Origin of the sequence: Rhodoblastus sphagnicola, from assembly GCF_002937075.1 — a bacterium.
GTDB lineage: Bacteria > Pseudomonadota > Alphaproteobacteria > Rhizobiales > Beijerinckiaceae > Rhodoblastus > Rhodoblastus sphagnicola.
Map to the genome: position 1 here is coordinate 56,549 of NZ_NHSJ01000138.1, position 52,520 is coordinate 109,068.

Consider the following 52,520-nt stretch of genomic DNA (forward strand, 5'->3'; position numbering starts at 1 on the left):
TCCCGGGATGAGCGACGTGGCGCGGTTGCGCGCCTTGCATCAATTGATGCGCGCTGCCGAAGACTGCGACGCTGACGCCCTTTTGGATGTCGATTACAGCGAAGAATTCCTTCCGCGCACCGAAAATCCCGCGTCCTTGCCCTTGAAGCGCGTTCGCGCGGCCGCCGTGGCCGTAAAGCTGAAATCGGCTTGACTTGCTTCGCCCGTTTTTTCGGCTTTGCCTGACAGCCCGAAGGGGCGCGCTTAGGCGGCGCTCGATCGTCGGCGCCGCGCCCGGGGGCATCGTGGCCCAGCGCTCGAAACCCGACCGAGGAAGCGCTGTTTGCGCTTCCTCGGCGCGAGGAGGCTCTCGTGAGAGGCCGAGTTATTTCCAGGCGTCGTTCTGGACCACGCTGTCCTCCTTCCAGGCCTCTTGCGCAGCCCTGTCGGCCTGCCATTCCGGCAGGAAGGTGAAGGCCTCGTCGAGAATATGCGGCGTGTGCTGGCCATGGGAATATTTCATGGCGCGCTCCAGATATTCGCTGAGCGCGGGCTTGAAGATCGGATGGGCGCAATTGTCGATGATCACCCGGGCGCGCTTCTTCGGAGACAGACCGCGCAGATCGGCGAGACCCTGTTCGGTGACGATCACCTGGACGTCGTGTTCGGTGTGATCCACATGGGTCGCCATCGGAACGATGCAGGAAACGGCGCCATTCTTGGCCGAGGACGGCGTCATGAAAATCGACAACCAGGCGTTGCGGGCGAAATCGCCGGAGCCGCCGATGCCGTTCATGATGCTGGTGCCGCGAATATGCGTGGAGTTGACATTGCCGTAGATGTCGGCCTCGATCAGGCCGTTCATGGCGATCAGGCCGAGGCGGCGGATCACTTCGGGGTGGTTGGAGATTTCCTGCGGGCGAAACACCATCCTGTCATGATACAGGCGCACGTCCCGGTTGAATTCCTCGGCCGCGTTCGGACTCAAGGACAGCGCGGTCGCGGAGGCGAAGCTCATCTTGCCGGAACGGAGCAGATTGAACATGCCGTCCTGCAGCACTTCCGTATAGGCCATGAGATTGTCGTAGGGCGCGCTCTGCAACTGCTCCATCACGGCGTTGGCGACATTGCCGACGCCGGATTGAATCGGCAGCAACTCCTTCGGCAAGCGGCCCTTCTTCACCTCATGGCCAAAAAATTCGACAATGTTCTCGGCGATCCCGCGCGAAGTGTCATCGGGCGGCGAGAAGGGCGAGTTGCGGTCCGGCGCGTTCGTCTCGACGATGGCTATGACCTTGGCGGGGTCGCAGCGCAGGCTGGTCTCGCCGATGCGGTCGGAAACGGAGATGATGGGGATGGGCTTGCGCTTCGGCGGGAGTTGCGTGCCGTAGTAGACGTCGTGCATCCCCTCCAGCGCTTCGTTTTGCCAGTGATTGACTTCGATGATGATCTTGTCGGCGCAGTCGAGCCAGGTCTTGTTGTTGCCGACAGAAGAGGAGGGGATCAGCGAGCCGTCCTCGCGAATGCCGACCACTTCGATGATGGCGACGTCGAGCTTGCCGAGGAAACCGCCCCAGACGAACTGGCCGACATGCGACAAGTGGATGTCGAGATATTCCATCTCGCCGGCGTTGATGCGCTTGCGGCAGGTCGGATCGGACTGATAGGGCAGGCGCAGCTCCATGCCATCGACCTTGGCGAGCGCGCCGTCGAGTTCCGGCGCGGTGGAGGCGCCCGTCCAGACGGAAATCTTGAATTTGTGGCCCGCCGCCGACGCCGCGTTCATGCGGTCGGCGAGCGCCATCGGCACGGCCTTGGGATAGCCCGCGCCGGTGAACCCGGACATGCCGACATTGCAGCCCTTCGGGATCAAGGCGGCGGCTTGGTCCGCTGTCATGATCTTGCTGCGAAGTTGGGCGTTGCGAATGCGGTTCTGACCAGCCATGGCGCTGTTATCCCCCATATGACGGAAATTTGCCTATAAGCTCCGCATAGGAATATTAGCTATGCGACGATGGAATAATTTGTCGTTTATTTCAGCGGGATTTTGCTTTTCCCTGTCGTCCCGGATGACGGCAGAAATCGCGGCAATGCCTTGGCTATCAAGGGATACTCCAACTTGCTGCAACTGCGAAACTCAAGTAAAATCGCGCAGCTACTATGCGTTAATGGCATGTCTCCCGGGCCATCCTCTGGACTTGCGCGTGAGACGACTATAGCGATAATCCGGTTTACAAGCGGGGAGCCATCCCATGGGGCAACCTATCAGCGTCGACGTGCCGCACAAACTCGGGGCGGAAGAGGCCGAGCGCCGCGTCCGCAGGGGCTTTGGGCTGGTGCGGGAAAAGCTGGGCGACAAGCTCTCGGCGCTGGATGTGACGTGGGGCGAAGGCCGCGCGGATTTAAAAATCACCGCCATGGGACAGACATTGAGGGGCGGCCTCGAATTCCTGCCGCAGGCGGTGCGCGTGACGATCGATCTGCCCTGGTTCCTTGCGGCGCTGGGCCAAACGGTTGTCGGCAAGATCGCGCGCAGGACCGCGGAGGTTCTGCGCTTGCCGCCTCCAAAGGCGTGACGATGCGAGCCGGCGTTCGGGTGTGATGGACCGGTCAGAAGTCATGCGCGCGGTCAAGGGGCGGGACACGACGCCCGAGCGTCTCGTGCGCGGGCTCCTCAGGTCGATCGCTCCGGGCTATCGTCTGTGCCGCCGCGACCTGCCGGGCGCCCCCGACATCGCCTATATCGGCCGCAAGAAGGCGATCTTCGTCCACGGATGTTTTTGGCACGGGCACGATTGCCGGCGCGGCGCGCGCATGCCCAAGACCAACGTCGAATACTGGCGCCGGAAGATTGCCGGCAACGGCGCGCGCGACGAGAAAATTCTGGCGCAATATGCCGCCATGCGATGGGGCGTGCTGACGATCTGGGAATGCGAGACGCGCGACAAGCAAAAGCTCGCGGAGCGGCTTGAATCATTCTTGCGAGGCTGAATTGCAATCCAGCGAAGTTCCGCGTCGGATTCTTGCGGGATCGATCTTCGCTCCACGCTGTTGTATTTGAACAGTTTTCGTTTCCCTTGCCTTTACGGTCTTTCGGGAGTTGAGCGCTTAACTCTTGGAAGCTCCGGAAAAACTCCCTAAAAGCACGACCAGTCTTCCTTTCGGGGATACCCGCCATGTCCGCCTATGCACCGCTTTTTCCTCTCGGCAAGGATGAAACGCCTTATCGAAAACTGACCGACAAGGGCGTGCGCGTCGAAAAATTCGACGGCGAGGAGATTCTTGTGGTGGAGCCCGAATCCATCCGCCTGCTCGCCGAGACCGCGATGGGCGACATCAACCAGTTGCTGCGTCCGGGCCATCTCGCGCAGCTTAGAAAAATTCTCGACGACCCCGAAGCGACAGGGAACGACAAGTTCGTCGCCTTCGATCTGTTGAAGAACGCCAATATCGCCGCCGGCGGCGTGCTGCCCATGTGCCAGGACACCGGCACCGCCATCATTCTCGGCAAGAAGGGCCGTCGCGTTTTCACCAAGGGCGGCGACGAGGAGGCTTTGGCGCAGGGCGTCAAGGACGCCTACGAGAAGAAGAACCTGCGCTATTCGCAACTCGCGCCGCTCTCCATGTTCGTGGAGAAGAACACCGGCGACAATCTGCCCGCCCAGATCGACATCGTTCAAGAGGGCGAGGATTATTACAAGTTCCTGTTCATGGCCAAGGGCGGCGGCTCCGCCAACAAGACCTATCTGGTCCAGGGCGTGCCTTCCATGCTCAACCACGACCGGTTGCTGGAGGTCCTCAAGAAGCAGATTCTGGCGCTCGGCACCGCCGCCTGCCCGCCCTATCACCTCGCCATCGTCATTGGCGGCCTGTCGGCGGAGCTGAACCTCAAGACGGTCAAGCTCGCTTCCGCTCATTATCTCGACGCCCTGCCGACCGAAGGCGGCGAAGACGCCCACGCCTTCCGCGACCTGGCTCTCGAGGCCGAAATCCACAAACTGACGCAAGACCTCGGCGTCGGCGCGCAGTTTGGCGGAAAATACTTCTGCCACGATGTCCGGGTGATCCGCCTGCCGCGCCACGGCGCCTCGCTGCCGATCGGCATCGGCGTGTCCTGCTCGGCCGATCGCCAGTGCCTAGGCAAGATCACGCGGGACGGCGTGTACATCGAGGAACTGGAGCGCGATCCCGCGAAATATCTCCCGGCGGTGGAAGGCGAATTCGGCGGCGACGTCATCAGGATCGATCTGAACCAGCCGATGAAGGATGTGCTGGCGACGCTCAGCCAATATCCGGTGAAAACCCGGCTGTCGCTCACCGGCACGATCATCGTCGCCCGCGATCTCGCCCATGCGAAGATTCGCGAGCGGCTGGAGAAGGGCGAACCCATGCCCGACTATCTCAAGAACCATCCTGTCTATTACGCGGGACCGGCGAAGACCCCGCCGGGCTATGCCTCCGGTTCGTTCGGGCCGACCACGGCCGGGCGCATGGACGCCTATGTCGATCTGTTCCAGTCTCATGGCGGATCGATGGTGATGCTCGCCAAGGGCAACCGCTCCGCGCAGGTGACGCAAGCCTGCCAGAAGCACGGCGGCTTCTATCTCGGCTCGATCGGCGGGCCCGCCGCGCGTCTGGCGCAGGACTGCATCCGGAAGGTGGAGTTGCTCGAATATCCCGAACTCGGCATGGAAGCGATCTGGAAGATCGAAGTCGAGAATTTCCCGGCCTTCATCGTGGTGGACGACAAGGGCAATGACTTCTTCAGGGAGCTGAACCTCGTGTGAGGATCAGGAGCGCCGATGCAGAGCCTGCAAAACCTTGCGCGAATCGCCAGTGTGGATCGTGAACTCTTCGAAACGCGCATTCATTACATGCTGGATTTGTGCTCCCAGGGAAATCTGGACGGCATTGTCGACCATTTCTCCGAAGACATCTCCTACCAGATGATCGGCAACTGGAGCATGTTTCCCTATGCCGGGCCTGTCAGGGGCAAGGCGGCCGTCAAACATGCGTTCGCTGGCGTTTTCACCCATTTCCAGAGCCAGGGTTCGACCGTTCACGACATTGTCGTGGACGGCGACAAAGTCGCCGTGCGTCGCACGACCATCCTGCGCAATCTCGGCACGGGCCGCGCCGATGGCATCGCCATCGTGGATTTCCTCCGCTTTCGCGACGGCCTCGTCACTGAACTGACGGAAGTGCTGGACTCGCTCGCCATGGCGCGCCTCGAGGAGGGTTGATTGCGCGGCAAGGAAGCGCTCGACGCGCTGGCGCAGGTTGATCGAGACCTGATCGAAACCCGCCTTCGCCTTCTGGTCGACCTGCGCGCTGAGAACGATCTGCGCGCCATGATGGAATATGCCGCCGAGGACATTGTCTTCGATGTGCGCGGCAACTGGATGGCCCTGCCCTCCATGGGGCCGATCCGGGGCAAGGCCAATGTGGCGAGAGCTCTGATTTCCCTCACAACGCAATACGAAAACCTCGGCTCGACGCTGCATGATCTCCTGATCGACGGTGAGCGGGTCGCAATGCGGCGCACCGCCCGCGTGCGCCATCGCGGAACCAACCGCGTCGCCGATGTTCAGATCGTGGACTTCGTGCGTTTCCGGGATGGACTGGTCGTCTCGTTGTCGGAGGTGTCCGATTCCCTCGCTTTGGCGCGGCTCGACGAGTTCTGAGCTCGCGTTTCAGCGCACGATGATCTCGAAGCGAACGCGTCCTCGGGGCGCCGGCTTCCGAACCATCCCCGGCGGCAAGGAACGGCCGGTCATCTTTTCCGAGGCCGGACGCGGCACGCGCCGGGCGTTCTCGGGCGCGAACGCGCGCGAAGGCGCCTTCGAGGAGGGCCTGTGGCGGGCCACCGGGCCGGACCCCGCCAGACAGTAATTGTAGGCGTCGGCGTCAGTGTATTTGGCGCAGGGGTCCGCCGCCCTGGCGGCGTCCGCGCAGCATATCAGCAGCAACAGGGCGGCGAACAGACGCATCAGCGGTTGGACGCGGCAAAGGACGAGGCGGTCCAGCGGACCATCTCGCCACCAAAAACGCCATCCGGCGCGACATCCGACGTCAGCGGATCATCACGGCGGAATTTTTCAGCCATCCTCGCCTCCCGGTGGCGTTAACCGCGCAAGGCGCCCCCCGTTTTCTTGGCGACCTCCGCGACGATCTTGCCGCTGAGGGCCTCGATCTCGAGGTCCGTCAGGGTTTTTTCGCGGGGCTGAAGCGTCACGTTGAGCGCCACGGACTTTTTGCCCGAGGGAACGCCCGGGCCTTCATAAAGATCGAACACGCCGACATTGACGATCATGTGACGATCGGCGCCCTGCGCCGCCTTGATCAGATCGGCCGCCTTGACGTCGTGGTCGACGATGAAGGCGAAATCACGCTCCAGCGGCTGGAAGTCGGACAGGTCCAGCTTCGGCTTGGCGCGGGTCGGCTTGGCCTTCGGCGCCGGCAGCGCGTCGAGCAGGATTTCGAAGGCGACCAGAGGCCCGGTCGCATCGAGGGTTTCCAAAGCGCGGGGGTGCAGTTCGCCGAACCAGCCCAAAATATTTTTCGGGCCGAATTGCAGCGTGGCCGAGCGACCGGGATGGAGAAAGGCCGGGCCGCCGGGAACCAGTTGCACGGCCTGCGCCGAAACGCCAAGCGCCGAAAGCAAGGCGAACAGATCGGCCTTGACGTCGAACACATCGACGGGGCCGGCCTTGCCGTCCCAGTGACGGCCCGCGCCCGCCGGCTTGGCGGTTCCGCGCCGCAGGCCGCTCGCGGCGATGAACTGGCCGTTCTCGGCGTCGGTTTTGAAAATCTGGCCGACCTCGAACAGGGCGATGTCGCCGAGTCCTCGCGCGGCATTGGCTTTCGCCGCCGCGATCAGGCCGGGGATCAGGCTCGGGCGCATGTCCGACAGATCGGCGGCGATGGGGTTGGCCAGCGCCAGTTCCGGCGCGCCGCCGCCGAAAAGCTCGGCTTGCGGCTTGGAGATGAAGGACCAGGTGACGGCCTCCACCAGACCGCGCGCGGCCAGCGCCCGGCGCGACCCGCGCACCCGCCGCTGCAACAGGGTCAGGACCGGACCAGCCACCGCGCCGTCGCGTTCAAGCGGCGTCGGGGTGACGCGGTCGAGGCCGGCGAGGCGGATGATTTCCTCGACAAGATCGGCCTTGCCCTCGATGTCCGGGCGCCAGCTCGGGGCGCGCACCTGAATGTGGCCGGCGTTGCCGGGCTGCGCGGCCAAGGCGAAGCCGAGTTCCTCCAGCTTCGCCGCCATGTCGCTGGGATCGAGCGACACGCCGGTCAGGCGCCGCACCTCGGCGAAGGGGAAATCGATGGCCTCGGCGGGCGCGGGCAGGGCGCCGGCGACGGCGATCTCCGACGCTTCGCCGCCGCAGAGGTCGAGCGCCAGGCGCGTCGCCAGTTCGAGGCCGGGCACGGTGAATTCGGGATCGACGCCGCGCTCGAAGCGATAGCGCGCGTCGGAGACAATGCCGAGCTTGCGGCCGGTCTGGGCGATATTGGCCGGGTCCCACAGCGCCGATTCGATCAGAACGTCGGTGGTCGTCTCATCGCAGCCCGTGCTCTCGCCGCCCATCACGCCGGCGAGCGATTGCACGCCTGTGTCATCGGCGATGACCACAATGTTTTCGTCGAGCGCATAGGTCTTGCCGTCGAGCGCGACCAGACTTTCTCCCGCCCTGGCGCGGCGTATGGCGAGCCCCCCCGCCACCTTGGCGGCGTCAAACACATGCAGTGGCCGGCCACGATCGAACGTCATGAAATTGGTGATGTCCACCAGCGCGTTGATCGGACGCAGGCCGATGCTTTTCAGCCGCGCCCGCAGCCAATCCGGGCTCGGGCCGTTTTTCACGCCGCGCACCAGCCGCAGGGCGAACAGGGGCGCGAGCTTGGCGTCTTCGGCGGCGAAATCGAGCTTCGGCGTCACCGGACAGGGAAAGGCGCCGGCCACGGGCGCCGGCGCCTCGCCCTTGAGCAGGCCAAGGCCCGCCGCCGCGAGGTCGCGCGCGATGCCGTAAACGCTGGCCGCATCCGAGCGGTTGGGGGTCAGATTGATATCGATCAGCGGATCGTCGAGGCCGGCATATGCAGCGTAGGACGCGCCGACCGGGGCGTCCTCGGGCAGTTCGAAAATACCGCTGCTGTCGCCATCAAGGCCGAGTTCCTCCGGCGAACACATCATGCCGCCGGATTCGACGCCGCGAATGACGCCCTTGGCGATGGTGAAATCCTTGGCGGGAATATACGTGCCGGGCGGGGCGAACACGGTCTTCAGGCCGGCGCGGGCGTTGGGCGCGCCGCAGACGACCTGAACGGTCTGGGCGGCGCCGACATCGACCTGACAGACGCGCAGGCGGTCGGCGTTGGGATGCGGTTCCGCCGTGACGATCCGCGCGATGCGAAAGCCGCCAAGGGTTTCCGCCGGGTCTTCGAGCCCTTCGACCTCAAGGCCGATCCGCGTGAGCGTGTCGGCGATTTCCGTGAGCGAGGCCTCGGTGTCGAGGTGGGTTTTCAGCCAGGAGAGGGTGAATTTCATTTTTTGTCTCTCAGAGCGGGGTTCAGCTTGAAAGGCCGCCCGCGAGCGTCGGCAGGTCGAGCGGCCTGAAGCCGTAATGCTGGAGCCAGCGCAGATCGGCTTCGAAGAAGGCGCGCAGATCGTTCATGCCATATTTGAGCATGGCGATGCGGTCTATGCCCATGCCCCAGGCGAACCCCTGGAACTCATCGGGATCGACGCCGCAATTGCGCAGCACATTGGGATGGACCATGCCGCAGCCCAAGATTTCCAGCCAGTCGTCGCCCTCGCCGAAGCGCATTTCGCCGTTTTTCCGCGAACACTGGATATCGACTTCGGCGGAAGGCTCCGTGAAGGGGAAGAAGCTTGGACGGAAACGCATCTTCACATTGGGCACTTCGAAGAAGGTCTTGCAGAACTCTTCGAGGACCCATTTGAGATGGCCCATATGCGCCTTGCGGTCGATGACGAGGCCCTCGACCTGATGGAACATGGGGGTGTGGGTCTGGTCGGAATCGCAGCGATAGGTCCGGCCAGGACAGATCACGCGGATCGGCGGCGGGTTTTTCAGCATGGTGCGCACCTGCACCGGGGAGGTGTGGGTGCGCAAAAGCTTGCGCTCGCCGTTCTCCTTGCGGTTGAAGAAAAACGTGTCGTGCATCTCGCGCGCCGGATGTCCCGGCGGGAAGTTCAGCTTGGTGAAATTATAGTCGTCGCTTTCGACATCCGGCCCTTCGGCGATGGAAAAGCCCATGTCGCTGAAAATCGCGGTCAACTCGTCCATGACCTGCGAAATCGGATGGATGCGGCCGGTTTCGAGGCCGCTGGCGCGGGCGGGAAGCGTCACGTCCAGCGTTTCCGCTCCGAGACGGGCTTCGAGCGCGGCTTCCTTGAGCGCGGTTTTCCGCGTCGAGAGCGCTTCGCTGACCTTGTCCTTCAGGGCGTTGATTTTGGCGCCTTCGGCCTTGCGCTCCTCCGGCGACATTTTTCCAAGCGTGGCGAGCAGGGCCGAGATCGCGCCCTTTTTGCCCAGCGCCGCGACGCGGACGTTTTCCAGCGCGGCCTCGGCGTCGGCGGCGTCAATGGCGGCGAGGGTTTCGGCTTCGAGTTTGGAGAGATCGGACATTTATTCAGCCTTGCGTTGCTGCGCGTAATGCCACGCGGAGGCAACGCTGAAAAGCAAAAAAGCCCGCCGGGTCGCGGCGGGCTTTCAACGCTTTATCGGCAAGCGACCATCACACCTGATCGAGAAACCAAAAGCCTGACTCACTTATGGCCCTTTTCGGCCCAACTGGCCAACAAAGTCTGACTCACTTGTCACCGTTCATCCGACTCTTTGGAAAAGAATGACACTCAAGACTGACTCAGTCGAAAAATAGGGGCTGCCAGCCTGCTTTCGGTCCCTTCCGGCGACGGACGGTAGTTTCCCTGCAACCAACGCGAGAGGTGTTCATTCGCGACTGTGGGTGCTGCCTATATATTAAAGTGAGTCGTCAAAGCGGCGCCGCTCTCCGCTCAACCGGAACTTATACGTCGAGATTGGCCACGTTGAGCGCATTGTCCTGAATGAATTCGCGACGCGGTTCGACCACGTCGCCCATCAGCTTCACGAACAGATCCTCGGCCTCGTCGCCTTCCTTCACCTTCACCTGCAACAGCGATCGCGCTTCGCGGTCAAGCGTGGTTTCCCAGAGCTGCTCCGGATTCATCTCGCCCAGACCCTTGTATCGCTGCTGGGTCACGCCTTTTCCGCCAGCGCCGAGGATCGCGCCCAGCAGCGCCACGGGGCCGCTGATCCGCGTTTCATCGCCCCGCCGCGACAAGACCGCCGGCTCCGAAAAGCTTTGGCGCAGGGTTTCGGCGCGCTCGTCGAGCCGGCGCGCCTCCGCCGACGCCAGCAATCCGGCGTCGAGGTGAAAAACCTGTTTCACGCCCCGCAACTCGCGCGTCAGCACAAACCCGCCGCTCTCGGCGCGTCCGGTCCACCCCCGCTCGACCTCATCGGCCAGGGCGTCGAGACGCCGCGCGATTTCCTGCGCCTTGCCGGCGGCCTCCTCTTCCGACAAAGCATTCAGGGGCTTCAGCGCGCCTGAAATCGCCGCCTGTTCCACGGCCGTGCGGTTGTAACGGTTGTGCAACTTGTTGAGCACCTGCCGGATGAAGCGCGCATCCTCGACCAGCGCGCGCAGATCGGCGCCGGCGCGCTCCTCACCCGAGGCGAGCCGCATCACCGAGCCTTCGACGCCATTGCTGATGAGGTAGTCGTCCATGGCCTTCTCGTCCTTGAGATATTGCTCGGACGACCCGCGCTTGACCTTGAACAGCGGCGGCTGGGCGATATAGAGAAAGCCATTCTCGATCAGAGGCCGCATCTGCCGGTAGAAGAACGTCAGCAGCAGCGTGCGAATGTGGGAGCCGTCCACGTCCGCGTCGGTCATGACGATGATCTTGTGGTAGCGCAGCTTGTCGATGTTGAACTCGTCGTGGCCAATGCCGGCGCCGAGCGCGGTGATCAAGGTGCCGATCTGCTCGCTGGACAGCATTTTGTCGAAGCGCGCGCGCTCGACATTGAGAATCTTGCCGCGCAGCGGCAAAACCGCCTGATATTCCCGGTTCCGGCCCTGTTTGGCCGAGCCGCCCGCGGAATCGCCCTCGACGATGAACAGTTCGGCCTTGGCGGGGTCGCGCTCCTGGCAATCCGCCAGTTTGCCCGGCAGATTGGCGACATCCAGCGCGCCCTTGCGGCGTGTGAGTTCGCGCGCCTTGCGCGCCGCCTCGCGCGCCGAGGCGGCTTCCACCACCTTGCCGACCACGGATTTGGCTTCGGACGGGCTTTCCTCAAGCCATTGGCCCAGGAGTTCGTTGATGACCCCCTCGACCACCGGGCGAACCTCGGACGAAACCAGCTTGTCCTTGGTCTGCGAGGAGAATTTCGGATCGGGAACCTTGACCGACACAACGCAGGTCAGACCTTCGCGGCAATCTTCGCCGGTGAGATCGACCTTTTCCCTCTTGGTCAAACCGGAATTCTCGGCATAGCCCGTGACCTGGCGCGTCAACGCCGCGCGAAAACCCGCGAGATGCGTTCCGCCGTCGCGCTGGGGAATGTTGTTGGTGAAGACCAGCACATTCTCGTGGTAGGAATCGTTCCACCACAGCGACGCCTCCACCGTGATGCCGTCGCGTTCGCCGCGGATCTGGATTGGTTTGGTGATGAGCGGAGACTTGGTGCGATCGAGATAACGCACAAAGGCTTCCAGGCCGCCTTCGTAATGCAGGGTCTCGGTCTTGATCTCGGCGTGGCGGGCGTCGGTCAGCACGATGCGCACGCCGGAATTGAGAAAGGCCAGTTCGCGCAGCCGATGTTCGATGGTGGCGTAATCGAACTCGGTTCCCGTGAATGTCTCCGTCGAGGGCAGGAAGGTCACGGATGTGCCGCGCTTGGCCTTGCCGTCCTCGATCGGCGCGTCGCCCACCACCCTCAGCGGCGCCACGGCGTCGCCATGCGCGAAACTGATCTCATGCTCCAGCCCGTCGCGCCAGACACGCAGGAGCAACGTCGATGACAGGGCGTTGACCACGGACACGCCGACGCCATGCAGGCCGCCGGAAACCTTGTAGCTGTTCTGGTCGAATTTTCCGCCGGCGTGAAGCTGGGTCATGATGACCTCGGCGGCTGACACGCCCTCCTCGGTATGCACGCCGGTCGGAATGCCGCGCCCGTTGTCCGTCACCGTGCAGGAGCCATCCGCGTTGAGCGTCACCGTGACCAGATCGGCGTGGCCCGCGAGCGCTTCGTCGATGGCGTTGTCGACGACTTCATATACCATATGGTGGAGGCCCGAACCGTCGTCGGTGTCGCCAATATACATGCCCGGGCGTTTGCGCACGGCGTCGAGGCCGCGCAACACCTTGATCGAGTCCGCGCCATAGTCATCATTGGAGGGCGTGGCTGCGGCTTCGTCTGTCACTTTGGGGTCCTTGAAAAAAACGGCGGCTTCGCCTTGATTCGGAATCGGCATCATAGAGGAAAATCAGGCGAAAGGGCGGTGGAACGCGGCGTTCCCGCCGCTTATCCCCGATCAGGCGCCGGTCAGGCTGCGCGGCGCCGGACTCACGACGGTCGTCGAGCCGTTGTTGACCTGAAGCACCGACAATCCCCGTTCGTTGCCGCCATCTGGCTTGAAGCGGAACACGCCATCGGCGCCGTTGAAGCCCGTGGCGCTGGTCAGAACCTCTTCGCTGAAGCCGCGGGCGCCCTGGGTCCGCGCCAGGGCCGCCGCCAAGGAAACGGAATCGTAGGCCAAGGTCGCGACTCGCGTGGGGTCGGCGCCGAATTTGGCGCGGTAGCGCTGGGCGAAGCCGACAAATCCGGCATTCTCGGGCGAGGCGAACCAGGCGCCTTGCAGCGCGGGGAGGCTCAGCACACGCGAATCGTTCCACAATCCCGTACCGAGAATTTGCAGCTTGTGCGAATCGAGGCCATTGGCGGCGAGCGCGCGGGCGACGTCCGGCATGGCCGCCGCCTGCTCCGGGATGAACAAGGCGTCGACCTGGCCGCCAAGCGCGGCGATCTTGCTTGCGGCCTCCTTCGCGGAGCCGGAATTGTAACGCTCGATCGCGGCGACGCGCATGTCGCGTCGGGCGGCGGCCTGTTGCAGGGCGCCGAGGGCGACGTTGGCGTAGTCGTTGTTTGGCGCCATCACCGCGATCGATTTCTTGCCGTGGCTGGCGGCGTAATCCACGATGCGGTCGACGTAATTCTCGACCAGGAACGACAGGAGATAGACGCCCTTTGTCGTAACCGACATGTCGGTGGAATAGGCGATCACCGGCTTTCCAGCGCCGTGCGCCGCTTCGGCCGCCGCGCGCACGTCGCCCGCGAACAGCGGCCCCAGGATCAATTCGGCGCCTTCGTTCAGCGCCACGTGCGTGGACTCCCTCGCGCCGTCGGGCGTCGAGCGATCGTCCTTGACCAGCAGGGTAATGTCCGACGCGCCCGCTTCGGAAAGCGCCAATTCCGCGGCGTTGCGCATGGATTGGCCAACGGCGCTCGGCCCGGAGCCTTGTGTCAGGGGCAGGATCAGCGCCACCTTGATCGGGCCTGAGCCAATGACGCCGCCATTGGCCGCCGCGCCTGGGAGGGCCGAAGATTGCACGGGAGCGACGGGGGCGTTCAGCGCCTCGTCCGTGCGGGTCAAGGACCCCAGACCAGTACTCGAACAGCCGACGAGCGCCGCAACGAGGCAGCAGCCGATGGCGCGAGGCCAAAAATCCATGGAAAGCCGCAAACTCTTCCTCCGCGTTGCGTCGAAGGCGGTCCTTCAGCTGTACGCGCTTGACAGATCCTGAAGCGCAGTCATACGGCATAGGCGAGCGGTCTGGCAACTGAAAGCGGCGAGTCGCCGAGGGCTGGCCCGCTTTTTGCGAAGTCGTGTTTCTCGAAAGGCGCGCGCCATGGTGCATGATCCGTCGAATGCGCAGCCGGTTTCATCCTTCGTCGCGTTCGGATTGCGCGCGGAAGCCGAGAGAATAGCGCCCGGATTGCACGTCGTCGCCACCCCGATCGGCAATTTGCGCGACATCACCTTGCGCGCCCTGGCGACGCTGGCGGCGGCCGACGCCGTTCTCGCCGAGGATACCCGCGTCAGCCGCAACCTGCTTGCGCATTACGGCATCGCCACGCCGCTGGTCGCCTATCACGAGCACAACGCCGCCGCCATGCGGCCGATCTTGCTGGCGCGGCTGCAAAAAGGCGAAAGCCTCGCCCTGATTTCCGACGCCGGCACGCCGCTGGTGTCCGATCCCGGGTTCAAGCTGGTGGTCGAAGCCGTGGCGCTTGGCTTGCCGGTGACTTCGGCGCCGGGCCCGTCGGCGGTGCTTGCCGCCCTGGTGGTCGCGGGCTTGCCGACCGACCGCTTTTTCTTCGAGGGGTTTCTTCCCGCCAAGAGCGGCGCGCGGCGCGCGCGCATCGCGGAATTGGCGGCCATTCCCGGCACGCTGGTGTTTTTCGAATCCGCGCGCCGGCTGGTGGAAACGCTTGGCGACCTCGCCGCCGTGCTGGGCCCGCGCGATGCGGCGGTCGCGCGCGAGCTGACCAAGCATTTCGAATCCGTGCGACGCGGCGCGCTCGATGTCTTGGCGGTGGATTATGAGCGGGACGGCCCGCCAAAAGGCGAAATCGTCCTTCTGGTGGCGCCGCCCGGCGAGGAAGCGCCCGCGCTTGCGGGCGCCGCCCTCGACGACCGCATTCGGGCCGCCTTGCGGAAATTTTCAGTCAAGGACGCCGCCAGCGTCGTCTCCGCCGAGACAGGTCACCCGCGACGGGTGATTTACGCGCGCGCTCTGGAGATTTCCGTCGAAGACAAGGCCGAATGACCCACGAAAGACAAAAGGCGCGCGCATTCGGACTGCGCGCCGAAAGCCTGGCGGCGCTCTGGCTGCGACTCAAACTTTATCGGATCGTCGCGCGCAATGTCGTGGCGCGGGGCGGCGAGATCGATATTGTGGCGCATCGGGGCGCGACCGTGGTCTTTGTCGAGGTGAAGGCGCGGCCCCAAGTGGATATGGCGCGGGAGGCGATCACGGCGGTCAAGGTCGCGCGCATCTCGCGCGCGGCGCGGTTTTGGCTTTCCCGCAATCATTGGGCCGCCAATCTCATTGTTCGAGGCGACGCGATTTTCATCTCGCCGGGCCGTCCGCCGCAGCATGTCGCCGACGCCTTCACGCTCGACCTGTTCCGCTGAACGCCGAGTTTTTTTGTCGCGCGCTCTAGCCTTTTCGCGACATTCTCTGTATGAGACGCGCTCTTGAATTTCCGCGCGCCCCCGATTGCGCGCCTAGAACATCCTCGCGCAAGCGGGCACGGAGAAGAAAATGGCTGTTCCGAAAAGAAAAACCTCGCCGATGAAGCGCGGCTTCCGGCGCTCGGCCGATGCGCTGGCCGCGCCGACCTATGTCGAGGACAAGGATTCCGGCGAACTGCGCCGTCCGCATCACGTCGATCTCAAGACGGGCATGTACAACGGTCGTCAGGTCTTGACGCTGAAGTCCAAGGAAGATTGATCCAGACAGCGATCTGGTGAAAGGGCCGGGGAATTCCAGCCCTTCAGTTTTGGCGTTGCTGATTTTTGCGACAGCTAAATTCCAACGTGAAGGGCCATGGCTTCAAAGCTGTGGCCTTTTTCTTTAACGTCACGCTTTTGCGCGGCGATGCGACGGCAAGGCTGGGTTTTCCCGCAACGGGCGCCAGCCTGCAAGACGACCAAATCCTTCGGAAAGCCGACACGCCGTGAGGGAGCCTCCGATCGGAGGCGCGGATAGTCGCGCAAGCGGGTCTGGTCAAAGGCATTGGAAAATGTTCCGTCGGGCGCTATAAATGCGCGCGTGGAGTCCGTAAATGCCTGAAAGCGCAACCACTGGGCAGCCCCCACGCGATGAACCGTCGGGCGCGGCTGACGAGGGCGGGTTGCCAGGGCCGCTCGCGCCGGACACGTTGACACCCGCCTTGATGGATGTCTTCAGCCACGCCGCGGCGAATCCGGCTTTTTGGCTCAAACAGGGGCTGGTCGCCTTTGAAGACGCGCAAGGCGCGATCCGCGACGGCGAGGTTCCCAAGACCGGTAGGGACGATCATCGATTTTCCGATCCCGCTTGGCGCGCGCCGCCGTTCAATTTCGTTGCGCGGAATTTCCAGTTGGCGGAAGGATGGCTGGAACAAGCCGCGCGCAACGTTCCCGGAATTTCAGCTCATCACGCGGATTTGGCGGCTTTTGCGGCGCGTCAATGGCTCGACGCTTTTTCCCCGTCGAATATTCCATGGATGAATCCCGAAGTTCTGCGCGTGACCCTGGAACAGGGCGGTCTCAACTTGGTTCGAGGAGCGCAATATTGCTTGGATGATCTGAGCAATGAATATTCTCACAAGCGCGCTCCCAGCGATTATATCGTTGGAAAGGATCTCGCCGCGACCTCCGGCAAGGTGGTTTTGCGCAATGAACTGATTGAGTTGATTCAATATACACCTGTGACCGAGAAAACACGGCCGGAGCCTGTTCTTATCGTTCCAGCCTGGATCATGAAATACTATATTCTTGATCTCTCTCCGCACAATTCGTTGATTCGCTACCTGGTTGGTCGGGGATATACGGTATTTTGCATCTCATGGCGCAATCCAGGCCGGGAGTTGGCTCAGACGTGTCTGGACGATTACCGCCGACTGGGTCCGATGACCGCGCTCGACGCCATTGAACACATCACCAAGGCCAAATCTGTTCACGCCCTCGGCTATTGCCTGGGTGGAACACTGCTCGCCGCCACGGCGGCGGCAATGGCGCGAGACGGCGATGGGCGCCTCGCGAGCTTGACGCTCCTGGCCGCCCAAACGGATTTCTCCGAGCCGGGAGAACTCAAGATCTTCATCGATGAGACGCAGCTTGATCGATTGGATCGCCTGATGGCCCGGCAGGGCTATCTTGAAGCGTGGCAAATGGCCGGAGCCTTCAGCATGCTCCGGGCGCGCGACCTCGTCTGGTCTCGGATCGTGAAAACCTATCTGCTCGGAGAAAGAGAGCATCCAAACGATTTGATGGCCTGGAACGCCGACGCGACCCGAATGCCCTATCGCATGCATTCGGAATATCTGCGCGGAATGTTCCTGAACAATGATTTGGCCAAGGGACGGTTTCTGGCCGGAGGGCGCGCCGTTGACCTTGCCGCGATCGCCGCCCCAATTTTCGCCGTGGGCGCGGAGACGGACCATGTCGCGCCCTGGCGATCCGTATTCAAGATTGTTGATTTGATCCCCGGCGACACCGTGTTTCTGCTGGCCTCGGGAGGCCACAACAGCGGAATCGTGAGCGAGCCCGGACACAAGAATCGCTCGTACCGCCTTATGAAGCGCGCAAAAGGCCAGCCGTCGCCAACGCCGGACGACTATCTGGCGCGCGCGCCACACTTCGCGGGTTCCTGGTGGCTGGCATGGGTTGACTGGCTCGATTCGCTTTCCGGTCCGCCTATCGATCCTCCTCCGATGGCGCCCGCGCTGTGCGATGCCCCCGGCATGTATGTGTTGCAACGCTGATATGTGTTGCAACGCTGATATGTGTCGCAACGCTGACCTGGGCGATGGCGCGGTCAAGCGGCGGGCCTCGGCCTTCTCGACCGAAAATTGTTGGTGCGAGCCCAAGGCATTTGCTACATGAGAAAGATCGCGTTCGAACGCGCGATAACAAATCCGCCGATTTTCCGCCGCAAAGCGGGCGGAATTCGGCGACTGAGCAGCGACTGCAATCAGAGGTGAGCTTGTGACTTCGGCCCCGAATGACCAGCAAGCGATGGTCAACGAGATTCTCAACGTGATCGCGACCGAGGGGATGATTTCTCGCGAAAAACTACAAGATGACGCGACGATTGAAAGCCTGGGATTGAAATCCATCGATATCGTCATGATCCTGACCGCGATCGAAGAAAAATTCGACGTTTATATCCCGATGGACGGCTCGTTCCAGGAGGCCAAGGACCTCAAGGGCCTGGTCGAGGCGATCGGCGCGCATATCATCAAGGAAAAAGCGGAGAAATGACCGCTCGCCGCGTCGTCGTCACGGGCATGGGATCCGTGTCCGCCGCAGGAACCGGCGTCGAACCTTTATGGCGCGCCGCCCGCGACGGGCAATCGTGCGTGGGGGCGCTGGAGGTGCGCCAGCCCTACGGTGGACGGATCAAGATTTCCGCCCAGGTGCGTGATTTCGATGTGGACGCGCGCCTCGAGCCGGGAGTCGCGCCATTTGCCGACCGTTTCGCCGCCTATGCGCTGGTTGCGGCCGATGAGGCCTTCGCCCAGGCGGGACTCGATCGCGCCGTGCGCCAGGGTCCGCGCTGCGCCGCTCTGCTCGGCACCGGCATTGGCGGCATGCACACGATCGACGACGGCATCTACTCCGTCTATTTCGCCAACAAGCGGCCCGAGGCGCTGACGGTGCCAAAACTCATTCCCAGCGCGGGGCCGGCGTTGCTGTCGATGCGATTTGGCGCGACCGGTCCGTGTTTCGCCGTGGCGAGCGCGTGTTCGTCCGGCGCCCAGGCCATCGGCCTGGCCATGCAGATGATCCGATCGGGCATGATCGATCGCGCCATCGTCGGCGGCGCCGAAGCCTGCGCAACCAACGGCGCCATGCGCGCTTGGGAAAGCTTGCGTGTTCTGACCCCCGATCTGTGCCGGCCCTTCGCCAAGAACCGCAATGGCATGGTGTTGGGCGAAGGCGCGGCGATATTCATCCTCGAAGCCGAGGAGATCGCGCGCGCGCGCGGCGCCCGCCCGCTGTGTTATCTCGCCGGATACGGCACCAACAGCGACGCGCTCGATCCGGTCCGCCCGGACGAGGCGAGCGCGTCCGCCTGCATGAACATGGCTCTGGACGACGCCGGCCTCAAGCCGGAAGATATCGCCTATGTGAACGCCCACGGGACCGCCACCGTCGCCAATGACGCCAACGAGGCGGAGGCGTTGAATCGCAGTTTCGGATCGCATTGCGAAAACTTGCTGGTGTCATCGACAAAGCCCATTCACGGTCATACGCTTGGCGCGGCGGGCGCGATCGAACTCGTCATTTCCGTGATGGCGTTGCGGGAACAAGTCGCCCCCCCCAGCATGAATGTCGAGCTTCAGGATCCGCGCTGCGCGATCAGGCTGGTTGGCGCGGCGGCCGTTGAATGGCCCATGCGCGCGGTGCTTTCCAACTCCTTCGCTTTCGGCGGCATCAACGCATCGCTCATTGTCACGCCGGCGGCTTGACATGACGGGCGCGCCGACAGTTCAGCGCGCCGGTCCCCTGCGCGTCACCACGGCGAAGGAGGCGGTGCGGGCGTTCCGGCGTGAAACCGGTTGGCGCGACGAGGACGGCGCGGTGCCCCTCAGTTTCCCGGTTGTCTGGATGAAAAGCCCGGAAATCGGCGAACCGATCCGCGCCGCCGCGCAAGAAATCGGTCTTCCCGTGCATGAGGCGCAAAATTTTGACTATTTCGAGCCGCTGCAACTCGACAAGGCTTACGATCTCATGCTGGAATTACGACGCGAGATGGATCCGCCCCGCCTGATTGCGACGGCGGAGATTCACGCCGTCGACGGCTCCATCGTCGGCAGCGTGGTTTCGACGCTTCGTTTGATCGATCCGGCTGCAATTCCTGTTTCCGAGGCCCCCGTTTGATCTCTCCGGCGCTTAAAAGTGGCGAGAAACTGCCGATATGGGTGATCGGCCCATTTTCTCATGAAAATTTGGCCGCCTATGCCGCAGCTTCCGGCGATTCAAACCCGTTGCACCTTGATCTGCCCTTCGCCCGCCGGTTCGGTTTTTCCGCGCGGCCCGTGCATGGGATGCGGTTGCTCGCGGCATTCGAGCCGTTGTTGCGGGACTGGCGCGCGGACCTGTTGGCTTTGAGCCTGAAAGGGCAATTCCTGACGCCCGTGCTTGAGGGCGAACGCGCGACGCTTTCGGGACGCGTCGCGAAAGTCGAGGACGGCGATGCCGGGTTTGTGGGGGTTCTGCGGTTGATGGCGCATACGGAGCATGGCGCGCCGGCCTTGATGGGCGAAGCGCGCATGGGACCGCGCTCGCCCTGACCTCCTCAAACAGACGCATGGACCAACGTTTCAGTATTGACTAACACCCCGCGAACGAAGCAGCAAAGGCGCGCATGATGAGAGACTTCTCAAGCTCCAGCGATCGTATCGTCACCGTCTTTGGCGGATCGGGCTTCATCGGACGCCATCTTGTCCGCGCCCTGGCGCGAGAGGGCTGGCGCGTCCGCGTCGCCACGCGCCGCCCCGAACTCGCCTATCACCTCCAGCCTCTTGGCAAGGTCGGACAAATTCATGCCGTTCAGGCCAACATCCGGTTTCCCGAATCGCTCGCCGCCGCGCTCAGCGGCGCCGAAGCGGCGGTCAATCTGGTCGGCATTCTCGCGGAAACCGGAAAGCAAAGCTTCGATCGGGTCCAGGCGCAAGGCGCCGCCGCCGTCGCGGACGCGGTGAAGAACGCGGGCATTGGCAAGTTCGTGCATATGTCCGCGATCGGCGCCGACGCCAATTCAGCGTCCGCCTATGCGCGCAGCAAGGCGCTGGGGGAGGCTGCGGTCCTTTCCGCCACGCCGCATGCGAATATCTTGCGCCCGTCTGTTGTGTTCGGTCCGGAAGACCAGTTCTTCAACCGTTTCGCCTCGATGGCCCGTTTGATGCCCGCTTTGCCGCTGATCGGCGGCGGAACCACCAGATTGCAGCCGGTTTACGTCGGCGATGTCGCCGCGACCGCTTCGCGGCTGCTGGCGGGCGAAGGAAGACCGGGCGCTGTTTATGAACTCGGCGGTCCCGCGATCCGGACCATGCGGGAACTCATGGCGTTCGTGCTTGCCGTGACCAAGCGGCCGCGCGTCCTGGCTCCGATCTCGTTCGGTCTGGCCTCGACCATCGGCGGGATCACGGAGCTGGCCAACAAGGCGCTGCTCGGCTTGCTGCCGGCGGAGTTCGTCTTCACGCGCGATCAGGTCGAGCTTCTGAAGCATGACAACGTGGTGTCCGCCGAAGCCGAGGCCGAAGGCCGCACGCTGAAAGGACTCGGTATTACGCCCGAATCGATGGAAGCCATCGTTCCCGCCTATCTCCATCGCTATCGCAAGGGCGGTCAATTCGCCGACGAGCGCCTCGCCTGATCAGGCTTGCGGCGTCGGTGGCGCGAGGCGTTTGTGGAGTCTAACCATGAACGCGACGCCAAACAGCGGCGTGACCAGGTTCAGGACCGGCGTCGCGACGACAACAGCCATGATCAGGCCTGCGCTGAAAATCGTGAATCGATTGCGGATACGAAGATTTCGCACCTCGTCGATCGGGTGAAACCGCAGGGCCGCGAGTTCGAAATATTCTCGTGAAAACAGATAGGCGTTCGCCATGAAGAAAATCACGGCGTTGATTCCGGGCAGCAGCCAAAGGCCGAAGGCGACGACGTTGACCAGCAGCGAAACCATCGAAAATTTCAGCGCCAACCAGATGGATTGCAGCGCCGGCGCGATCTTTCCCGTCCGTCCGGCGGGATAAATGCTCGTTTCAACATGCTCGGCCAGTTCGTCCAGGAAAAAGCCGGCGACGAGCATCGACACCGGCGCAATCAGGAAGATCAGGCCGACGAACAACCCCAGCGCCGTCGTCACCTTGACGATGAGGACCAGCCAGGGGGCCGTAATGGAACCGGCGGAAACGGACAGGGCAAGGCGATCGAGAACAAGCCAGAGGGCGGCCAGGATCGCGAAGGTCAGGCTCAAGGATTTGACGAGAACGCCCCGGAATGCCGGCGTGAAGATTTCCCTGAGACTGGCGAGTGCGTCACCAAGCATTGATCGTTCCCGAACAGCGCGCCAAACCGATTGTTTTAACGAAGAGTCGTTACCGTCATGCGGCGTCGGAAGCCCGCGCTGGCTGGATCAGAAGAGCATAAAGCGCGGAGGCCTCGCGGGTCGCGCGAATTTTGGCGACCGTGGCGGGGTTTCGCAGGACGCGGGCGATACTCGCAAGCGCCTTCAGGTGATCCGCGCCCGCCGATTCGGGCGCAATCAATCCAAAAATAATATCCACGGGCTGATTATCGAGCGACTCAAAGTCGATCGGGCGTTCCAGACGCGCAAAAAGCCCGAAAATACGATTGGCGTTCAACAGGCGTCCGTGCGGGATGGCGATGCCGTCGCCCAACCCGGTGGAATTCAGTTTCTCGCGTTGAATCCAGGCGTCGAAGATCTCGCGAGCCGGCAATCCCGATATCTCCGCGGCCTTCTCGCTCAACTCCTGCAGCGCCTGCTTCTTGCTGTTGACCCGCAAGGCAGGGATGATTGCATTGGGAACAATGATTTGTTCTAGCGGCATTCGGATCACATTCCGTCACAGCGCCGAAAGGGCGATTTTCGGGCGTAAATCACATCCCTGCTCAACTGGCTTCTCCAGAGCGGGAATAATGCCCAGACCATCAGCATCCCGTCGCAAGCTCTACGCACGACCGGCCAACCATTCTATATTGAAACGCGGCCATTGGCCATGCGTAGCGTAAACGCAAGGCCAACGCTCTCCCCTTTCCGAACAGCATCACGCCCCCGAAGACGCCTTGGCGCTTCCGGCTGGATCGATCCAGCCGATGTTGCCGTCCGTGCGACGGTAAATGACATTCACGCGGCCTGTGGTTGCGTGACGAAACGCCAAAACGGGCATGCCTGTCAGGTCCAGTTCCAGCACCGCGGCCGATACCGACAATTGCTGTAGCACCTTTTCGGATTCCGCAACGATCGCCGGCTTGAACTCGCTCTCGGAAGGCGCTTCCTCTGTCTCGTCAAGCGCGCTGAGAACGGTGTAGTGAACCGGTTCGGCCGGAGCCTCGCGTTGCTGCGATGCGCTGCGATCCTTCAGCTTGCGCTTGTATCGACGCATACGGCTTTCGATTCGCGTGGCGGTCTGATCGAAGCTCGCGTAAACTTCCTGGGCGCGGCCTTCGGCCTGAATGGTGACGCCCGAGGCGAGGTGCAGGGTGCAATCCGCGCGATAACCGGAACCTTCGGGTTCGATCGTGACGTGTCCCGTCACCGAGCCATCGAAATATTTCTCTGTTACGCTCTTAAGACGCTCGGAAACATGTGTACGCAGAGCCTCGCCGATGTTTATGTTCTTTCCAGAGATGCGCAAACCCATGTCATTGTTCCGATAGAGACGCTTTTCGCGTTGCTGACGACCATCCTTTGCGCGCCGCTCGAAGCGGGCTGCTTGGAACGAGAGGGTTAGAAGCCTACGCCACCGAAGTCAATGCTGGAAGAGCTTTCATGCGAAACGCGCCGTTTGCGACTGCTTTTCGCGCCGTCTCTCGACGGAAGACGGGATTTTCAAGCTTTCCCGGTATTTGGCGACCGTGCGGCGCGCGATATCTATGTCGTGTTCCCTCAGTTTCTCGACAATGGCGTCGTCCGACAGCACAGCGTTCGGCGCCTCGGCGTCAATCATCTGCTTGATCTTGAATCGAACGGCTTCGGCGGAGTAAGCGTCGCCGCCGCCGTGGGCGGCGATCGAGGCGGTGAAGAAATATTTGAGTTCGAACATTCCGCGCGGCGTGGACATGTATTTGTTCGACGTGACGCGGGAAACAGTGGATTCGTGCAAACCGACGGCGTCGGCGATATTCTTGAGATTCAACGGACGCAGGAATTCCACGCCCTGCGAAAGAAAGGCGTCTTGCCGGCGCACGATTTCGGTGGCCACCTTCAGGATCGTGCGCGCGCGCTGTTCGAGGCTCTTCGTGAGCCAGTTGGCGGTCTGCAAACACTGGGAAATGAAGGTCTTGTCATTGTCGCCATTGTTGGCCCGGGAAACGCGCGCGGCATAGGTTTGGTTGACCAGCACGCGCGGCAGCGCCTCGGCGTTCAACTCGATCACCCACGAACCGTCCCTGGCGGACTTGACAATGACATCGGGGATGACGAGCGTCGACGCGGTTGAGCCGAAGACCCGCCCAGGTTTGGGGTCAAGCGTTCGGATCTCCGCCAGCATGTCCGTGATATCCTCGTCGTCGACGCCGCATATTTTCCGCAGCGCCGCCAGGTCGCGCTTGGCGACCAGATGCAGATTGGCGAGCATCGCCTGCATGGCCGGATCGCACCTGTCGCGTTCGCGCAATTGCAAGGCGAGACATTCCGCGAGATCGCGCGCCGCGATGCCCGTCGGATCGAGGCTCTGAACCAGGGTGAGCGCTTCCTCGACCATTTCGTCGGTCGCGCCGAGGCGATTTGCAATATCTTCGGTTTTTTCCCGGAGGTAGCCCGCCTCATCCAGGGCGTCTATGATCGCCATGCCGATCATCCGCTGAACAGGGTCCGACGTCGCAATGGCGAGTTGGCGCGCCAGATGATTGGTCAGAGTGGTCTCTTCAGCGATATAGGCTTCGATATTGCTCGATTCGCCCGAGCTTTCGCCGCCGCCTGCTCCAGACCAGGCCGTATCGGACATGCCCAGCGATTCGAGCTTGGTCTGGTCGGCGGCGGGCGACAAGTCCCGCTCCGCATCAAATGCGTTTTCGACATCCGTTCCCAGGCTGTCCGACAGAGCCTGACCTGAAACAGCAAGCTGATCGCTGCTCCAGTCGGACTCTTGCGGTTCGCCGGACGAAAATTCGGATTGGGCTTTCTGGTCCTGCGCTTCCGCGAGCGCGTCAATGCCCGTCAGGGGTTGGTCGGCGGTTTCTTCCACCCGCTCGAGCAGCGGATTGCGCTCCAGCTCCTCTTCGACGAAGGCGGAGAGTTCGACGCTCGAATATTGCAACAGCTTGATCGCCTGCAAAAGCTGCGGCGTCATCACCAGCGACTGGCCCTGCCGAAGCAGCATTTTTGCGGATAAAGCCATTGAGACTCACGAACCTATGGAAAAACGGCCCGTTTCTTGCTTACACCCTTTTGAGGGAAGCCGCCAAGAAAAAAATCATCAACGAAATGAAGGGCGGGAACAAGGTTAATGCCGCCAAATAGTTGTTTTGTCTCTGCGTCAGACGGACCCCGCCGGGATCGTCACATCCTGAATCCTTCACCAAGATAATGGCGGCGGACCTCCGGGTTGGCCACGATCTCGTCGGGCCCTCCCTCCGTCAGAACATGACCGGAGTGGATGATATAGGCCCGGTCGATCAAGCCGAGGGTTTCACGGACGTTATGATCGGTAATCAGGACGCCAATGCCGCGCCCTTTCAGGTGATGAACCAGGTCCTGGATATCGCCCACGGCGATGGGATCTATGCCCGCGAAAGGCTCATCGAGCAGCATGAAAGAGGGATTGCTCGCAAGGGCTCTCGCGATTTCGCAGCGCCGCCGCTCACCGCCGGAAAGGGCGATGGAGGGGGACTTGCGCAGACGCTTGATGTCGAACTCCTCGAGCAGGGCTTCCAACTGTTGCGCGCGCTGGTTGCGGTCGGGTTCGGCGATTTCGAGAACGGCGCGAATGTTTTCCTCGACGGTCAGGCCACGAAAAATCGAAGCCTCTTGTGGCAGATAGCCAATGCCCAATCGGGCGCGCCGGTACATCGGCAGGCCGGTGACGTCATGTCCGTCGAGTTCGATCATGCCCTTGTCCGGCTTGACCAGGCCCGTGATCATGTAAAAGACGGTCGTCTTGCCCGCCCCGTTGGGTCCGAGGAGCCCCACGGCCTCGCCGCGTCTGACGTTCAGGCTGACATCCTCGACGACATGGCGAGATTTGTAGGCTTTTCCCAAGTGATGGACGTTCAGCATCGCTTTCCGACCTTCAATGGCCGGCGCGAGGATTTTGCGGGGGGGCTGGTTGCGCCGATTTGTCACCGGGAACGATCCGGCTCTTCACGCGCCCCTTGGACGAGACGACCGCTTGGCCGCTCTGTAAATCATAGACCAGTTCATCGCCTTTGGTGATGTTTTCTCCTTGCGACAAGGAAACATTTCCGCTCAGCGAAAACTTGTTCTTGGTCTTGTCGTAGAAAAGGGCGTCGCCGACGCCGACCTGATCCTTGTTGACGATCGTGATCGGGCCATCCCCCTTCATCGACCGCAGTTGCGAATTGGCCGCGTTTTGCCCGGAAGTCTTTGTGGCGGCGCCCTTCCGATCAAACAATATGGTCAAAACCGACGCATTCAGGCGTGTGTCACCTTGGACAACCACAACATTTCCCGAATAGATCGCTTTTTGCTCCTTGTCGAAATAATCGAGCTTGTCCGCTGCGATGTTGATCGGCTCCTTGCTGTTCGAGCCGGGGAGCAGCGCGCCCCCTTGGGTCGGCGTTTGGGTCGGCGCTTGGGTTGGCGCCTGAGCAAGAGCGCATGTCGTCATCGCGAGACAGGCGACGACAATTCCCAGGCGTTTTCGTGAATGCGTCAAGGACCGTTTCCTTCAGTTCTGGCGCGCAGGACTGGTTTCCCCATCGCCCTGTCTGAACGTCGATTGCACATTGCCAATGAATGAAAGTTGTGCGCCGTTATCGCTCATGGCAATTGAATCGGCGCTGATCGAACCGTCTGCGAAAGTCAAAAGGACCGGATCGTTCGAACTCATGGCGTTGGTCTTGAAATTCATCAAAGCCCGGTCCATGGCGAGATTATAAGAGCCGCTTGTAATGCGCACATGACCCGATAGCAATAAAGTCTGTCCGTTGGAATCGTAGGATCCGCGATCGCCGACTACACGCGTGTCGCCTTCGTCGGTCATGCGGAGTTTCGCGTCCAGCGCCGTCAACTCCATTCGACTGGGGTCGCGCGGGTTCTGGACGCCGGAGCGCGCGGTGACTTCGAACGGGCGCCCATCCCGTCTCACGCCCGTCAGTTTTGGATTTTCCATCGTGATCTTGTCGCCGGAAAGACCGAGTTTATCCAGTTGAAGGTGGGCGCCAGGCGTCTCGGGCGCACGGAAGAAAGAACTCCCAATCAGCACAATCACGCCAAGCACGGCGGAACCGACAATTGCAAGCCGGACCAGCCGAACCCGCCGCGAGTGACGCGAGGCGGCCACGAAGGCTTGTTGACGATGCGCGGGAACGTCCGGCAAGCCGTCGCCGAAATGTCCCTGCTGCCGCTCGCCCCGCATGTATCCGCCCTGCGACATGTTCGGCAAAATCCCTCCCGATCAAGAATCTTAAAAACAGCGCCATCCCTTGATCGCGCGGGATGAATACAAGCTGAACGATGGCGATATATGCGCTAGGGGTTCTCAGCTGTGCGCAAAAATATCAGTGTCGGGCCACCCCATCAAATCCAACTCGGCGCGCGTTGGCAAAAAGGCAAAACATTGCCGCGCCACTTCAAGACGATGTTCACGCTTCAGCATGCCATCGAGCTTTTCGCGTAGCGCGTGCAAATGCAACACATCCGATGCGGCATAGAGCAACTGCGCTTCGCTCAGATTTTTCGCGCCCCAATCCGACGACTGTTGTTGCTTCGATATGTCGACGCCAAGCAGTTCCCGTACGAGATCCTTGAGGCCGTGGCGATCCGTGTATGTTCTTACGAGCTTGGAAGCGATTTTGGTGCAATAGACGTTGGACGTTCTTATCTTGAAAGTCTCTTGCAAAATAGCAAGATCGAACCGCGCGAAATGAAAGATCTTGGTCACCTCGCTGGTCGTAAGCAGTCTGGTCAGATTGGGCGCTTCGCTCTGGCCCCGCTCAATTTGCACAAGATCGGCAGTCCCGTCGCCGGTTGACAGTTGAACGAGACAAAGGCGGTCGCGGTGGGGATTTAGCCCCAAGGTTTCCGTGTCGATAGCGACAGAAGAGCCGGGCGAAAAACTCTCGGGAAGGTCGCCCTTGTGCAAACGGATATTCATGTGTGATCCTGACCAGTCGGGATTGGTTAGCACCGACCCGGGACGTCGGCAAGCGCCCCGGCCCGTCGCTGCAATTTGGGGGGGCGGCCTCTGGCCCGATTGCGCGGCCAATGTGAATCCCGCGCGCCCGTCGCGAAATTTCGGGTTGGACGGCAAGAGGCGTTTTTGATCGCCTTTTTCAACGACTGTCTCCAATTAGGCACAGCCGCGCGCTCACCATTTGTCTAATGTACCGACACGATCCTCCCATTGCGATAACGTTGTGGCCAAGCCTTTCATCAATGCTGCAGATCAAACGTCGGTGGACGCCGCTCATTTTCTGATGCGAGTCGGCCTTATTCTGGGCTTTGTCGTTACTCCAATCGCCTTGCTGATGTCTCAACGCTCGATCTTCGTGGTGAGTCCGATCGCCGCCGTCTTGATCCTGGCCGCGGGATTGATGCTTTCGCAGCTCATGCGAGTCAAAGAGGTTTTCGCGTTCCTGGCCTCGCGCATCGGTCTGGCGTGCGTCTGTGTCTCTGTTTGGGCCTTCGCATCGCTGCTCTGGACCCCATTTCCGGCCGAGGCGGCGCCGCGTTTGTTCAAGATCGTTTCAACCTTACTCCTCGTCTTGCCCGTGGCTTCCGTGCTTCCGGCGCGAAGCCGGCCGGCGAATTTGTACGTGCTGCCGCTTGGCGTCGCTGTGGCTTCGTTCGGAGTCGTCGTTCTGGACATTGTCCTGTCGACCGAACGGCACAATGCCCTGACGACCGAAACTTTATCGCGCGCGACGAGCGTCTTGCTGCTGCTGGTGTGGCCGGCGATGCTGGCGGTGGTCCTGCGTGGCCGCCCGACCATGGCGGCGAGCGTTGCGATTGTCTCCGTCGCCGCCGCGCTTTCCGTTCACGCCACAACCGCGTTGCTTGCGACAATCCTGGCGGCCCTGGCGTTCCTGGCGGCCAAAATCAACAAAGAGAAATCCGGGTTCTGGATCGGTCGGATCGGCGCGGTCAGCTTCATATTCGCGCCACTCTTGCCTTGGCTTCTGGGGCCGCTGATTGGCGACGCCGTCGCCAGCCTGGCCTGGCTGAAGGACTGGAACGGCATTCTCACCGTCGATGGCGTCCGTTTGTTCACCGGGCATGGATTCAATTACGTGGCGTCGGGCTATTTCCACGGCTACCTCGGCGCGGAGACGCCGAAAAGCTCGCTTTTTGAGATGTGGACCGATCTCGGCGTTCTCGGCGCCTTGGCGAGCGCGGCCCTGCTCTACTGGGCTTATCGGCTGGCGGCAGTCCAGAGCGCAAAGGCGGCGCCGTACTGGATGGGCGCCTTGACGTTCGTGGTGGCGTTCGGCGTCCTCGGCGGCGGCGCGTTGCAGCTTTGGTGGGTTACGGCTTTGGCCTTGGCGCTGGTTGCTCTCATTCTCGCAACGCGGGGCGAGTTCCAGACCGCCCGCCCGACGGCCCCGCGCCACGTTTTATAATCCGAAATCCGAATGGATCATTCGGGTTTCGGATCACTCGGCCGGCGCGACCCCATCGTCAAGCTCCCGCGCGCCGAGCCAGCGCCGCAAAAACTCCACGGTCCAGCGCGCGATCGAGCGGTCGTGCTGGAACCAGCCGTCGATGTGGCGCTGGCGGGTCTGGGCGCTGGGATGGTTCACGCGATCGAGCGAGGTGATCGTCCAGCGGCAGATCATCTCATAGGTGACGTCGGGGTGGAATTGCAGCCCAAACGCGCGCTCGCCGACCTTGATCGCCTGCGCCTGAAAATCCTCCCCTTCCGCAAGAAGAAGCGCGCCGGTGGGACAGTCGAATCCCTCGCGGTGCCACTGATAGACCCGCTCGGGGAAAGGGGAATCGCACAGGCAATGGCCATGTTCGGTCGGATGGATCGGGTAATAGCCCACCTCCACCTTGCCTTCCGGGTGAACATCGACCTTCTGCCCGAGTTGGCGGGCCAAGAGTTGCGCGCCGAGGCAGATGCCCAGATAGGGCTTGTTTTCCTTGAGCGGCGCCGCGATCCAGTCGATCTCGCGCTTCAGCCAGTCGTCCTCGTCATTGGCGCTCATCGGCCCGCCGAAGAACACCGCGCCGGCATGATCCGCGAGGGTTTCCGGCAGCGGGTCGCCGAACCGGGGGCGGCGGATGTCGAGCGGCGCGCCCAATTCGCGCAACAGGCGCCCGATCCGCCCCGGCGACGAATGCTCTCCGTGCAGGACGATCAAAACCGGCTTGTAGGCGGGCAAGGACAAGGGACCATCGGCGCAGTTCATTCCGCGCCCTCCTTTTCGCGCCGCAATTGCATGGCGGCGACATTTTTGAGCAGCAGCGCCTTCGGGGTGAGGGACGCGGCGAAAACCATGATTTTTGTCAGCAGACCGGGGATTTCGACGCGCTGGCCCGCCATCATCGCGTCATAGCCGGCTTGGGCGACGTCCTGCGCGGAGACATAGGCCAGCTTGACGAAACCCATCTTGTCGCCAAATCCGGCGCGGTCGCCGAAACCGGTGGGAACCGGGCCGGGGCACAAAGCGGTGACGCTGACGCCCTGCGGCGCCAGCTCCTGGGAAAGGGCTTCGGTAAAAGACAGCACATAGGCCTTGCTGGCGTAATACACGGCCATGCCGGGCCCGGGCATATAGGCGGCGACCGAGGCGACATTGAGGATGCGGCCGTTGTTCGCGATCAAGGCTTTCGAGAAACGCAGACAAAGCTCTGTCAACGTCCTGATATTGAGGTCGATTATGCCGAGTTGCGCGGAAAAGTCGCTCTCCGCCGCCGCGCCCAGCACGCCATAGCCGGCGTTGTTGACCAGGATTTCCGGCTCCGCCCCGGCCTCGGCGAGGAAGCTCTCGACGGCGGCGCCGGCGCCGGGGGCCGCCAGATCGCAGGCGAACACCAGCGGCCGTGGCGCGCTGCGTCCGGGATAGCGCGCGATTTCGTCGGCGAGCGCGTCGAGCGCCGCCCTGTTGCGGGCCACCAGCGCGAGATCGTGTCCCTTGAGGCCGGCGATCCGCGCCAGTTCGGCGCCGATGCCGCCGGAGGCGCCGGTGATCAGCATGATTTTTCGTGCGGCGCTCATGTCCTGGACTCCTCGGGTTTGCCCAGGTCATCCCAAGGCGCCGGCGCGTGCGGGTCGAGTCCGCAATCGCCGCGAACCTTTCGACGCAGGGCGATGCGGTCGCGCGCGGGCACGCCGAGCAATTCCGACACGCGCCAGATGACATTTTCCTCGAATTCCACCGTGCCGCCATCGGCATAGGCGATGGTCCACATCATCTCGACCAGCCGGCGCCGTTCCGGCGGGCTCATGGCGTCTTTCAGGAGCGAGGTGAAGCCGTAGAGATCAATCGCCTCGCGATCGCTCTGGCGCCCGGCCGCGAGCAGTTTCTGGGCCTGGTCTTCGCTGACGTCGAAGCGCTGCTGGAGCAGCAGCAGCAGGGCGCGGCGCTCGGATTCCGAAAAAATCCCGTCAACTTCAGCCACATGGACCAGCAGGGCGGCGGAGGCGACGCGCAGGTCGGCGTCGCCAAACTGCCGGTCGCCCGGCTCGGCGCTCGTGAGGTCCTCGACAAACTGCCTGATACGCTCAAACACCGCTTCGCCGCTCCATCCGGTCCGAACTACTCTAATTCTGGACGCCGCAAGCTGAACAAAGCATTAACCATGCCGGTTTGGATTGAGCAATCAGCGATTTCGGCGGCGTTTTGTCGCAAAAACGCAAGGTGGTCAAAGCAACCAGGTCGCCTCTTCCAACGCGCGCCGCATTTCGAAGGCGCGAAACTGCGCGAAGATCGGTATCAGCCAGGATTTCAGGCCGGCGCGGACCACCAGCGACATGTCCAAGGGCGGATCGAGCAGGAAGTATGACAGCGACAGATCAACAGGCTCCAGCGCGCGGCCGACCAGCGTGTCGAGCGCGCCAATTTTCAGGCGCCGATGGGGCGGATATACGGCCAGCCTGTCCTGGAGTTGCTCGCCGAACGGCGCCGCGCCTTCATTATAGGTCAGCAGCGTTTCGACCGTCGGCAGCGCATTGGCGAGGGTGTAGGCGGCGGAGGGCGAAGCCTGCGAGGGATCGGCGTGAAACAGGATCACCGGCTCGATATTCTTGCCGCGCGCTTCCTCGACGAAGCCGATGTCCTGGATCAGGGTGAAGAAGCGGTCGTAGGAGCGGCTCCACAGATCGACGATCTTGGCCTCGCCGTCGGGCACGAGCAGGCGGTCGATCATGGCGATCTGGCCCTGCGTGGAGCTCAGGTCCACATTGCGCACCCGGCCGGAAAAGCGCGGGGCGTAATCGGGCTCGTGCGGGTCGGCGTCGAAGCCAACAAAACCGCGCCGCGAGGCGATGAAATAATCGGACAGCAGGCGTGCGGTCGTGCTCACGCCGACGCGCCCGTGCGGCGCGCAGCAAATGTAAACGTAGCTTCTGGGAGGGCGCGCCGGTTCGGCGTTGTCAGGCGGGTCGCCGGGCCCGCGCCAATCGCGCCCGGGCAGCATGTTATCTCAGTCCCTTTGAGCGAGAATGTCGAGCAGACGCACGCGCCGCAGTTCCTCGGCGATCTTGGCTTGCCAGGTGCGCACATAGCCGCGCAGCACGAACGAGGAATTGGCCGGATCGCCTTCCGCCGTCTTGTTGGCGACGAAGGTCGAAAAGGGAACGCCGGCGATTTCCACCTGCTCGTAGGCCATTTCGTCGAGCTTGGGCACGATGATCTCGCCCGCCGGATTGACGCGATCGAAATATTTGCGATTGGTGACAGGATCCCATTCGAAGAATGTCGTGGCGTTGATGTGGTTTTTCACCAGAAAATAATTGGCGTCGTCGATGAAGGGCGCGGTCTCCGCGATTTCGTCCAGCGAGGCGATGGAGGACCCGAGCACATGCAACAGGGTGAAACTGAATTCACCCGCCTTGACCGCCTCCAGGAAGCCGACGTCGCGCAGGGCGCGCAAGGTGGCGCCGAGCGCGCCGGCCCGCGTGTCGATGACGCTGACCTTGATCTGCGCGGAATTCAGCGTATCGAGAATGCGCATCTGGTCGGACGTCTCGCCGATATCCACCACTTCGGTGATCGGCCCGTGGAAACGCTTCAGCGTGCCGCGCGGGAATTCGGTGTCGAAGGCGCGGGTGAGAATGTTGTTGGCGGCGAGATAATCGAGCAAGGCGCGCGATACGGTCGTCTTGCCGACGCCGCCCTTGTCGGCGCCCACCAGAATGACGGCTGGCTTCATGTTGTGTCCCAATCCAGGCGTGAAATCAGCGTCCGGCGTAACCGGAACGTTCTTGGGGGAAGTCTTGCGTTGTGCCGCGGAACCCCTCGGGAGGGGGCGCCGCTTGTCAGAGTTGCGCGCCATACGGCTTTATAGCATCGAAGGGCGAGAAATTGGCGAATGCTGAAGACAAAGTTTAGAAACATGGTTTACGTGCAACAGTATGACCGGCGGCTTGAGACCAATCATGAGCAGGCATGACGCATATACGGCGAATTATCGACTTTTCGCCTGGGCGATTCCAAGGCTCTACAATATCGGCGTCGATGTCTGCGACCGTTGGGCCGCCGTCGACCCCGAGCGCCCCGCCATCATCGAGATCGATTCGACTGACCGGCCGATCCCGTTCAGCTATGGCGCGCTGCGCGCCGAATCGAACCGGATCGCCCATGCGCTGCGCAAGCGCGGCGTCGGGCGCGGCGATATCGTCGCCTTGCTGCTTCCGCAGTCGCGCCACGTCGCGGCGGCGCATATCGCGGTCTACAAGCTCGGCGCCGTGGCCCTGCCGCTCGCCAGCCTGTTCGGGATCGACGCCCTCGCCTACCGTCTGACCGATTCGCAAACCCGCGCGCTGATCTGCGACGCGTCCGGCCTCGCCAAGATCGACGAAATCGGGCGTGAAAAGCTGCCCGACCTGAAAAATGTGCTGTGCCTCGACGGCGCGGCGGCGGGGGCGGACGATTTTTTCGCCGCCATCGCGCGGGAGACGGAGGAATTCGAGCCGGTCGCGACCCTGGCCGACGATCCCGCGCTGATGATCTACACCTCCGGGACCACCGGGCTGGCCAAGGGCGCGCTGCACGCCCATCGCGTCCTGCTCGGCCACCTGCCCGGCGTGCAAATGCCGCATGACGGCTTTCCGCAACAGGGCGACCTGATGTGGACTCCAGCCGACTGGGCCTGGGCCGGCGGTCTGCTCAACGTGCTGCTGCCCTCGCTGCATTTTGGCGTCGCGGTGATCGCCCGTCACTTCAGAAAATTCGACCCCGAGGCCGCCTTCGCGCTGATGGCGAAACACCAGATCCGCAACGCCTATATCCCGCCCACGGCGCTGCGCATGTTGCGCTCGGTGGAAAATCCGCGCGGAAAATACGGTTTTCCCCTGCGCACGGTGAACACCGGCGGCGAATCGCTCGGCGCGGAAACCTTTCATTGGGGCCGCGAGCAATTGGGCCTCACCATCAACGAATCCTACGGCCAGACCGAAGTGAATCTGGTGCTGGCCTCCTCGGCCCTTTGGGGCGTGAACCGCGCCGGCGCCATCGGCAAGCCGGTTCCCGGCCATGACACGGCGGTGATTCGGCCCGATGGCTCGATCTGCGACGATGACGAAACCGGCGAGATCGCGATTCGCAGCCCCAATCCCGTGATGTTCCTGAATTACTGGAAGCGGCCGGAAGCCACCGCCGAAAAGTTCTTGGGAGATTGGATGCTGACCGGCGACCGGGCGCGGCGCGACAAGGACGGCTATGTCTTCTTCCTCGGCCGCGACGACGATGTGATTTCTTCCGCCGGCTATCGGATCGGCCCCAACGAGATCGAGGACGGCCTGCTGCGCCACCCGGCGGTGGCCAATGCGGCGGCGGTGGGCAAGCCGGATCCTTTGCGCGGCGAGATCGTTAAAGCCTTCATCGTGCTGAAGCCGGGTTTTTCGCCCTCGCCGGAACTGGCGAAGGAGATTCAGGTCCACGCGAAAAACCGGCTCTCGGCCCATTCCTATCCGCGCGAGATCGAATTCGCAGCCGAATTGCCGCTGACGACCAGCGGAAAAATCATTCGGCGGATTCTGCGGGAGCGGGGATAGGAACGGCGCGGACCGCCTTTCTCAAGGGCCAGTGAAGAGGAGTGAGACCGCTGACGAATCCGTGGACCGCCCTCGTCCTTCGAGACGGCCCCTGCGGGGGCCTCCTCAGGATGAGGGCTACTTTCTTGTTCCATATAGAGAACGTCCTCATGGTGCGGAAGCCCCGCAGGGGCCGCCTCGAACCATGGCCATCAAGACGGGACTTTCGCGCGACTCGGAGTCTGCGTCATTTGTTGGTCGCCTCGGCCCTGCTGGCGGCGACGTCGCTTGCGGCCGAGCCGCGCTATTCCCCGCCGCCCAGTCCGGGATACCTGCCGCAAATCGTTCCTATGCCGCCCGCGCCGAGAATCGAGATTCCACCGCCTCCGCCCAGGTCCCAGCCGACCCCGCCGCCGTTGCCGTTGCCGCTGCTGCGACGACACGGCGGAACCAGCTTTCCCGGCGGCATGACGATCACGGTGACAAAACTCCTGCATGACGATCGCGACAAGGACGTTGCGAGATCGACGGCCCCGATCGACCGCCCCAAACAGGCGGCGGACCAATTGGCGGCCTGCTGGTCGCCGCCGCTCCCTCCCAAGAAAGACACGGTGGAGATCACCCTGAAATTTTCGTTCAACGGCCGGGGCGAAATCATGGGCGCGCCGCGCACGCCCTATGTGAAGGCGGCGCCGGGAATCAGCGCCGACACGGTGCGCGAGTCCCTGCGCGCGGCGATCAAAACCTGTTCGCCGCTGCGCTTCACCAAGAGCATGGCGGCGAGCGCGCCGGGCTATCCCCTGTCCATCCGCTTCATCGCGCGTCGCGCGGACGATTGATCATTCGCCGCCCGGGTTCTCCAGGCTGAACGTCTGCGAGCCCTCGTCGAAGGCGAAAAGCTCGCCATAGCGGCCCCAGGTGATCACGCCCTTCAGCGTGTCCTCGGCGCGGTCCTCCGACATATAGTCTTCAAGCTCGCTCTGGAAGCGGGTGGCGGGGGCGCGGTGCGACGGACGTTCGTCGAGCACCCGGCGGATGCGGGCGGCGAGCGGCACATAGGCCAGCAGATGATCGGCGAACGTCTTCTTGCGCGCGTCGATGTCGGCGTCGGAGAATTTCAGACCGGCCGGGGTGAGCTTGATGTCGCCTTCCATCACTTCGGCGAAACGCAGCAATTGCAGGGTTTCGGCGACGGGGAACAGGTCGTCGATCTCCATGTTGAGGCTGTCGGCGAGCGCCGGCAGGTCGGCCTTGCCGTTATAGGGCGGAGCCGCCACCTCCTCGATCATGCCGGCGAGCGTGTTGGTGGAAATATGCGGCAGCGCCATGCCCAGGCCGAGGCCGGGGAAGACGCCGTCGCGCTCGGGCGCGGGCCGCTTGGTCATCAGCGCGTAGATCTTGTCCACCAACTGCCGGAATTCCGGGTCGAGCCGGTTGCGCGGATGCGGCAGGTCGACCTTCATCTCGGCGGCGATGCGACCGGGATTGGACGACAGCACCACGATGCGGTCGCACATCAACACCGCTTCCTCGATATTGTGCGTGACCATCAGGATGCTGTTGGTGGGCATCCGGCCTTCCACCCAGAGATCGAGCAGATCGGTGCGCAGGGTTTCGGCGGTCAGCACGTCGAGCGCCGAAAAAGGCTCGTCCATCAACAAGATGTTCGGCTCGACCACCAGGCCCCTCGCGAAACCGACGCGCTGGCGCATGCCACCGGACAATTCCTTGGGAAAGGCCGATTCAAAGCCGTCGAGCCCGATGGTGTCGATGGCCGCCAGCGCCCGGCGGCGCGCCTCCTCGGCGGGCACCCCCTTGGTGCGCAGGCCGATTTCCACATTGTCGAGTACGGACAGCCAGGGGAACAGCGCGAAGGACTGGAACACCATGGCCACGCCCTGCACGGGGCCGCGCACCCGCGCGCCCAGATAGGACACCTCGCCCTTCGACGGCGTCACCAGTCCGGCGACAATGCGCAGCAGCGTGGACTTGCCGCAACCGGAGCGGCCGAGCAGCCCGACGATTTCGCCTGACTTCAGCGTCAGCGAGACATTGTCCAACACCAGCGAATCGCGTTCGCCCGAACCCTTGGTATAGGTCTGGCTGACATTGATGAGTTCGAGCAGGGCGCCTTCCGGCCGGTCGAGCATGGCGGACTCCTCAGTTTATGCGCAGCCTGCGCTCGCCCAGGGCGAACAGCGGACGCCACAGCAGGCGGTTGAACAGGATGACGAAAATCGACATGACCGCGACGCCCAGCACGATCTTGGGATAGTCGCCGGCTTCGGTCGCCTGCGCGATATAGGCGCCGATGCCGTGGGCGGCGACCTTGTCGTCGCCCCATTTCACATATTCGGCGACGATGGCCGCGTTCCACGACCCGCCGGAAGCGGTGAGCGCGCCGGTGACGTAATAGGGAAAGACCGCCGGAAGAATCACGTCCTTCCACCAGTATTTGCCCTTGATTCCATAATTGACGGAAGCTTCGCGCAAATCGTTCGGGAAGGCCATGGCTCCGCCGATGACGTTGAACACGATGTACCATTGCGTGCCGAACACGATCAGCCCGGACAGCCAGATGTCCGGATTGAGCGAAAACTTCACCACCAGGACCACGGCGATCGGGAACAGCACATTGGCGGGAAAGGCGGCGAGGAATTGCGCCATCGGCTGCACCTTCTCCGCCAGCCGGGGCCGCAGGCCGATGAAAATGCTGATGGGCACCCAGAACAGGCTGGCGAACACGATCAGCACGAACACCCGGATCATCGTGTAGGTCGTGAGGATCACGGTCTCGCGCAGATCGCCCAGCGAGAGCTTTTCCGAGACGAATTCAAACACCTGATAGAGCGAATAGCCCACCATCGCCGCGATCGCGATGAACCAGATCGCGTCCTGGATGCGCGTCACGGCTTGGCCCGACCACCGCAGGCGCAGGCCTTCCGAATGCGGCATGTCCAGCCGCAACAGGGCGATGCGGTCGAGGATGCGGGCGGGCGTGGTCACCAGCGCCCGCAGGAAGCGGGTGCGCAGGAACAGCTGGCGCACCCAGCTCTCTTCCTGCGTCTGGCCCGCCGACAATTCCACCCGGAATTTCGCCGCGAAAGCGACGATGGGGCGGAACAGGAACTGGTCATAGGCGAGAATGACCAGAACCACCACGCCCACGGCGGCGAGAACGGCGTCGATGCGCTTGGCGTCAATGGCGAGCGCGAGATAGGAGCCGATGCCCGGCAGTTTTATGGTGGTGTCGCCGACCGAAATGGCTTCGGACGCCACCACGAAGAACCAGCCGCCCGACATGGACATCATCATGTTCCAGATCAGCGACGGCATGGCGAACGGCGCTTCGAGCTGCCAGAATTTCTGCCAGGGCGAGAAATGATAGCCCTCCGCCACTTCCTCCAGATCGCGCGGCACAGTGCGCAGCGACTGGTAGAAGGAAAACGCCATGTTCCAGGCCTGGCTGGTGAAGATGGCGAAAATCGCCGCCAGTTCCGCGCCCATGGTCGAGCCCGGGAACAGGCCGAGGAAGAAGGTGACGGTGAACGAGAGAAAGCCGAGCACCGGCACGGACTGCAACACGTCGAGCAGCGGAATCAGCACCATTTCGGCGCGCCGGCTCTTCGCGGCCAGGGTCGCGTAGGTGAAGGTGAAGACGAGCGAAGCGGACAGCGCGGCGAACATGCGCAGGGTGGTGCGCAAGGCGTAATAGGGCAGATTGGCGTAATCGAGCGACAGATCGGCGGTAACAGGCGCGGTGAGCGGCGCCGTCATGCCGACCGAGCCCTTGGCGACGGCGACAAAGGCGGCGACCACCACGGCCAGCGCGATGAAATCCCACTGGTTGGGCAGCGCGCGCCGGCCGAGCGAGGTGAAGGCGACGAAGCGGGAGGTCATGCTCGGCTCCCCGTGCGAAACAGGTGACGGAATCGGTGCGGCTTCGCCGCTCGCTTTCGTTGTACGACGAAGATTACAGAATTACGACAGTCCGTTCCATTCGTCGCGCCAAACCGCTGTCGCCGCTTTACTTTTGTCCTTTGGCTTCCAGTTCGGCCTTGAGCGCCGCGAGCTTGGCGAAGGGCGAATCGGGGTCGGCCCTCTTCTCGCGCTGGGGGCGTTTCTCGGCCGCCTGATGCGGACGCTCGCCCGGTTTGGCGTCGTCGCGGCGCTTGCCGTCGAACTTGCCTTCGAACCTGCGCTTGCCTTCGAAGCGCGGCTTGCCGCCTTCGGGACGATCCGAACGGTCGCCGCGTCGCGTCGCGTCGCCTTCCGCTTGCGCCGGGGCTTCACCGCTTGCAGCTTCGGGGCGTGGGCCGCCTTGACCGCGACGCGGGCCGCCGCGCCCGCGCTGTTCGGCGCCGCCCGGACGGCGTCCTTGATGATGCTGGCGATGCGGCTTCCACACTTCAATGAGCACAGGCTCGGCGGGGGCTTCCGGCTCCGCCGCTTCTTCGCCGGCGGCTTCGCCTTCAGGCGCGGCTTCCGCCGCCTGTGGGGCCTCGCTCGGCGCTTCCGCATCGACCTGAGCCGACTCCTCCGGCGTTTCGGCTTCAGGCGCCGCGTCGACCGCGGGCGCGGCCTCTGCCTGCGCTTCTTCCGGTGTCGATCCTTCAGCCGCGGTTTCTTCAGCCGCCGTTTCTTCCGTCGCGCTTTCTTGCGTCGCGCCTTCTTGCGCCTCGGCCTCGGGCGCTGGCGTTTCGACCTTCACGGGTTCGGTCCCGGCCTTGGGCAGCAGCGCGACCGTGATCGCCGGCCCCGGCCGCTGCTCGCTGACATAGCCGAGCGATTTCAGAATGCCGGCGAAGGCCTCGCCGGAACAGCCGGCCAGCGAGGTCATGGCCACGGTGACGATGAAACCGTCGGCATCCGCCGCGCCCGCGGGCGCTTCGCCTGGCGTGGCGCCCGGCCGATAGGCGATGGCGGGGCGAATCAGATCGGCGAGCCGCTCCAGAATATCGACGCGCACGGCGCGCTCGCCGCAGACGCGGAAGCCGGCGGCGCGATAGAGGCCGCGATTGATCTGCTGGTCGGCGGCGAAGGAGGTGCGGCCGGAGGAGGCGAGATGCGCGACCTCGTCAATGCCCTTCACGGTCTCCAGCCCGCCATGCTGCAAGGCCCAGAGCTGCGCGGCGAGCGCGCGGGGGGCCGGTTTCAGCAGCGCCGGCAGATAGAGGTGATAGGCGCCGAAGCGGACGCCGAACTTGCGCAGGGAGGCGCGGGCCTCCTGCGAAATGGACTTCATCTCGTCGGCGACGCGGGCGCGCTCCAGCACGCCCAGGGACTCGCCGATCTGGAAAGCGACGCCGCGCGCCACGCCTTCGAGGCCGTCGCCGATTTCGAGGTCTTCCAGCGGCCCCAGCAGTTTCTTGACATGCTGCGCCAGCCACAGATCGAGTCGCGCCTGAACCTGTTCGAGCTGTGCGCCGCTCAAAAGCTCGTCCGCGATCAGTTTCACACGAGGCTTGAGCAGGTGGTCGCCGGTGGAGATGCGGGCGACGGGTTCGCCGAGCCAGCGGATCAGCCCGTCATTGGCGAGGACGAAGGCGTCGTCCACCGCCTCATGCACACGGCGCGCGCGCGCCTCGATCTCGGTCGCCAGCGCCTTTTGCGCGGCGGCGTTGAGCGTTTTCGCCTCCTCGCCGACGGCCGATGGGTCCGGGGTGAAACAAAATCCCAATAAGGAACCGACATGGTGGCCTTCGACCATGACCTGACCCGTCGCGGTGATTTCGGCTTCCATAATGGCGTTCTCTCTTAAGCGGCGCATCAGCACACTGGCGCGCCGATTGACAAATCTCTGGGTCAGGCGCGCGTGCAAGGCGTCGGACAGATTGTCCTCTACCTGACGCGCGACGCCCTGCCAATGCTCTGGATCGATAAGCCAGTCATTTCGATTGGCGATGAAGGCGCAGGTGCGGACGATACTTATGCGCGCGGACAGGGCGTCGATGTCGCCATCCATGCGGTCGGCCGAGGAAATCTGCCGCGAAATCCAGTCGTCGGGGATGCGTCCGGCGCGCACGACATAGGTGAAAACGCTGAGACACAAGTCGGCGTGAGCGGCCGGGGATGTCTTGCGATAATCGGGAATCTGGCAGACATCCCAAAGCCTCTCGATGTCCGCGCGCGTCTTGGCATGGCGACGAACTGTCGCATCCCGCATCGCCGCCTCCAGCGCGACCTGGTCTTCCGCCATCGGCGCGCGCGTCAGGCCGGGATGGTCCGGCAGTCGGTCGAGCGAGGCGCAAAGGGATTCGAGCGAGGAAAAATCCAGCGTAGCGTTGCGCCATTGCAACATTGTGACGGGGTCGAAGGCATGGGCCTCGATCATGCCCGCCAACTCATCGTCGAGCGGGGGGCAGCGCCCCGTCGAGCCAAACGTGCCGTCCCGCGTGTGGCGGCCGGCGCGTCCGGCGATCTGTCCGAATTCGGCGGGGTTGAGCCGGCGGAACTGATAGCCGTCGAATTTCCGGTCGGAGGCGAAGGCGACGTGATCGACGTCGAGGTTGAGGCCCATGCCGATGGCGTCGGTGGCGACGATATAGTCGACCTCGCCGTTCTGGTAGAGATCGATCTGGGCGTTGCGGGTGCGCGGGCTGAGCGCGCCCAGCACCACCGCCGCGCCGCCCTTCATGCGCCGCAGCCATTCGGCGATCGCATACACATCCTCGGCGCGAAACGTGACGATGGCGCTGCGGCGGGGCAGGCGCGCGATCTTGCGGTCGCCGGCGAACAAAAGCTGCGACATGCGCGGGCGCGACTGGATGCGAATGCCCGGCAACAGTTTTTCCAGCACATCCTGCATGGTCCCCGCGCCGATCAGCAGGGTTTCCTCCGTGCCGCGCCGGTTGAGAATGCGGTCGGTAAAGACGTGGCCGCGGTCGAACGAGGCGGCGAGCTGGATTTCGTCGATGGCGACAAAGGGCAGGCTGAGGTCGCGCGGCATGGCCTCGACGGTCGAGACCCAATAGCGCGGATGGCGCGGCTTGATCTTTTCCTCGCCGGTGATGAGCGCGACCGCCTCAGGCCCGGCCTTGGCGACCACGCGATTGTAGACCTCGCGCGCGAGCAGCCGCAGCGGCAGGCCGATCATGCCGGCGCGATGGCCGAGCATGCGCTCGATGGCGAAATGAGTCTTGCCCGTATTGGTCGGGCCAAGGATCGCCGACACATTTTGGTCGGGCAAGAGGCGATTCACCATCACGCCTCCGTCCGCGAGCCCGAGGGAAAGCAAAATTCCATTGCTGTCTGGATGGACCGAAGCCGCCTTGATTGCAAGGGCGGCGCGCAGCGCGCGACCCGCCGTCGGCGGCGCCGCTGCGACAATTTGCGCCAGTTTTGAATCAATGGCGCTTGCGTTGGATCAAACCTCAACCGCTTGGCCCCAGCTATAAGGATGTCGTGACTTCACGTCGCAGATGCCCACTTTCATGGGCGTTTCCTCCCTGACTTGGACCGCTCCGCCCGGGCGGTCCCTTTTCTTTTTGGGGTTGGTTTTCGCGCGGCTGTGACCGGCGAATCGTCCGAAAAGGCCAGATCTGCTGCTGCGCGCCCCCCGGTTGAACCTAGGGCGAACGAATCGCGGTCGAATCGCCGACGTTCAGGAAGTCGTGCTTTGTTCGCGCAGGATGTGGGACCAGATCGCCTCCGACGCGCCAGATGTTGAATTCACCTCGGGATGACACGAGTCGCCGCGCGAGGGGCGCGCGGACTCTGAACGCTTTTTTTGTCAATCGTTTCAGGAAAAGATCAGGGCGTCACGCGCAGTTCCGACGCCTCGACCACGATGGCGCCAACCTGGGTCATCAGCGACACCCGATAGGGCACGACGACGTGGGTGCGGCTGACGGGCGCCAGCCAGACGTCCATTTGCTCGTTCTGCGCCATGAACTGCGTGCCCTTGGCGGTTGTCTTGTGCCCGGCGATGGGAAAGTAGCGCGCGGCGCAGACGGTGACGGGGCCGGAATAGCCCTTTTCCTTGACTTCCTTCACTTCGACAAATCTCAAGCTGACGTCGAAACGCGTATAGCCGTCATAGACGGGAACGTGCGCGCGGCAAGCGCTGGGACCGACGGGGTTGGCGTTTTCCGGAACCGGCATCAGGAAGGCGGACAGCGGATCGAGGATGCCGCGCCGGTGCGCGTCGGTCAGCGGCACGTGGTCAGGATCCTTGTCCTCTTCCCAGAACGGCGAATATTGCACCTGGCGCACGGTTCCAGAAGCGAGCGCCATGCGCAGCGTGCGGGTTTCGCGTGAATTGGAGGCCGTCGTGGCGTAAGTCATCGGCGTGGGCGCGCCGCCCTCGATGGCGCCGGTCGAGGCCAGCGCCATTCTCAGATTGGAGATCAGGCTGGCGACGCCCGTCAGCTTCACACTGAGGTCGACGCGATAATGTTTTTCGTCGATGGAGCTGGTGGCGTCGGCGGCGCCGATCGGCAGGCCGATCAGGGAGACGCGATAATGCGCGCGCACGTTTTCCGCATGGGCGCCGCTGGCGAACAAACTCGAGGCGCCGCCGGCGAACAGACTCAGGGACAGGCCCAGGCCGAGAAGCGGGGAGCGATGTTTGCGGACAAGAGACATACGAAGCGGGTCCTGACGGGCGCGTGGCCGGAGAGCCTCTAAAAGAGCTGATTCGCGCGGAATGTTAGTTAACATAATGGCGTCGACGTGACCTTCCTGATTTGCCGCGAAAATTCTTGAAGCTGGGGCCAGGGAATTCGGTTTACCCCCTTGCCGGCTTCGCGACTCGCAGCTATAAGGCGGGCCTCCAGGGCGTGACGGCCTCGCCGTCGCAAATGTCGGAGTGTAGCGCAGCCTGGTAGCGCACCTCGTTCGGGACGAGGGGGTCGGAGGTTCGAATCCTCTCACTCCGACCATTCTTTACACTTCAAGCGGGTGCTCCGGGTAGCCGGGCTGCTGCGGTCGCGCATGGCGTAACCGCAGGCTTGAATAACCAGTCCGAAGCGAATTCGGTTCTGGTTGGCCTTCAAGTTTGGACATTGGCGCGTTTTGCCGCTTGACCTTTCCGGGCCTCTTCCTTATGAACGCGCACCACTGAACCGTGCGCGCGGAAGGCCAAGTTCCCGCGCCGCTTTTGTTTTGACGCAACAGCGATCGACGGTTTTTATGAATTTCGGCCGAAAGGCCAACCCGGGACAGGGCGTTTCGCGCGTCCGGGGCCGGCGAGTTGAAAGTTGAAAGGAACACCCATGTCCCGCCGTTGCGAATTGACCGGCAAGGCTGTCCAGAGCGGCAATCTCGTCAGCCACTCGAACCACAAGACCCGCACCCGGTTCCTGCCGAACCTGGTCAATGTCTCGCTGATCTCCGATTCGCTGAAGCGCTCGGTGCGCCTGCGCATCGCCGCCGCAGCCCTGCGCTCGGTCGAGCATCGCGGCGGCCTCGACGCCTTCCTCATCAAGGCCCGCGACACCGAATTGTCGATCAACGCGCTCAAGCTGAAGCGCGAAATCGCCAAGAAGCTCCAGGTCGTCGAGACGGCCCAGGCCTGAGTTCACGGCGCCACGCATGCGAAACGGGCCCTTCGAGGCCCGTTTTCATTTGTAAGGCGAAAGCGGGGCCGGACCCCGCTTTCTTTATTCAGAGCACCGTGACGTCAGCGCCGATCCTCACGCGCTGGTAAAGGTCGATCACGTCCTCGTTCATCATGCGGATGCAACCGGAGGACACGTTCTGGCCGATGGTCCAGGGCTCGTTGGTGCCGTGGATGCGATACATCGACGATCCCAGATAGAGCGCGCGGGCGCCAAGCGGATTGCCGGGGCCGCCCTCCATGTGACCGGGCAGGTCCGGCCGGCGTTGCAGCATTTCCGGCGGCGGCGTCCAGTCCGGCCATTCCGACTTGCGGCTCACCGTCTTGTGGCCCCCCCACTCAAAACCGGGGCGGGCGACGCCGATGCCATAGCGCATGGCCCGGCCCGAACCCGTCACCAGATAAAGATAATGGTTGGGCGTATCCACCACGATCGAGCCGATCCCGCCGGAGCCGGCATAATCGACTTCCTGGCGGTGGAATTGTTCCGGCACGCTCCAATCGCGGCGGGCGGTCGCCAGCGCCGCCTGCTGCGTGTAAGGCGTGTTGACCTTGGGGCGTTCGGGCAGGGCGCGCGGTTCGGGCGCGGGCCGCGCGCGCATCTCGCCGCCGGTCACCAGAAATTCGATCAGGCCGCCGCCGAGATCTTGCGCGTGCGAGGGAAGGCTATGAAATAAAAGACCCAGGCCGCACAGGAGTGGTGGCAGAATATGTGACGTGCGCATGGTCGTAAATCCTGAAATCCCAGACCATGAGAGCATAAACCACATATATTCAGGATGAAGATTTACCTCGTGTTGTGGTTATTTGAGTTCTAATGGTAAATTGAGCTTTAAAAGTCTTGCCCGGCGCAGCAACGGGCGCGCCTTGGCGAGAAAGGCGGCGCGCAGGCCGGCGAGATCGGTCAGCCCGACCACGGCGAGGTAAAACCCTCCGGCGAGCGCCATTTGCGCGATCATTTGCAGCAGGCCGGGGCGCCAGTCGCGCCACGGCCCCGTCAACGCCGCCATGCCCAAAACCGCCGTCACCGTCCAGAACAGGTCGCGCGCCCCAGGCCATTGCGGCCGGCTGGCCTGGGCGAAGACGACCAGGGTGACAAAACCCAGCGCCATGGCGAGGCTCTGCGCCAGCGCCAGGCTGGAGGCGTCTTCAGCCTTCGGCAGCAGCAGGAAGATCACGGGATCGGCGGCGCAGACCACCACGGCGGCGAGCACCACCGGCCGGGTTTTGCGCGCGATCTGGAAAATGGCGTTGAGCGCGAATTGGCTGAGACCGAGGCAGAACAGGCCCGGAAGCATCAGCGTCAGGAATTTCCCGAAGGCGCCGCGATAGGCCGTCGGCACGATCAGAACCTCGATCGAGGGCAGAATGATCCAGATGCCGACGCAGGCCGGCAGCAGGAGCGCGAAAACCATGGCCATGTTGCGCGCGATCTGCTCGCGCGCCTGGTCCTGGCCATGCAGGTCGTGGGCGCGCACGGCGATCTGGAACAGCAACACGTCCAGCGCCGACCCGAGCGCCGAGACGGCGCGCAGGCCGAGGTCGTAAGCCAGCGCGAAGCGGCCGGTTTCGGCGAAACCGAAAAACCGCGTCGCCAGATCGCGATTGACCAGCGGAATCAACTGGTAAAGCACGACGGCCGCGACGATGGGCGCGGCATAGCCGGCGTAGGGACGCAGCAGGCGACGGTCGGCGCGGAAAAAACCCGCGCCGGGATCGCGCAGCCCCTTGAACGAGAAAACCAGCGCGCCCAGCAGCGCGCCCATGCCGGCGGCCAGCGTGACGCGCGCGGAGCCGGTCGCCCAGGCGCCGCCGGCCATGCCCGCCACGGACAGGATGTTCTTGATGACGATGATCCGCATGTACAGACGGTCGTCGAAGCGGGCGCGGGCGAGCGCGGTTTCATAGTCGAACAGGCCGTTGGCGATGGAGGCGGCGAAGGCCAGCGCCATCAGATCGCGCGGCAGCGTCATTTCCGGGCCGAACAGCGCGAAGGCGCCCGCCAGCGGAATGAAACCGAGGGTGAAAACCGCGAAGGCCGCGTCGAGCGTGGCGCGCACACGGGGTTTTTTCTCCCGCGAACGCGCCGAATAGAACCGGATCGCGCATTGGCGGATCCATTCGAAGCCGACAGCCTGCCCGAAGATCATCACGCCGATCGCCAGGGCGAAACGGCCATATTCCTCCGGCCCGAGGAACCTCGCCACGATCAGGCCGACGATCAGATTGAAGATCGTGTTGATGAGGAAGGCGAAGACGACCCTCATGGCGGCGCGATGCTGGTTCTCATCGGGTCGTTGTAGCGCAGGGCGGTCAAGAAAGTCTTGCCGGTGCTTGGGCCGAGGTTTACAACGCCGATGTGTCCATTTGAGCCGGCCGGCTCGCCGCCACGCGCAAATCCCAGATCCGCTCGCAAATGCGTCGCTTCGCGGCGCGAGGAATTTCCATGTCCGCCTACGATCGTCCCGCCCCCGACGCAAAAAAACTCCGCCCGCGCACGCAACTCGTCCATGGCGGCACCACGCGCTCCGGCTTTGGCGAGACCTCGGAGGCCCTGTTCCTGACTCAAGGCTTTGTCTACAACAGCGCGGAACAGGCGGCGGCGCGCTTCACAGGAGAGGACGCGGGGTTCCAATACAGCCGGTTCGGCAATCCGACCGTCGCCATGTTCGAGCAGCGCATGGCGCTGCTGGAAGGCGCGGAGGCCGCGCGCGCCACCGCGACCGGCATGGCCGCCGTGACCACGGCGCTGATGGGGCAGGTGAAAGCCGGCGATCACGTCATCGCGTCGCGCGCGCTGTTCGGCTCGTGTCTCTATATCGTTCAGGACCTGCTGCCGCGCTTCGGCGTCGAGACCACGCTGGTCGATGGCCACGATCTCGCGCAATGGAAGGCGGCGCTGCGCCCCAACACCAAGACCGCATTTCTCGAAAGCCCGACCAATCCGTCCTTGAGCGTGCTCGACATCCCCGCCATCGCGGAAATCCTTCATGCTGGCGGCGCGACTCTGGTGGTGGACAATGTGTTCGCCACGCCGATGATGCAGAAGCCGCTGGAACTGGGCGCCGATTGCGTCGTCTATTCCGCGACCAAGCATATCGACGGCCAGGGTCGCTGCCTCGGCGGGGTCATTCTCGCCTCGCAGGCGTTCATCGACGCCCACATCCAGGTTTATATCCGCCAGACCGGCCCCTCCATGTCTCCCTTCAACGCCTGGGTGCTGCTGAAAGGCCTGGAGACCCTGCCTTTGCGCGTCGCCCAGCAGCAGGACAGCGCCGGCAGACTCGCCGACTTTCTGGCGAGCGAGACGAAGATCGCGCGGGTCTACTATCCCGGCCGCGCCGATCATCCGCAATACGAACTGGCGCGCAAACAAATGAGGGGCGGCTCGACCATGGTCGCGCTCGAGGTCAGGGGCGGTCAGGCCGAAGCCTTCCGTTTCGCCAATGCGCTGGAGATCGTCAAGATTTCCAACAATCTCGGCGATTCCAAGAGTCTGATTACCCATCCTTCGACCACGACGCATCTTCGCCTGACCGAAGAGGCGCGGCTCGCCGCCGGGATCACGCAGGGCATGCTGCGCCTGTCGGTCGGGCTTGAGGACGCGGAGGATTTGATCGACGATCTGAAGCGTGGGCTGGCGGCGGTATAAAGTTACCGCATCCACACAACCGTCTTGCAGATCAGGCCGCCCATCACGCAGCCGCTGGTTTTCAGCTTCTTTCCGCTCAAGACCATCTTGCCGGAATAGGTGCGGCCGTCCTCGGGATTGAACGCCTTGCCCGTCCAGGTGATCTGATCGGCCCTCACCATATCGGAAAACACGCGCTGGCCGACTTTCGCGGCTCCGCTTGCGCTCTTCAGCCAGGACACCGCGCCGCAAACGGCGCCGCCGCAGGCCGAAAACTCGACCTTGACCGCGCCGTCGTCGCGTGTCCAGACGCCTTGCACATCCTCGGCCCGAACCTGTGTCGCGCCCGATGCGGCGGCGACCAGCAGAAGCGCTGAAACTCTGGTGCGAAGCTTGGCCAAGATGTACTCCCTGTCCCGGCGCGGGCGATCGGCTTCAACACATCAAGCTTTGCCTTAACCCACGGCGCAAGCGGCAATTAACCCGCCAAGAGGCTTAAGCCAAGCGTCCAACGCGCAATCGGCAAAGATATGGTTTAGGATCCCGCGCGCGAGGGGAGCGAATCGAGATGAGCACACGCCAGCTGGATCGGGCGTTTCAGCCCAAATCTGTCGCTTTGGTCGGCGCCAGCGAGCGACAGCCCTCACGTGGACGCGGGGTGATGGACAATATTGTCGCATCCGGCTTTTCCGGCGCCCTCCATCTCGTCAACCCCCACTATACGCGAATCGACGGCCGGGCTTGCCACGCGAATCTGGCCGCGATCGGCGAAGTTCCCGATCTCGTCATCATCGTCGCGCCCAAACAGGATGTGGCGGCCTATGTCCATGAGGCCGCCGATCTCAACGTCCCCGCCGTCATCGTGATGACCAAGGATCCGACGCCCGGCGCCGATTCCCTGTTTGAACAGATGCGCGCCATCGCGCGCAAGCGCGACATCCGCATCTTCGGCCCGAATTGCCGCATGATCGCCCCGCGCGTAAAACTCAATGCGTCGCTCGCCGCGCTGCCGGCGGCGCCGGGCGACCTCGCGGTGATCTCGCAATCCTACGCCGTGCTCTACGCCATCGTCGCCTGGGGCCATGCCCATCAGGTCGGCTTCTCCGGCCTGGTCTCGCTCGGCGGCATGGCCGACGTCGATTTCGACGACATGCTCGACTATTACGCGCTCGACCCGATGACCCGCGCCATCCTGCTCTATGTCGAGCATCTGGAGGACGCCAAGGGGTTCATGTCGGCGGCGCGCGCCGCGTCTCGCGTGAAGCCTGTCATCGTGGTGCGTTCGGGCCGCCACGAGGCGTCGCGGCGCGCCGGCACCCATGCGGGCAATCTCGCCACCGCCGACGATGTCTATGACGCGGCGTTCCGACGCGCCGGCATTCTGCGCGTGCCCGACATCGATTCGCTGTTTGACGCGGCCGAGGCCCTTGGTCGCGTCAAACCGTTCAACGGCGAGAGGCTGGCCGTCATCACCAACGGCCGCGGCGTCGGCTATCTCGCCATTGACCAGTTGCTCGACCTCGACGGCAAGCTGGCGGATATCTCGCCAGCCACCCGCGACGCATTGAAACCGTTGCTGCCGGAAAGCTGGAACGGCAATTCGCCCGTGGAGCTGTCGGGCGACACCCAGCCGGAGCAGTTCGGACAGGCGCTGGCCACGGTCCTGCAAGACCGCGCCAATGACGCCGTGCTGGTCCTTCACGCGCCCAACGTGCTGATCGACAGCCGCCAGATGGCGCTGGCGGCCGTCGAGGCGGTGAAGAAGCACCGGCGCTCGTCGATTTCCCCCAAACCGGTCTTCACTGTGTGGTACGGCGCCGACGAGGAGATCAACCATATTTTCGAGGACGCCCGCATCCCGCATTACCAGCGCGGCGCGGTGTCCGGCTTCATGCACATGGTCAAGTGGCGCAAGGCGCGCGAGGCGCTGATGGCGGCGCCGCCGTCGCTGCCGGTGGATTTCGCCCCCAACACGTCAAAAGCGCGCGCCGTGATCGCGCAGGCGATTTCGCGCGGGCATGAATGGCTGGCGCCGGTCGAGATCAGCGCGCTGCTGGAGGCCTATGACATTCCCATCGCGCCGGCGCGGCTCGCCCGCTCGCCGGAGGAGGCGGCGGAAGTGGCGCGGCTGGTGCTCGGCCGTTACGGCGGCTGCGTCGTCAAGATCATGTCGCGCGACATCGTCCACAAGTCCGATCTGGGCGGCGTGGCGCTCGACCAGCGCAGCATCGAGCAGGTGGTGGACACCACGCGCAGAATGCTGGACCGGGTCGCGGCGGAGGCGCCGCACGCGCGGGTCGATGGCGTCACCATCCATCCGATGGTGCGCCGTCCCAACGCCCGCGAACTGGTGATGGGCGTCACCGACGATCCCACTTTCGGGCCGGTGATCGTGTTCGGGCGCGGCGGCAAGGCGGTTGAGGTCATCAACGACAAGGCTTTGGCTCTGCCGCCGCTCGATCTGTCGCTGGCGCGCGCGCTGATCGATCAGACCCAGGTCGCGCGGGCGCTGCGCGATTACCGCGACGTTCCCGCGGCGGACGTCGACGCCGTCGCCCTGCTGCTGGTGAAGATTTCCCAACTCTCCGCCGACGTTCCGGAAATTCGCGAACTGGAGCTGAATCCGGTCCTCGCCGACGCCGATGGCGTGGTGGTGGTGGATGCGCGCATCGCCGTCGCGCCCTTCACCGGCCGCTCCATGTCGATCGCCAATCCGCGTTTCGCCATCGCGCCCTATCCCAAGGCGCAGGAGCGGCGCACCGCGCTCAAGAACGGAACGCCCGTGCAATTGCGCCCGGTGCGGCCCGAAGACGAGGAAATGTACAAGGTCTTCTTCACCCATGTCGCGCCCGACGACATTCGCTTGAGATTTTTCGGTCCGGTGAAGGAGTTTACCCACGCTTTCATCGCCCGCCTGATCCAGATCGACTATGCGCGCTCTTTCGTGATCGTCGCGGTGGAGGAGGAGACCGGGCTGATGCTGGGCGTGGTCCGGCTGATGCTCGACGTCAACCATGAAACGGGCGAATACGCCGTTTTGCTGCGCTCGGACATGAAGGGTCAGGGCCTAGGCTGGAAGCTGATGAAATACATGATCGAATTCGCTCGCGCCGAGGGGATACACGAAGTCGAGGGGCAGGTGCTGAGCGAGAATCAGCCGATGCTGTCGATGAACCAGGCCTTGGGCTTCAAAATCATGGACGATCCGCACGAGCATGGCGTGAAGAAGGTGGTGCTCGACCTCACGGAGCCGCCGACGGAGGCGGCGATCCGACCGGACAAATAGGTCACTCGCCGACCGTATCCACATTATAGACGTCGTCGCGGAAATGCACCGTGCCTTCGGCGGAGGCCCAGCCGGTCATGTAGACCCAGATCACCGGCACCGGCGAGGTCAGCTTGACGTCCTCGCGCGCGCCGGAGGCGATGCGGTCCTGGATGAGTTTTCCGGTCCAGACGCCGCCGTTGGGGGCGGGCGTCTCGCGCAGCAGCCAGGCCGCGAGGTCGTAAACGCCCTGCACGCGCACGCAGCCGTGCGACAGAAAGCGGTAATCGTTGGCGAACAGGTTTCGCGACGGCGTGTCGTGCATATAGACCGCGTCGGGATTGGGCATGGCGATGCGGATCAGGCCAAGCGAATTGCCCGCGCCGGAATCCTGCCGCAGCATAAAATTCTTGGCCTGGTCGGAATTCCAGTTGATCGAGCCCGGATTCACCTCCTGGCCTTTGTTGTTGAGAATGCGGATGCGCGCCCGCGACAGATAATTCGGCTGTGACCGCATTTTCGGAATGATCTCGTTCTTGATGATCGATTCCGGCACGGTCCAGGTCGGGTTGAGGTTGATGGCGACGATTTTGGTCGAGATTTGCGGCGAATGGTGTTCGGGGCCGCCGACGATCGCGGTGTAGCGATGCGCGACATGGCCGTATTCCACTGCATCCACGGCGGTCGAGGGCAGGTTGACCACGACATATTTGTCGCCGTAGGGGAAGACCATGCCCGCCAGGCGGTTGGCCGAGGACGCCAATTGCTTGAAGCGCACGCGGGCCGGCACGTTGATCGCCCGCAGCGTCGCTCCGGCGACGACGCCGGTCTGGCGCAGGCCGTTGCGGAACTGGAAATGTTTGACGCCGGCGGTGAGCGCGGGGCTCCAGTTGGCTCCACTGGCTTCGGCGCCTTCGAGATCGCCTTCGAGCGCCAGACGCTTGCGCAGCGCCGCGACGCCCGGCCCCTTGGCGCCCGGCGACAAGGCCGACACCGTCGGCCAGCCGCCGGCGTCGGCGATGGCCGCGTAGCGCTCCGAGGCCTTGGCCGTGGCGAAGAAGGTTTCCGGCTGCAACACCGGCGTCGGATCGTCCGACAGCGCCATTTCGGGCGCCGGCGCCACCGGCCTCGGCTTGGTTTTTTTCGGCGCGGGCGCCG

The 52,520-nt window shown here is 63.3% G+C and carries 47 protein-coding genes, 1 tRNA gene and 1 pseudogene; 21 read left to right on the forward strand and 28 right to left on the reverse strand.

Annotation, left to right across the window (positions count from 1 at the left end; genetic code table 11):
* Positions 1 to 364: 364 nt before the first annotated feature.
* A complete protein-coding gene (gene scpC, locus CCR94_RS23565) occupies positions 365 to 1,924 on the reverse strand; it encodes a succinyl-CoA:acetate CoA-transferase ScpC (RefSeq protein WP_104510715.1) in 1,560 nt (519 codons plus the stop codon).
* 307 nt (positions 1,925 to 2,231) lie between these two features.
* On the opposite strand from scpC, the gene CCR94_RS23570 reads away from it, so the two are divergent.
* The 5 genes from CCR94_RS23570 to CCR94_RS23590 all read left to right on the forward strand — a co-directional run bounded on the left by CCR94_RS23570 (position 2,232) and on the right by CCR94_RS23590 (position 5,663).
* On the forward strand, positions 2,232 to 2,555 hold the full coding sequence (locus CCR94_RS23570) for a polyhydroxyalkanoic acid system family protein (protein WP_104510716.1): 324 nt from the start codon (positions 2,232 to 2,234) through the stop codon (positions 2,553 to 2,555).
* Between the two features lie 25 nt (positions 2,556 to 2,580).
* The gene (locus tag CCR94_RS23575; RefSeq protein WP_104510717.1) at positions 2,581 to 2,970 is read left to right on the forward strand and encodes a very short patch repair endonuclease; all 390 of its coding nucleotides are present in this window, start codon (positions 2,581 to 2,583) and stop codon (positions 2,968 to 2,970) included.
* Positions 2,971 to 3,155: 185 nt separating this feature from the next.
* Positions 3,156 to 4,766, forward strand: a complete 1,611-nt coding sequence (locus tag CCR94_RS23580) for a fumarate hydratase (RefSeq protein ID WP_104510718.1) — start codon at positions 3,156 to 3,158, stop codon at positions 4,764 to 4,766.
* 15 nt (positions 4,767 to 4,781) lie between these two features.
* Entirely contained in the window at positions 4,782 to 5,222 is a 441-nt protein-coding gene (locus CCR94_RS23585; RefSeq protein ID WP_104510719.1) for a nuclear transport factor 2 family protein, read from the forward strand.
* Positions 5,223 to 5,663, forward strand: a complete 441-nt coding sequence (locus CCR94_RS23590; RefSeq protein ID WP_104510720.1) for a nuclear transport factor 2 family protein — start codon at positions 5,223 to 5,225, stop codon at positions 5,661 to 5,663.
* Between the two features lie 9 nt (positions 5,664 to 5,672).
* Here CCR94_RS23590 and CCR94_RS23595 read toward each other — a convergent pair whose 3' ends face one another.
* From CCR94_RS23595 to CCR94_RS23615, 5 genes are all read right to left on the reverse strand, one after another.
* On the reverse strand, positions 5,673 to 5,969 hold the full coding sequence (locus CCR94_RS23595; RefSeq protein ID WP_104510721.1) for a hypothetical protein: 297 nt from the start codon (positions 5,967 to 5,969) through the stop codon (positions 5,673 to 5,675).
* Positions 5,970 to 6,103: 134 nt separating this feature from the next.
* Complete coding sequence (pheT, locus tag CCR94_RS23600; protein ID WP_104510722.1) at positions 6,104 to 8,533, reverse strand: phenylalanine--tRNA ligase subunit beta; 2,430 nt, start codon at positions 8,531 to 8,533, stop codon at positions 6,104 to 6,106.
* 22 nt (positions 8,534 to 8,555) lie between these two features.
* Positions 8,556 to 9,638, reverse strand: coding sequence for a phenylalanine--tRNA ligase subunit alpha (pheS, locus tag CCR94_RS23605; RefSeq protein WP_104510723.1), 1,083 nt, complete (start codon positions 9,636 to 9,638; stop codon positions 8,556 to 8,558).
* A gap of 400 nt (positions 9,639 to 10,038) precedes the next feature.
* Positions 10,039 to 12,483: a DNA topoisomerase (ATP-hydrolyzing) subunit B gene (gene gyrB, locus CCR94_RS23610; protein WP_244594209.1), complete on the reverse strand. Its 2,445-nt coding sequence runs from the start codon at positions 12,481 to 12,483 to the stop codon at positions 10,039 to 10,041.
* A gap of 111 nt (positions 12,484 to 12,594) precedes the next feature.
* Positions 12,595 to 13,791: a penicillin-binding protein activator gene (locus tag CCR94_RS23615; RefSeq protein WP_104510724.1), complete on the reverse strand. Its 1,197-nt coding sequence runs from the start codon at positions 13,789 to 13,791 to the stop codon at positions 12,595 to 12,597.
* Between the two features lie 178 nt (positions 13,792 to 13,969).
* Here CCR94_RS23615 and rsmI point away from each other — a divergent pair, with 178 nt between their 5' ends.
* The 9 genes from rsmI (at position 13,970) to CCR94_RS23660 (ending at position 21,214) form a co-directional block, all read left to right on the forward strand.
* Positions 13,970 to 14,890 (forward strand): 16S rRNA (cytidine(1402)-2'-O)-methyltransferase, encoded by a 921-nt coding sequence (gene rsmI / locus CCR94_RS23620; protein ID WP_104510725.1) that lies wholly within the window; start codon positions 13,970 to 13,972, stop codon positions 14,888 to 14,890.
* On the forward strand, positions 14,887 to 15,258 hold the full coding sequence (locus CCR94_RS23625; RefSeq protein ID WP_104510726.1) for a YraN family protein: 372 nt from the start codon (positions 14,887 to 14,889) through the stop codon (positions 15,256 to 15,258). The genes rsmI and CCR94_RS23625 overlap by 4 nt, the downstream gene beginning before the upstream one ends.
* Positions 15,259 to 15,388: 130 nt before the next feature.
* Complete coding sequence (rpmF, locus tag CCR94_RS23630; protein WP_088522423.1) at positions 15,389 to 15,577, forward strand: 50S ribosomal protein L32; 189 nt, start codon at positions 15,389 to 15,391, stop codon at positions 15,575 to 15,577.
* Positions 15,578 to 15,911: 334 nt separating this feature from the next.
* Positions 15,912 to 17,594, forward strand: coding sequence for a PHA/PHB synthase family protein (locus CCR94_RS23635; RefSeq protein ID WP_104510727.1), 1,683 nt, complete (start codon positions 15,912 to 15,914; stop codon positions 17,592 to 17,594).
* Between the two features lie 223 nt (positions 17,595 to 17,817).
* Positions 17,818 to 18,093 carry an acyl carrier protein gene (locus CCR94_RS23640; RefSeq protein WP_338053024.1) on the forward strand — a complete coding sequence of 92 codons (276 nt, stop codon included), beginning with the start codon at positions 17,818 to 17,820 and terminating at the stop codon, positions 18,091 to 18,093.
* Complete coding sequence (locus CCR94_RS23645; RefSeq protein ID WP_104510729.1) at positions 18,090 to 19,304, forward strand: beta-ketoacyl-[acyl-carrier-protein] synthase family protein; 1,215 nt, start codon at positions 18,090 to 18,092, stop codon at positions 19,302 to 19,304. The genes CCR94_RS23640 and CCR94_RS23645 overlap by 4 nt, the downstream gene beginning before the upstream one ends.
* Position 19,305: 1 nt before the next feature.
* Positions 19,306 to 19,716, forward strand: a complete 411-nt coding sequence (locus CCR94_RS23650; RefSeq protein ID WP_104510730.1) for a hotdog family protein — start codon at positions 19,306 to 19,308, stop codon at positions 19,714 to 19,716.
* A 41-nt stretch (positions 19,717 to 19,757) separates the two neighbouring features.
* Positions 19,758 to 20,129, forward strand: coding sequence for a MaoC family dehydratase (locus tag CCR94_RS23655; RefSeq protein ID WP_275112840.1), 372 nt, complete (start codon positions 19,758 to 19,760; stop codon positions 20,127 to 20,129).
* Positions 20,130 to 20,206: 77 nt separating this feature from the next.
* Complete coding sequence (locus CCR94_RS23660) at positions 20,207 to 21,214, forward strand: complex I NDUFA9 subunit family protein (protein WP_184421356.1); 1,008 nt, start codon at positions 20,207 to 20,209, stop codon at positions 21,212 to 21,214.
* Here the strand turns inward: CCR94_RS23660 and CCR94_RS23665 are convergent, their stop codons facing one another.
* The 9 genes and pseudogenes from CCR94_RS23665 to CCR94_RS24825 form a co-directional block, all read right to left on the reverse strand.
* Positions 21,215 to 21,892: a sulfate transporter family protein gene (locus CCR94_RS23665; RefSeq protein ID WP_104510732.1), complete on the reverse strand. Its 678-nt coding sequence runs from the start codon at positions 21,890 to 21,892 to the stop codon at positions 21,215 to 21,217.
* 55 nt (positions 21,893 to 21,947) lie between these two features.
* Positions 21,948 to 22,415 (reverse strand): PTS IIA-like nitrogen regulatory protein PtsN, encoded by a 468-nt coding sequence (gene ptsN, locus CCR94_RS23670; protein WP_104510733.1) that lies wholly within the window; start codon positions 22,413 to 22,415, stop codon positions 21,948 to 21,950.
* A 216-nt stretch (positions 22,416 to 22,631) separates the two neighbouring features.
* A complete protein-coding gene (gene hpf / locus CCR94_RS23675; RefSeq protein WP_104510734.1) occupies positions 22,632 to 23,228 on the reverse strand; it encodes a ribosome hibernation-promoting factor, HPF/YfiA family in 597 nt (198 codons plus the stop codon).
* A gap of 126 nt (positions 23,229 to 23,354) precedes the next feature.
* Positions 23,355 to 24,926: an RNA polymerase factor sigma-54 gene (gene rpoN / locus CCR94_RS23680; protein WP_104510735.1), complete on the reverse strand. Its 1,572-nt coding sequence runs from the start codon at positions 24,924 to 24,926 to the stop codon at positions 23,355 to 23,357.
* A 161-nt stretch (positions 24,927 to 25,087) separates the two neighbouring features.
* A pseudogene (lptB, locus tag CCR94_RS23685) lies at positions 25,088 to 25,795 on the reverse strand (LPS export ABC transporter ATP-binding protein); the annotation flags it as partial.
* 22 nt (positions 25,796 to 25,817) lie between these two features.
* Entirely contained in the window at positions 25,818 to 26,423 is a 606-nt protein-coding gene (locus CCR94_RS23690) for an LptA/OstA family protein (RefSeq protein ID WP_104510737.1), read from the reverse strand.
* A 12-nt stretch (positions 26,424 to 26,435) separates the two neighbouring features.
* Positions 26,436 to 27,143, reverse strand: a complete 708-nt coding sequence (lptC, locus tag CCR94_RS23695) for an LPS export ABC transporter periplasmic protein LptC (RefSeq protein ID WP_104510738.1) — start codon at positions 27,141 to 27,143, stop codon at positions 26,436 to 26,438.
* A gap of 105 nt (positions 27,144 to 27,248) precedes the next feature.
* Positions 27,249 to 27,863, reverse strand: a complete 615-nt coding sequence (locus CCR94_RS23700) for a ribonuclease D (RefSeq protein ID WP_104510739.1) — start codon at positions 27,861 to 27,863, stop codon at positions 27,249 to 27,251.
* Positions 27,864 to 28,241: 378 nt separating this feature from the next.
* A complete protein-coding gene (locus tag CCR94_RS24825) occupies positions 28,242 to 28,448 on the reverse strand; it encodes a hypothetical protein (protein ID WP_146090170.1) in 207 nt (68 codons plus the stop codon).
* A gap of 97 nt (positions 28,449 to 28,545) precedes the next feature.
* On the opposite strand from CCR94_RS24825, the gene CCR94_RS23705 reads away from it, so the two are divergent.
* On the forward strand, positions 28,546 to 29,328 hold the full coding sequence (locus tag CCR94_RS23705) for a hypothetical protein (RefSeq protein WP_146090171.1): 783 nt from the start codon (positions 28,546 to 28,548) through the stop codon (positions 29,326 to 29,328).
* A 33-nt stretch (positions 29,329 to 29,361) separates the two neighbouring features.
* Here the strand turns inward: CCR94_RS23705 and CCR94_RS23710 are convergent, their stop codons facing one another.
* The 5 genes from CCR94_RS23710 to CCR94_RS23730 form a co-directional block, all read right to left on the reverse strand.
* The gene (locus CCR94_RS23710) at positions 29,362 to 30,120 is read right to left on the reverse strand and encodes a glutamine amidotransferase (protein ID WP_104510741.1); all 759 of its coding nucleotides are present in this window, start codon (positions 30,118 to 30,120) and stop codon (positions 29,362 to 29,364) included.
* On the reverse strand, positions 30,117 to 30,929 hold the full coding sequence (locus tag CCR94_RS23715; RefSeq protein WP_104510742.1) for an SDR family NAD(P)-dependent oxidoreductase: 813 nt from the start codon (positions 30,927 to 30,929) through the stop codon (positions 30,117 to 30,119). Before CCR94_RS23715 ends, CCR94_RS23710 begins: the two co-directional genes overlap by 4 nt.
* Entirely contained in the window at positions 30,926 to 31,444 is a 519-nt protein-coding gene (locus CCR94_RS23720) for a tellurite resistance TerB family protein (protein ID WP_104510743.1), read from the reverse strand. Before CCR94_RS23720 ends, CCR94_RS23715 begins: the two co-directional genes overlap by 4 nt.
* Before the next feature lie 132 nt (positions 31,445 to 31,576).
* The gene (locus CCR94_RS23725) at positions 31,577 to 32,236 is read right to left on the reverse strand and encodes a hypothetical protein (RefSeq protein ID WP_210302276.1); all 660 of its coding nucleotides are present in this window, start codon (positions 32,234 to 32,236) and stop codon (positions 31,577 to 31,579) included.
* A 120-nt stretch (positions 32,237 to 32,356) separates the two neighbouring features.
* Positions 32,357 to 33,085, reverse strand: coding sequence for a P-loop NTPase family protein (locus CCR94_RS23730; RefSeq protein ID WP_104510744.1), 729 nt, complete (start codon positions 33,083 to 33,085; stop codon positions 32,357 to 32,359).
* A gap of 226 nt (positions 33,086 to 33,311) precedes the next feature.
* On the opposite strand from CCR94_RS23730, the gene CCR94_RS23735 reads away from it, so the two are divergent.
* On the forward strand, positions 33,312 to 34,928 hold the full coding sequence (locus CCR94_RS23735; RefSeq protein ID WP_104510745.1) for an AMP-binding protein: 1,617 nt from the start codon (positions 33,312 to 33,314) through the stop codon (positions 34,926 to 34,928).
* 230 nt (positions 34,929 to 35,158) lie between these two features.
* The gene (locus tag CCR94_RS23740; RefSeq protein ID WP_104510746.1) at positions 35,159 to 35,746 is read left to right on the forward strand and encodes a hypothetical protein; all 588 of its coding nucleotides are present in this window, start codon (positions 35,159 to 35,161) and stop codon (positions 35,744 to 35,746) included.
* On the opposite strand, the gene CCR94_RS23745 is transcribed toward CCR94_RS23740, so the two are convergent.
* From CCR94_RS23745 to CCR94_RS23760, 4 genes are all read right to left on the reverse strand, one after another.
* Entirely contained in the window at positions 35,747 to 37,057 is a 1,311-nt protein-coding gene (locus tag CCR94_RS23745) for an ABC transporter ATP-binding protein (protein WP_104510747.1), read from the reverse strand.
* 10 nt (positions 37,058 to 37,067) lie between these two features.
* Positions 37,068 to 38,807, reverse strand: a complete 1,740-nt coding sequence (locus tag CCR94_RS23750) for an ABC transporter permease (protein WP_104510748.1) — start codon at positions 38,805 to 38,807, stop codon at positions 37,068 to 37,070.
* 127 nt (positions 38,808 to 38,934) lie between these two features.
* Positions 38,935 to 42,111 carry a helicase-related protein gene (locus CCR94_RS23755; protein WP_104510749.1) on the reverse strand — a complete coding sequence of 1,059 codons (3,177 nt, stop codon included), beginning with the start codon at positions 42,109 to 42,111 and terminating at the stop codon, positions 38,935 to 38,937.
* Between the two features lie 548 nt (positions 42,112 to 42,659).
* Complete coding sequence (locus CCR94_RS23760) at positions 42,660 to 43,493, reverse strand: DUF3108 domain-containing protein (protein WP_158254888.1); 834 nt, start codon at positions 43,491 to 43,493, stop codon at positions 42,660 to 42,662.
* A gap of 219 nt (positions 43,494 to 43,712) precedes the next feature.
* Here CCR94_RS23760 and CCR94_RS23765 point away from each other — a divergent pair.
* Positions 43,713 to 43,789 (forward strand) — tRNA-Pro (locus tag CCR94_RS23765).
* Positions 43,790 to 44,122: 333 nt separating this feature from the next.
* Entirely contained in the window at positions 44,123 to 44,425 is a 303-nt protein-coding gene (gene rpmB / locus CCR94_RS23770) for a 50S ribosomal protein L28 (RefSeq protein WP_104510751.1), read from the forward strand.
* A gap of 88 nt (positions 44,426 to 44,513) precedes the next feature.
* On the opposite strand, the gene CCR94_RS23775 is transcribed toward rpmB, so the two are convergent.
* Complete coding sequence (locus CCR94_RS23775; RefSeq protein ID WP_244594211.1) at positions 44,514 to 45,191, reverse strand: L,D-transpeptidase; 678 nt, start codon at positions 45,189 to 45,191, stop codon at positions 44,514 to 44,516.
* Positions 45,192 to 45,269: 78 nt separating this feature from the next.
* On the reverse strand, positions 45,270 to 46,733 hold the full coding sequence (locus CCR94_RS23780) for a lipopolysaccharide biosynthesis protein (protein WP_104510753.1): 1,464 nt from the start codon (positions 46,731 to 46,733) through the stop codon (positions 45,270 to 45,272).
* A 179-nt stretch (positions 46,734 to 46,912) separates the two neighbouring features.
* On the opposite strand from CCR94_RS23780, the gene CCR94_RS23785 reads away from it, so the two are divergent.
* Positions 46,913 to 48,118: an O-succinylhomoserine sulfhydrylase gene (locus CCR94_RS23785; protein WP_104510769.1), complete on the forward strand. Its 1,206-nt coding sequence runs from the start codon at positions 46,913 to 46,915 to the stop codon at positions 48,116 to 48,118.
* Between the two features lie 2 nt (positions 48,119 to 48,120).
* Here the strand turns inward: CCR94_RS23785 and CCR94_RS23790 are convergent, their stop codons facing one another.
* A complete protein-coding gene (locus tag CCR94_RS23790; protein WP_210302275.1) occupies positions 48,121 to 48,498 on the reverse strand; it encodes a DUF2147 domain-containing protein in 378 nt (125 codons plus the stop codon).
* 167 nt (positions 48,499 to 48,665) lie between these two features.
* Between CCR94_RS23790 and CCR94_RS23795 the strand changes: the two genes are divergently transcribed.
* A complete protein-coding gene (locus CCR94_RS23795) occupies positions 48,666 to 51,383 on the forward strand; it encodes a bifunctional acetate--CoA ligase family protein/GNAT family N-acetyltransferase (RefSeq protein WP_104510755.1) in 2,718 nt (905 codons plus the stop codon).
* A gap of 1 nt (position 51,384) precedes the next feature.
* Here CCR94_RS23795 and CCR94_RS23800 read toward each other — a convergent pair.
* The coding region (locus CCR94_RS23800; RefSeq protein WP_244594212.1) for a L,D-transpeptidase family protein at positions 51,385 to 52,520 on the reverse strand (1,136 nt) is incomplete at its 5' end.

Coding starts and splice junctions, on each gene's coding strand:
- scpC (WP_104510715.1), bottom strand. CDS start 1,924: ATGGCTGGTCAGAACCGCATTCGCAACGCCCAACTTCGCAGCAAGATC.
- CCR94_RS23570 (WP_104510716.1), top strand. CDS start 2,232: ATGGGGCAACCTATCAGCGTCGACGTGCCGCACAAACTCGGGGCGGAA.
- CCR94_RS23575 (WP_104510717.1), top strand. CDS start 2,581: ATGGACCGGTCAGAAGTCATGCGCGCGGTCAAGGGGCGGGACACGACG.
- CCR94_RS23580 (WP_104510718.1), top strand. CDS start 3,156: ATGTCCGCCTATGCACCGCTTTTTCCTCTCGGCAAGGATGAAACGCCT.
- CCR94_RS23585 (WP_104510719.1), top strand. CDS start 4,782: ATGCAGAGCCTGCAAAACCTTGCGCGAATCGCCAGTGTGGATCGTGAA.
- CCR94_RS23595 (WP_104510721.1), bottom strand. CDS start 5,969: ATGCGTCTGTTCGCCGCCCTGTTGCTGCTGATATGCTGCGCGGACGCC.
- pheT (WP_104510722.1), bottom strand. CDS start 8,533: ATGAAATTCACCCTCTCCTGGCTGAAAACCCACCTCGACACCGAGGCC.
- pheS (WP_104510723.1), bottom strand. CDS start 9,638: ATGTCCGATCTCTCCAAACTCGAAGCCGAAACCCTCGCCGCCATTGAC.
- CCR94_RS23615 (WP_104510724.1), bottom strand. CDS start 13,791: ATGGATTTTTGGCCTCGCGCCATCGGCTGCTGCCTCGTTGCGGCGCTC.
- rsmI (WP_104510725.1), top strand. CDS start 13,970: ATGGTGCATGATCCGTCGAATGCGCAGCCGGTTTCATCCTTCGTCGCG.
- CCR94_RS23625 (WP_104510726.1), top strand. CDS start 14,887: ATGACCCACGAAAGACAAAAGGCGCGCGCATTCGGACTGCGCGCCGAA.
- rpmF (WP_088522423.1), top strand. CDS start 15,389: ATGGCTGTTCCGAAAAGAAAAACCTCGCCGATGAAGCGCGGCTTCCGG.
- CCR94_RS23635 (WP_104510727.1), top strand. CDS start 15,912: ATGCCTGAAAGCGCAACCACTGGGCAGCCCCCACGCGATGAACCGTCG.
- CCR94_RS23645 (WP_104510729.1), top strand. CDS start 18,090: ATGACCGCTCGCCGCGTCGTCGTCACGGGCATGGGATCCGTGTCCGCC.
- CCR94_RS23650 (WP_104510730.1), top strand. CDS start 19,306: ATGACGGGCGCGCCGACAGTTCAGCGCGCCGGTCCCCTGCGCGTCACC.
- CCR94_RS23660 (WP_184421356.1), top strand. CDS start 20,207: ATGAGAGACTTCTCAAGCTCCAGCGATCGTATCGTCACCGTCTTTGGC.
- CCR94_RS23665 (WP_104510732.1), bottom strand. CDS start 21,892: ATGCTTGGTGACGCACTCGCCAGTCTCAGGGAAATCTTCACGCCGGCA.
- ptsN (WP_104510733.1), bottom strand. CDS start 22,415: ATGCCGCTAGAACAAATCATTGTTCCCAATGCAATCATCCCTGCCTTG.
- hpf (WP_104510734.1), bottom strand. CDS start 23,228: ATGGGTTTGCGCATCTCTGGAAAGAACATAAACATCGGCGAGGCTCTG.
- rpoN (WP_104510735.1), bottom strand. CDS start 24,926: ATGGCTTTATCCGCAAAAATGCTGCTTCGGCAGGGCCAGTCGCTGGTG.
- lptC (WP_104510738.1), bottom strand. CDS start 27,143: ATGTCGCAGGGCGGATACATGCGGGGCGAGCGGCAGCAGGGACATTTC.
- CCR94_RS23700 (WP_104510739.1), bottom strand. CDS start 27,863: ATGAATATCCGTTTGCACAAGGGCGACCTTCCCGAGAGTTTTTCGCCC.
- CCR94_RS23710 (WP_104510741.1), bottom strand. CDS start 30,120: ATGAACTGCGCCGATGGTCCCTTGTCCTTGCCCGCCTACAAGCCGGTT.
- CCR94_RS23715 (WP_104510742.1), bottom strand. CDS start 30,929: ATGAGCGCCGCACGAAAAATCATGCTGATCACCGGCGCCTCCGGCGGC.
- CCR94_RS23730 (WP_104510744.1), bottom strand. CDS start 33,085: ATGAAGCCAGCCGTCATTCTGGTGGGCGCCGACAAGGGCGGCGTCGGC.
- CCR94_RS23735 (WP_104510745.1), top strand. CDS start 33,312: ATGAGCAGGCATGACGCATATACGGCGAATTATCGACTTTTCGCCTGG.
- CCR94_RS23745 (WP_104510747.1), bottom strand. CDS start 37,057: ATGCTCGACCGGCCGGAAGGCGCCCTGCTCGAACTCATCAATGTCAGC.
- CCR94_RS23750 (WP_104510748.1), bottom strand. CDS start 38,807: ATGACCTCCCGCTTCGTCGCCTTCACCTCGCTCGGCCGGCGCGCGCTG.
- CCR94_RS23755 (WP_104510749.1), bottom strand. CDS start 42,111: ATGGTGAATCGCCTCTTGCCCGACCAAAATGTGTCGGCGATCCTTGGC.
- CCR94_RS23760 (WP_158254888.1), bottom strand. CDS start 43,493: ATGTCTCTTGTCCGCAAACATCGCTCCCCGCTTCTCGGCCTGGGCCTG.
- rpmB (WP_104510751.1), top strand. CDS start 44,123: ATGTCCCGCCGTTGCGAATTGACCGGCAAGGCTGTCCAGAGCGGCAAT.
- CCR94_RS23775 (WP_244594211.1), bottom strand. CDS start 45,191: ATGCGCACGTCACATATTCTGCCACCACTCCTGTGCGGCCTGGGTCTT.
- CCR94_RS23780 (WP_104510753.1), bottom strand. CDS start 46,733: ATGAGGGTCGTCTTCGCCTTCCTCATCAACACGATCTTCAATCTGATC.
- CCR94_RS23785 (WP_104510769.1), top strand. CDS start 46,913: ATGTCCGCCTACGATCGTCCCGCCCCCGACGCAAAAAAACTCCGCCCG.
- CCR94_RS23795 (WP_104510755.1), top strand. CDS start 48,666: ATGAGCACACGCCAGCTGGATCGGGCGTTTCAGCCCAAATCTGTCGCT.